This is a genomic window from Nocardia kruczakiae NBRC 101016 (genome assembly GCF_001612965.1).
Classification (GTDB): Bacteria; Actinomycetota; Actinomycetes; order Mycobacteriales; family Mycobacteriaceae; genus Nocardia; species Nocardia kruczakiae.
Genome location: NZ_BDBL01000013.1, coordinates 115,343 through 170,125, shown reverse-complemented (window position 1 = coordinate 170,125; position 54,783 = coordinate 115,343). Strand labels below are relative to the sequence as shown.

The window sequence follows — 54,783 nt, the reverse complement described above, 5'->3', positions numbered from 1 at the left end:
CGGTCACCGCGACGATGCTGCGCAGCTGGGTATGGCCGATGCGGCGCTGCACCGCACGCTCGACGCGTTGGAGCAGTCCGGCGCCGCGCGTGAACGGGACGATGCCGTCACCCGCCGCTCGCTGGGGGGTGAGGGATATCGCATCGCCGCTACGGGATTCCGGATCCGCGTAATCGGACCGCAGCATCGCGTCGACCAGTTCGAAAGCCTGCGACAGCGCATTCCGTACCGCGCCGTGGGCGGTGGGATCGCTGTCGTTGCGGCCAGTGGGGATGGAGCCCATGGATGACGTGAACCTCTTCGTACCGACACACAACGAACCGACCCTCCGTGTAGAGCCGAGAACGTCCTCCCCAGAATGACCGGTATCGGCCACGCTAAACCGGAAGCGCCCGATTCGGGTCGTGAGGGATCGGACACAGTGCGCCATCCGCTCACCTGGTCGTTTGTCCGAGTGGCCGCGCGACTCAGTCGATTTCGGCAGACCGATGACCGATCGGGCCCGGATGCGTCATACAGATATGGATCAGCGAGTGGAGGCAGCGCGCGACGGCGACCAGGTCGCGTTCGCGCATCTGGTCGAGCCCGTGCGGCGCGAGCTGCAGGTGCATTGCTATCGCATGCTCGGCTCAGTGGAAGACGCCGAGGACGCCGTGCAGGAGACGCTGTTGCGGGCGTGGTCGCGGCTGGACAGCTACGCCGGGCGCGCCCCGCTGCGCGCGTGGTTGTACGGGATCGCGACCCATGCCTGCCTGGACGCGCTGCGGCGGCGCAAGGCCCGGGCGTGGCCGGCCGATCTGGCCGGCCCGGCGGACCCGCATCGCTACGAGCTGGGCACGGTGGATGTGCCGTGGCTGCAACCGTATCCCGATCGGTTGCTGGACGTGGCCGCCGCGGGAGAAGAACCGGAGGCGGTCGTCACCGCGCGGGAGACGATCGAGCTGGCGTTCCTGACCGCGATCCAGCGGCTGCCCGCGCGTCAGCGCGCCGTGCTGATCCTGCGCGACACGCTGGACTGGTCGGTCGCCGACACCGCCGCCGCGCTGGGGGTCAGCCGGGCGGCGGTCAACAGCGCGCTGCAGCGGGCCCATGCCACCCTGTCGGAACATCTTCCCGCACAACGAGATCGATGGCATCCGGTGTCGACGGCGTCCGAACGCCGGGCGCTGGCGAAGTTGATCGGCGCGTGGGAGAGCGCGGATCCGACCGCGCTCGTCGCACTGCTGCGCGACGACGCGACGCTGATCATGCCGCCGGGGACGGTGTGGTTCGCCGGTCGCCGCGACATCGGCACATTTTTCGCCGACCATGTCTTCGGCGAGATGGGCAGCGGCTGGCGGCTTCGGCCGACGGGCGCGAATCGGCAACCGGCGTTCGGGCTGTACTGGCGCGAGCCCGGCGCGGACGCGTTCGACGCGTTCGCGATCGGGGTGCTGACCGTCGACGGCGATGCGCTCGCCGAGATCGCGCTGTTCCATCAGCCGGAGTTGTTCGCCGCGTTCGCGCTGCCGCCCGCGTTGCCGTCGCAGAGCTGATGGACGCTCGGCGCGTGCGGTGCTGGAGCGTGGTGCTGCAGCCGGGGGACGCACTCGATTACGTGGCCGCCGACTGGGCCGACACCCTCGTCGTGGTGAGCAGCGGCGAACTGGAGCTGGAATGCCGCAGTGGCAGACGCGCCCGATTCGCCGCCGGAGCGGTCCTCGCACTCGCCGCCGTGCCGGTGCGACGGCTGCGCAACACCGGCCCCGAGCCCCTGGTGCTCTCCGCGGTCACGCGACGACTCCACCGATGACGGACCGCCCCCGCGCGCGTCACACAGGTGAAGACATCGAATTCACCGAGTAGGAGCACAACATGTCCGTCCCAACCACTGTGGCCGGCAAGGCGATACTCGTCACGGGGGCCGGGCGCGGCCTCGGGCGCGCGCTCGTCGACGAGGCGCTGCACCGCGGCGCCGACCGGGTCTACGCCGCGGCACGGCGACCGGTCGACCATCCGGATCCGCGCGTCACCGCGGTCCGGCTCGACCTCACCGATCCCGACCAGATCCGTACGGCCGCCGAACTCGTCGGCCCGCTCGACGTCCTGGTGAACAATGCCGGCGTCTCCACCCCGGACGATCTGTCCGATTCGGCCGCCATCGAGGCCCATCTGGCGGTCAACCTGTTCGGTACGTATCGGGTCACCCACGCCTTCCTGCCGCGATTGCGTGAATCCCGCGGAGCCGTGGTGAACGTACTCTCGCTGGCCGCGCTGGCGACCGTGCCCGTCACGCCCGCCTACGCCATCTCCAAGGCCGCCGCCTTCTCGATGACGCAGTCGCTGCGATTCCTCTCGGCCGCGCACGGGGTCGGTGTGCACGCCGTCCTGCCCGGCCCGGTGGATACCGACATGATCCGCGGCTGGGACATTCCCAAAACCGCGCCGGCGGCGGTGGCTCGCGCGATCCTGTCCGGGCTCGCGGAGGGCCGGGAGGAGATCTTCCCCGATCCGATGTCCGCATCGCTCGCGACGGGGTGGGACGACGGGGTCGTCAAGAGTCTGGAGCGCGCGAATGCCGCTGCCGTGCAAGCAGTGGCGGTGGCGTCGTGAACGACTTGCGGCCGACGATGGTGGTCGGCGGCAGCCGCGGGCTGGGCCGGGGGATCGCGGTGGCGTTCGCGCGCGCCGGTGCGCCGGTCGTGACCGTGGCGCGGACGGAGTCCGCACTGCGCGAACTGGCCGCCGAGACACCCGGCATCGACATCGAGGTCGCCGACGCGGCCGATCCGACCGTGCCGGGGGCACTGCTCGACCGCCACCGGCCCGGCAACCTGATCATCGTCGCGGGTGCATCACCGCTGATGCGGCCGCTGCACCACCACACCTGGGAGACGTTCTCGGCGAACTGGAATACCGACGTGCGCATCGCCTTTCACTGGTTGCGCGAAGCGCTGCTGACACCGCTGCCGTCCGGCGCTCGCGTGATCGTCGTCAGCAGCGGCGCCGCCGTCCAGGGTTCACCGCTCAGCGGCGGATACGCCGGAGCCAAGGCAACCCAGCGGTTCATCACCGGCTACGCCCAGGACGAGTCCCGGCGCGCCGGCGCCGACATCACCTTCACCACGGTGCTACCGCGGATCACTCCCGCCACGAGCCTCGGCCTGCCCGCGGTGCGCGCCTACGCGGCCCGCGCCGGCCGGAGCGTGCAGGAGTACGTCGAGCAGATGGGTGAGCCGCTCACTCCCGAGACCGCCGGCGCCGCACTGCTCGAACTCGCCTCCGCGGGTGAACCCGCGGCGTCCTACCAACTCACCGCCGACGGCCTGACGGCCCTGCCGTGATCGGCCGCGGACGCCATTCGACCGGAAGGAGAGGAACAGATGCGCAAGCTCATCGCAGCGATGAAGATCTCGGTGGACGGGAAATACGAAGGAGCACAAGGATATGCGGACTGGGTGCACGGCTGGTCCGATGACTACGGGCTGACGCCGCAGATCGACGCCTGTGTGCTCGGCAGCCGGATGTACGACGGCTACGAACCGTACTGGACCGCGATCAGCGACGACCCGGACAAACCCCTGCCCCAGACCGGTGCGGCACCGACGCGAGGCGAGCTCGAATGGGCCGACTTCGCCCGGAGCACACCGCATTACGTCGTCTCCGCGTCGAAAAGCGCGGCGGCGTGGTCGAATACGCGATTCCTGCGCGGTCTCGACGACGTCGCGGCACTGAAATCGCAACCCGGAAAGGACATCTACCTGATGGGCGGCGCCACCCTCACCGGCGCGGCGCTCGACGCGGACTTGGTGGACGAGATACGACTGATCGTCTACCCACTCATAGCGGGAACCGGGCCGTCCCTGTTCGGCGACGCGACCGTTCGCCATCCGCTCGAGCTCCGGAAATTCGAGCAACTGCCCGACGGCCGGCTGAGCTACGTCTACGACATCGGCTGAGCGCCATCGAACGCCGGACCGCTACCGGTCCGGCGTTCGATGTGGGTCGCCGCGATCAGGATGCCGTTCGCACCGGCGCCTGCTTCAGTTCGCGCAGCGCCGTGCGCAGCCCCCGGCGCTTGCCGGTCTCCGGGTCGACGCCGAAATGCGCCCGCATCCCGTCGCGAATCGCGAACCGCAACTCCGACGCGGTCTCCGGGGCGTCATCGGAGGTCGCGGTGAGCAGGGCGTTGGGCAGGGCCAGTTTCGCGATCGTCCGGAACGACTGCAGATATTGGCGGCCGAGCGAACCGGTCGTGTACGGCAGGTCGTATTTGTCGCACAGTTCCCGGACCCGGACCCCGATCTCCTCGTACCGGTTGCTGGGCAGGTCGGGGAACAGGTGGTGTTCGATCTGGTGGCTGAGGTTGCCGCTCATGAAGCGCATGAGCGGTCCGGCGCGAAAGTTGGCCGACCCCAGCATCTGTCGCAGATACCAGCGGGGCTGATCTTCCTCCGCGAGCTCCTCGGTGGTGAATTTCTCCGCGCCGTCGGGGAAGTGGCCGCAGAAGATGACCATGTAGGCCCAGTAGTTGCGGATGAGATTGGCGGTGGCATCGGCGGTCAGCGTCGTCTTCCAGTTGCGCCCCGACAACGCCGGATAGATCAGATAATCCTTGGCCGCCTGTTTGCCGACCTTCGTCCCGATGATGCGCAGATCCCGGAACGCCTGCCGCCACGTCTTGTCCTTGCGGCGGATCTTCTCCACCTCGAGGTGGTGCAGCGCCACGCCCCATTCGAACAAGGTCCCCAATGCCAGGTTGTACACCGGATTTCCGACGTTCCACCACTCCCACCGCTGGTCGCGGGTCACCCGCAGAATTCCGTAGCCGACGTCGTCGTCCTTACCGACGACGTTGGTGTACTTGTGATGGACGAAATTGTGCGAATGCTTCCATTGCACGCTGGGGCAGGTGGTGTCCCATTCCCAGGACGAGGAGTGGATTTCCGGATCGTTCATCCAATCCCATTGCCCGTGCATCACATTGTGGCCGAGCTCCATGTTCTCGATGATCTTGGCCAGCCCGAGCATCGCCGTGCCGGCGAGCCATGCGACCTTGCGATTGCTGAACATCAGCGTGACCCGGCCGCCCGCCGCCAGTGCGCGCTGCAGGGCGATGGTGCGATGGATGTAGCGGGCGTCCCGCTCACCGCGGGATTCCTCGATATCGCGGCGGATGGTGTCCAGTTCGGCGCCGAGCGCCTCGATGTCCTCGGGGGTCAGATGGGCGTAGGCGTCGATATCGGTGATGGCCATAGGGGCTCCTACAGATCGAGGGTGCATTCTCCGGACACGCTGCTGATGCATGTCTGGATTCGTTCTCCTTCGCGTCGCTCCGCGCCGGTGCGCAGATCGCGCACATATCCCCCCGCCAGCGGGACGACACACGTTTGGCAGATGCCCATCCGGCATCCGAAGGGCATCCCGATGCCCAGCTCTTCTCCTGCTTCGAGAAGTGTTGTGGCGCCGTCGATCTCCGCCTTCTTCCCCGATGCGGCGAAGTACACCGTTCCGCCCTCACCGCCGTGGTCGGTGCGGGCGATGGTGAATCGCTCGGTGTGCAGACGATGGCGCAGTCCGCCGGCTTCGTAGTGCGATTCCATCTCGTCGAGCAGCGCCGGTGGGCCACACGCCCAGCAGTGGCGTTCGCGCCAGTCGGGCACCCATTCGTCGAGTCGTGCGGCATCGAAATTGCCCATCTCCCGGGTGAGCTGGAGCGTCAGGTCGTAGCCGGGGGTGTCCGCGGCCCGGCCCTGCATCTCGTCCAGGAAGATGACGTCGTCGCGGGTGGGGGCCGAATGGATGTGGCAGATGTCGGGCGCCTGCTCATGGGTCTCGAGGGCGCGCAGCATCGCGATCACCGGCGTGATCCCGCTGCCCGCGGTGACGAACAGCAGTTTGTCCGGCACCGGCTCCGGGAGATGGAAATCCCCCTTCGGCGCCGCGAGTCGGATGACGGTGCCCGGCTCGACGCCGTCGACCAGATGTGTCGACAGGAACCCGTCGGGATTCGCCTTCACCGTGATCGAAATGGTCTTGTCGCCGGTCGCGCCGATCGAGGTCAGCGAATACGAGCGCCAATGCCAGCGGCCGCCGATCTGCAGTCCGATGCCGACGTATTGACCGGGCGTGTACGTGGTCGGAAAACCCCAGCCGGGACGGATGGTGACGGTGGCCGAATCGGCGGTCTCCTTGACGACGTCGACGACCTTGCCGCGGAGCTCGCGCGCGGTCCAGAGCGGATTGACCAGGCGGAGATAGTCGTCGGGAAGCAGGGGCGTGGTGGCCCGCGCCACCAGCCCGCGCACGACGTTGACCCGCGGCGTCTTGGCGCTGACATCGGCGGCAGGCCGTTTACTCCATTTCAACAGATCCATGGAAGCCCTCACTTCCGTGTACATTCGTACACTCGAAATGCCTGTGCCTACGTGCGGTTGTATACCACCTTCCCGCGCGGGTACACACATGTTCTCGAGGTTCTCCGAAATCGGCCGCCTGGCCCGGGGGACCGCACGGTCACTGCGGCAGTGCGCCGATTCGAGTGGACGACTGTGCGCTGAAATGGCTCGCCACGCGATCCGAGCCGGATCAGCCGCCTCGTGGTTTGCCCCGGTCGTAGGCTTGCCCCATGGCACACGATCGCGACAGGGCACCTGACATCAAGCCTCGTTCCCGGGATGTGACCGACGGGTTGGAGAAGACCGCCGCCCGCGGCATGCTCCGCGCCGTCGGCATGGGCGACGACGACTGGGCCAAGCCGCAGATCGGCGTCGCCTCGAGCTGGAACGAGATCACCCCGTGCAATCTGTCGCTCGACCGCCTGGCCAAGGCGGTCAAGGAGGGCGTGCACGCGGGCGGTGGCTATCCGCTCGAATTCGGCACGATCTCGGTCTCCGACGGGATTTCGATGGGTCACGAGGGGATGCACTTCTCCCTGGTGAGCCGCGAGATCATCGCCGATTCCGTCGAGACCGTCATGATGGCCGAACGGCTCGACGGTTCGGTCCTGCTCGCCGGCTGCGACAAGAGCCTGCCGGGCATGCTGATGGCCGCCGCGCGCCTGGATCTGGCGAGTGTGTTCCTCTACGCCGGTTCCACGTTGCCGGGCAACGTCGACGGTCGCGACGTCACGATCATCGATGCGTTCGAGGCGGTCGGCGCCTGTATGAAGGGGTTGATCAGCCGCGAGGACGTCGACCGGATCGAGCGCGCGATCTGTCCGGGTGAAGGCGCCTGCGGCGGTATGTACACCGCCAACACCATGGCCTCGGCCGCCGAAGCGCTGGGCATGAGTCTGCCCGGCTCGGCCGCGCCGCCCGCACCCGACCGGCGCCGCGACGAGTACGCCCGCAAGTCCGGCGAGGCCGTGGTCGGACTGCTTCGCAGCGGCATCACCGCCCGCGACATCCTGACCCGCGAGGCGTTCGAGAACGCCATCACCGTGGTCATGGCGCTCGGTGGTTCCACCAACGCCGTCCTGCATCTGCTGGCCATCGCGCGGGAGGCCGGAGTCGAGCTGACCCTCGCCGACTTCAACCGGGTCGGCGACAAGGTGCCGCATCTGGGTGACCTCAAGCCGTTCGGCCGCTACGTCATGAACGATGTCGACCGGGTCGGCGGCATCCCGGTCGTGATGAAGGCCCTGCTCGACGCGGGCCTGCTGCACGGTGATGTGCTGACCGTGACCGGCGCGACCATGGCCGAGAATCTGGCGCACATCGAGCTGGGTCTCGACGGTGACGTGATCCGTCCGCTCGATCACCCCATCCACAAGACCGGCGGCCTGACCATCCTGCACGGCACCCTCGCGCCCGAGGGCGCGGTGGTCAAGAGCGCCGGATTCGACTCCGACGTCTTCCGCGGCACCGCGCGGGTCTTCGACGGTGAGCGCGCCGCGATGGACGCCCTCGAGGACGGCACGATCGGCGCGGGCGATGTGGTCGTCATCCGCTACGAAGGCCCCAAGGGCGGACCCGGTATGCGCGAGATGCTCGCGATCACCGGCGCGATCAAGGGCGCCGGGCTGGGCAAGGACGTCCTGCTGCTCACCGACGGCCGATTCTCCGGCGGCACCACCGGTTTGTGCGTCGGTCATGTCGCGCCCGAGGCCGTGGACGGCGGGCCGATCGCCTTCGTCGCCGACGGCGATCCCATCGTTCTCGACGTCGCCAACCGCATCCTCGACGTCGAGATAGACGAGGCAGAACTCGCCGCACGCAAGGTCGGCTGGGAGCCGCTGGCGCCGAAGTACACCTCGGGCGTGCTGGCCAAGTACCGCAAGCTGGTCAGCTCCGCGGCCCACGGCGCCGTGACCGGCTGAGATCTCGGCGCCGTGACCGGTGCGGCAGACGAGGTCGTGACCGTGCCGTAGCGTTGCGCCATGGCAACGTTGGTCAGTTTCCACGCCCATCCCGACGACGAGGCGATCACCTGTGGCGGGGTGATGCGCAAGGCGTACGAGCAGGGGCATCGAGTGGTCCTCGTGGTCGCGACACGCGGCGAGCACGGCGAGGTGCCGGACGGATTCCTCGACGAGGGGGAGCCGTTGTGGCAGCGGCGGGTTCGCGAAACCCACGCTGCCGCAGAGATTCTCGGCGTCGCGCGGGTGGAGTTCCTCGGCTACGTCGACTCCGGGATGATGGGCACACCCACCAACGACGCGGCCGGATCGTTCTGGACCGCTCCCGTCGAGGACGCCGCGCGGCGGCTGGCCGCGATCCTCGCCGAGGAGGACGCCGAGGTGCTCACCGTCTACGACGACAACGGCGGATACGGTCATCCCGACCATATTCAGGTCCACCGCGTCGGGATGCGTGCCGCCGAATTGGCCGGGACCCCACGGGTTTTCCAGAGCACCATGAACCGCGACGAGGTCGTGCGCGGTATGAAGGAGATCGCCGAGCAGGCCGGGGCGACGGGAATCGAGGCGCCCGACATCAGCGAGGTCGCCGAATTCGGAAAGCCGGAATCGATGCTGACCACGGCCGTCGACGTCTCCGCCTATCTGGGCCACAAACGCGAAGCCATGCGGGCACACCGGAGCCAGATCGACGAGCAGTCCTTCTTCCTCGCGATGCCGGATCCGGCGTTCGCCCGGGCGTTCGGCACCGAATGGTTCATCCGCAGCGGCGCGCGACCGGACATCCTCGAGACGGATCTGTTCGCGCCCCGGTGACACCCGCGCCCACCGACCGCCATGTGCGTCGGCCGCGCGCCGAGGCGGGCCCGGTCGGGACGCGATGCCGTGCCGCGGCATCGGCCCCGCTGTCCCGATCAGGACTGCGGGGCCGACGGGGAAACTTCTCCGATTACGTTCGGTCCGAGGGGGCGTCGAGGACGTCGAAGCCCTTGTAATCGGCCGCGGCCACCTCGGCGATGATCTCGCCGTACACGCCGAACCCGCCGACGAACGGCATGAACACGCGCGGCTTACCCGGCACGTTCGCGCCGAGGTACCACGAATTGGCTTGCGGCATCAGAGTTTTTGCCGCGCGCTCGGCGCATTCGGCGACCCAGGCCGAGACCGCGTCCGGGCGCGCCTCGAGGGCGGCCGCGCCGCGGCGGTCCAGGAAGTCGATCGCGTCGGCCACCCAGTCCACGTGCAGTTCCGAATGCAGCACCATATTGGCCAGGACCGAGGGACTGCCGGGCCCGGTGAGGTTGAACAGATTCGGGAAGCCGCTGATGCCCAGGCCCAGATAGGTTTTCGGGCCCTCGCGCCACGCCTCGTTCAGCGTTTCGCCGCCGCGGCCGACGATGTTCATCTTCGCGACCGAGCCGGTCATCGCGTCGAAACCGGTGGCCAGGACGAGGGTGTCGAGCGCGTAGTGCGCGTCGGTGGTGTGCACGCCCGCGGCGTCGATCCGCTGGATCGGTGTGGTGCGCAGGTCCACCAGTTCGACGTTGTCGCGGTTGTAGGTCTCGTAGTAGTTGGTATCGGTGCAGATCCGTTTGGCGCCGATCGGATGGTCGCGCGGGATCAGCAGGTCGGCGACGCGCGGGTCGTCGATCACCGCGCGCACCTTCTGCTCCCAGAACAGGCGCGCCGGCTCGTTCGCCTCGGCGGTCACCATCTGATCCGGGAACGTCTTGCTGAACAGCACACCGCCGAGCTGCCAGCGCTTCTCGTAGGCGTCGCGGCGCTCCTGCTCGGAAACCTCGAGGGTGTTCTTCGGATGCGGCTGGTGCGGTGAACCGCCGCCGCTGGCCATCGACAGCCGCCGCCGCTCCGGATAGCCGGCCTTCTGCTCGCGGCGCGTCTGCTCGTCCAGCGGCGTATTACCCGCGGGCACACTGTAATTGGGCGTGCGCTGGAAGACGTAGAGCCGCTCCGCCTGTTCGGCGAGATGCGGAATGGCTTGGATGCCCGAGGATCCGGTGCCGATGACGCCGACCCGCTGACCGGTGAGGTCGACACCATCGGCGGGCCAGCTGGAGGTGTGCAGCAGCCGGCCGGCGAAGGTCGGCAGCCCGTCGATGTCCGGGGTGTTGGCATTGGACAGCGGACCGGTGGCCAGTACGACGAACCGCGCCGTCACCTCGGCGCCGCTGTCGACGCGGACCCGCCAGCGCAGTGTGGTCTCGTCGAGCACGATATCGGTTACCCGCGTACCGAATTCGATGTCGCGGCGCAGATCGTAGCGATCGGCGACATGTTCGAGATAGGACAGGATCTCGGGCTGGGTGGCGTATTTCTCGCTCCAGTTCCATTCCTGCTGCAGGGCGTCGTCGAACGAGTACGAGTAGTCGACGCTCTCGACGTCGCAGCGCGCGCCCGGGTAGCGGTTCCAGTACCACACGCCGCCCACGCCGTCGCCGGCCTCGAACGCCCGCACGCGCAGACCCTGCCCGCGCAGCCGGTGGATCGCGTAGAGCCCTGCGATGCCTGCGCCGACGATCACCACATCGACGCCGGTACGGATATTCCCAGTGGACGATGTCGTCTCGGGGGTCACAGTCGGATACCTTTCGCCGGAGACCTGTTTCTCCGCCCTCGACGCTAGGAAAGGGCACGGTTCCCGGGCAGATGTCGTCCCGCTGACCGGCGCTCACGGCGATCCGGCTCCCGATGACCGGGACGCGCGCTGCGCCGGGCATCGGAGCCGGGACCACCGGCCCGCCACGACCGCGGAACCGGTTGCAGGCAGGAGTCGAACACCGTTGACACGGTGGGTTCGCGGTGGTTGAGTTGTTTTACAGCGTGTAGCCAAAGGGTAGCTTTGCAGACCGTCGAAGTGCCTTGTACAGGGCTGTCGCGTCATTCGCCGAATCAGGTATCGACCATGATCATTCTCGGAATCATTCTCCTCGTCGTCGGTTTTCTGCTGAATATCCACATCATCTGGATCATCGGAATCGTGGTCCTCGTCATCGGTCTGGTGCTGCTGGCCATGGGCTCGATGGGCCGTGCCGTCGGCGGGCGACGCCACTACTACTGACGCCGGTGCCGGCCGCATGCCGGAACGCCCCAGCGAGTTCGAGGAGTCGAGATGAGTACCACCACGATCGTCGTGATCGTTGTTGTCGTGGTTGTGGCGATCCTGGTCATCGCCGCGCTTGCCCGGGTGGCCGTGGCTCAACGTAAGGAACATCGTCGCGCGGAGGCCGCCCAGATCCGCGAGAAGGCGACCGAGCGTTCCCACGAGGTCGGCCGTCGCCAAGCGCTCGCCGACGAAACCGCGGCCAAGGCGCGAGCGGCGTCCGCCGAGGCCGATATCAAGGCGGCGCAGGCGGCAGGTCTGAAGGAAGAGGCAGCCGCTCACCACAACGAGGTCTCGACCTCGCGCGACGAACTCACCCAGGAGTTCCACCGCGCCGACAAGGTCGATCCGGATGCGCGAACCCCCGAGTCCGGAAAGGACGCCGAGCGCGGCCGCACGTCCGGAGCCGATGCTCCGCGCAACGATGCTGCGCGAAACGACGGCCCGAGAAACGTTGCTCCGCGAAACGACGTCCCGAGAAGCGGCCCCACCGAGGGCCGCTGACCTCTGCCGCCGTCACCGCGCAGACCGGTGCGCTCATCGCCCCCGCAGTGCGCGGTGGGCGCGCGGCCAGAACTCGAATCCGGCGGTGGCCAGGCCGCCGAGGCCGATCACCAGCACCGCCGCATCGACGCTGGTACGTCCTTCGCGTGCCCAGTAGACGTCCTCGAGATCCAGCAGCAGCGCAAGTTCGTCGACGATCAGGGCCGAACCGGCGCCGTAGGAGGTGGCCACCACCGGATGCCTGCGGGTGCGCTCGGTGCCGCGCAACGCCACCATCCCGACCGCCGCGAGTGTCGCGATCCCGAGGTTGTAGTGGTGAAAATGCTTGCCGCCCAGACTGATTCCGCCACCGCTGGGTCCGTGGCCGGCGCGGATCCAGTGCGTGAGGGCTCGCGTGGTCCCGAAGGTCGCCGTGAACGCGGCCCACGCCCACACCGCCGACCGCTCGCCGGGCCCCAGCGTCTCCCTCCATGCCCGCCGCACCTCGCGGCCTCGATGCTGGGCGGTGGCCAGGGCGCTCCTGCCGTCTCGATCGGTCACCCTCTCATGGTCGTCCGGCGACGCGGTCCCCATGCGGGATTCGGCAAATTCCCAGAGAACCCGTCGGAGTGCGCATCGGCTGGTCCGTGCCGGTAGAAACCGGGCACCGGCGGACATACGATCGAAGCAGTGCCCGAGCGGGCCGAGCAGGTGGCGAATGGGAGCACCGCATGAACGACCATCCGGAACACACGCCCCGGGTCACCGCTTTCCCGCGCATCGACGGCTATGCGTTCATCTCCGATTCCGAGGTCACAGCCCTGATCGCGCCCAGTGGCGCCATCGAATGGATGTGCTTGCCCCGCATGGATTCCCCCAGCGTCTTCGGCGCGATCCTCGATCGCTCCGCCGGGTCGTTCCGGTTCGCGCCCGACGACATCGCGACCCCGGCCGATCGCCGGTACATCCCCGGCACGATGGTCATGGAGACGAGCTGGCGCAGTGGCGAAGGATGGGCAACCGTGCGCGACGTCCTGCTCGTCGGCCCGTGGCGGCACCAGCAGCCCGGTCGCAGTGCGCACCGCCGCGCGCCCACCGACTACGACGCCGAACACATTCTCCTGCGCATCGTGCACTGCGAGACCGGGCAGATCCAGTTCGTGCTCGACTGCCAGCCCGCCTACGACTACGGGCGGGCGCGGGCCACCTGGGAATACCTCGACAGCTACCACCTGGCCCAGGCCGACGCCGACGGTGTCGATCTGCCGTTGCGGCTGACCACCGATCTGCGCTTGGGCATCGAGGGCTCGCGCGCGGTCGCCCGCACCCTGCTCAAGAGTGGCGACACCCGGTTCTGTGCGCTGTCGTGGGGCAGCCGGGAGGCTCCCGAAACCGTCGACGAGGCCAATCGGCGCCTGGTCGGGACCGTCCATCACTGGCGGCACTGGCTGGCCGGCGGCCGGTTCCCGGATCATCCCTGGAGCGCCCAGCTCACGCGCAGCGCACTGACCCTCAAGGGCCTGACCTTCGCCCCGACCGGCGCCATCGTCGCCGCACCGACCACCTCGCTACCGGAAACCCCTGGCGGAGAACGTAATTGGGACTACCGCTACACCTGGGTCCGGGACTCGGCCTTCGCGCTGTGGGGCCTGTACACGCTGGGCTTCAACTGGGAAGCCAACGACTACTTCTCCCACATCATCAATCTGGCCGAGAACGCCGAGGACATGCAGATCGTCTACGGCATCGGCGGCGAAACCGACCTGCGCGAACACACCCTGGACAACCTGCGGGGCTACGAGAACGCCGCCCCGGTGCGGGTCGGCAACGACGCGTATCGCCAACGCCAGCACGATGTCTGGGGCGCGGCGCTGGACTCGGTCTACCTCTACGCCCGCCATCAGGATCAGATCGACGCGCGCACCTGGCCGCTGCTGCGCTGGGCGGTCAAGAGCGCGCTCGCGGTGTGGCGCGAACCCGACCACGGTATCTGGGAAGTGCGCGGCAAGCCGCAGCACTTCACCTCCAGCAAGGTCATGTGCTGGGTCGCCGCCGACCGGGGCGCACGACTGGCCCGCATCCACCAGGACTTCGAACGTGCCGCCCGCTGGCAGCGTGCCGCCGACGAGATCCGCGCCGACGTATGCGCCAACGCCGTCGACTCGCGGGGGGTGTTCACCCAGTACTACGGCAGCACGGCACTGGACGCCTCGACGCTGCTCATCCCGCTGGTCCGCTTCCTTCCACCCGACGACGAACGCGTCCGTAAAACGGTGCTCGCCATCGCCGACGAACTCACCAGCGACGGACTCGTCCTGCGCTATCGCACCGACGAAACCGACGACGGGTTCGCCGGGGCCGAAGGCACATTCACGATCTGCTCGTTCTGGCTGGTGTCCGCACTCTCGGAAATCGGTGAGAATCACCGCGCCAAACAGTTGTGCGAAAAGTTGCTCGGCTACGCCAGCCCGCTTGGCCTCTACGCCGAGGAGATCGACCCGGTGACGGGCCGGCACTGGGGCAACTATCCCCAGGCGTTCACGCATCTGGCGTTGATCAATGCCGTCATGCACGTCGTCCGGGACGAGCAGATCGAGTTGCGTAGCGCACTCGGGGGAGAGTCCATCGCCCCTCGCCTCGACGACGGCATGCTCACCGGCGGATACATCCATATCTAGGCTGGGGTGGTGCGGCTGGATCACGCGACTCTCGACGCCCGCCTCGAGGCCATCGCCCGGGAGCCGTTTCGGGCGAAGTTCCACCTGCGTGCGCCCGAGGTGGAGTTCGTCGCGCTGCGCGGCATGACGGTGGTGCGTGAGCACGCCGCCGATCTCATCGGCAAGCGGCTCGCACCCGCTCATCCGGCCAAGGATGGCAAGCAGACTCCCTGGGGCGGTCATCCGGTCTTCCGCGCCCAGCACGCCACCGCCACCTGCTGTCGCGGCTGTCTGCAGCGCACGCATGGCATCGCCAAGGGCCGCGAACTGTCCACGCGGGAGCGCGAATACGTCGTGGACATCGTCTGCCGCTGGATCGAACTGGAGTGCGCTCGCCGGTAGGGAAGTGAACGTCACCGGTTCGATGCGCGCTGGACGGGTACGTGGCCGGTATGCCCCGTTCCTTGAAGCGCGCCGTCAGTACGCCTCTGCTGTACTTCTTCATCCTGGGCGACGTGCTCGGAGCGGGGGTCTACGTGCTGATCGGTTCCGTCGCTCAGGCATCGGGTGGTGCGGTGTGGTTACCGCTGGCCGTCGCGCTCGGCATGGCCACCCTCACCGCGGCGTCGTATGCCGAACTGGCGACGAAGTATCCCCGGGCGGGCGGCTCCGCGCACTATGCGACGCGGGCGCTGGGACCGGCCGCCGGCTCACTGGTCGGCTTCTGCATGCTCGCCGCGGGTGTGGTGTCGGTGGGAGCACTGGCCCGGGCGTTCGCCGGTGACTATCTGCAGGCGCTCGTCTCCGCGCCGACCGCGGTGGTCATCGTCGTCTTCCTGATCGCGCTCGCGGCGCTCAACATCCGCGGGATCAAGGAATCGTTGCGCGCCAATGTGGCGGCGAGCCTGGTCGAGCTCAGCGGGCTGGTGCTGATCATCGCCCTGGGCGCGTGGATCCTGCTGCGCGGTGACGCCGACCCCGGCAGGCTCACCGAGATCGGGACCGCGGAACACGGTCCGGTCGCGGCAGTGCTCGCGGGGACGGTACTGGCCTTCTATTCCTTCGTGGGGTTCGAGACTTCGGTGAATCTCGCGGAGGAGGTGCGCGATCCGCGGCGGTCCTACCCGATCGCGCTGTTCGGTGCCCTGCTCACCGCCGGGGTGGTGTATGTGCTGGTCGGTGTGGTCGCCAGCGCCGCCGTCCCCACCGCCGAACTGGCCCGGTCGAGCGGCCCGCTGCTCGAGGTGGTGCGCCGCGCCGGTGGCGTGCCCGACCGGTTGTTCAGTGTCATCGCCCTGGTCGCCGTCGCCAACGGCGCATTGCTGACCGGCATCATGGCCTCGCGGCTCGCCTACGGCATGGCGCGCGACGGGCTGCTGCCGGCGGTGCTCACCCGGCTGCTTCCCGGCCGCCGCACTCCCTGGGTGGCGGTGGTGGTGACCTCGGGGGCATCCATCGCCCTCGCACTCACCGGGGAGGTCGCGGTGCTGGCCGAAACCCTGGTCCTGCTTCTGCTCGTCGTCTTCGCGGCGGTCAACTGCTCGGTTCTGCTCGAGCGCCGCCATCCCGTCGATGCCGACCACTTCCGTGTCCCGACGCTCGTTCCCTGGCTGGCGCTGGCCTCCTGCCTCTACCTGTTCACCCGCATCGACGCCGAGATCTGGGCGCGCGGCCTGATCCTGGTCGGCTTGGGCGCCGTGCTCGCGCTGGTGAACGGCCTGCGTACCCGCCGCGCCCACCCGGAATCCCGCATCACGCAGGCCGTGAAGACGATGCGTCCCTGATCCCCGCTCGGTGGCAGCCGAGGGGGCATTCCTGTCACACGATCGGCAACCGTTGACTTCACGCTGAGCGAATATCTGGTGTTCACGGCCGCCGGGAGTCACGATCCATGCGCACATGTGAATGTCCGCACTTACTCCGACGAAGGGCGCGATCATGACCGTGACAGATGAGCTGCTGGCCAACAACGCCGGCTACGCGGCACAGTTCAGCGGGCCGCTTCCGCTGCCGCCGAGCAAGCACGTCGCCGTGGTGGCGTGCATGGATGCGCGGCTCGACGTCTACCGCATCCTCGGGCTCGAGGAGGGGGAGGCCCACGTCATCCGCAACGCGGGCGGGGTGGTGACCGACGACGAGATCCGTTCGCTGGCCATCAGTCAGCGGTTGCTGGGCACCACGGAGATCATCCTCATCCACCACACCGACTGCGGCATGCTGACCTTCACCGACGACGAATTCAAACGCGGAATCCAGGACGAGACCGGCCTGAAACCAGGCTGGGCGGCCGAGGCTTTCGACGATCTGGATGTGGATGTGCGCCAGTCGATCCGGCGCATCGAGGCCAGCCCGTTCGTGACGAAGACGACCTCACTGCGTGGCTTCGTCTTCGACGTCGCCACCGGCAAACTCCAAGAGGTTCTCGCCTGATCCCGCATCCGACCGCCTATTCGGCGCAGCCGCGCGATCCCTTCACCCCGGACACGGCCGGATCCGCCACACCGATCTCGAGGCGGACCCGATCCTGATAGAAGCCGATGTGGTCCCGGATCAATGCCACCTCCGGATAGGGATCGTGGTACTCCCACGCGATCGGTTCGTCGCTGTCGTTCGGGCGCCAATACCGGGCCCAGCCCTTGAAGGGGCAGCGGGAGGTGAGCTGTTCGTCCAGGGTGAGCAGGTCGAAGCGGATATCGGCGACCGGAATGTAGAACACGATCCCGTGGTCCTGTTCGGCGACGAGCAGGCTCGCGGTGGTCTCGGCCAGTACCCGATCGTCGTGCAGGACGCGGACCAGATTGCGTATTCGCCGCACGTCGACGCGATAGTCGGGCCAGTCGGCGAAGCCGGACGATTCCATGTGTTCCTCCGAATCTGTTCCCCGAGTGCGGGTGGTCAGAGTACGGTGCCGGCGCTGGTGCGGGCGGCGGTATCGGCGGACCGGAACGCCCGCACCATCGCGTGCACGCTGTAGGACGCCATCAGCCGTCCGTCGGCGGCGTGTACCTGTCCTTCGCTCTGGGCGTGGCCGCGTCCGGCGTAGACGACGCGGGTGCTGTACAGCAGCCACCGTGTCACATCCGCATCGTCGTGAAAGGTGATGGTGGCCATGGTGATTCCGGTCGAGATCGCGGAATGGGCCATCGATTCACCGTAGCCGGGATGCGGGCGCAACGCGGCGGCCACCGTCCAGTGCGCACACGATTGCGCCAGCAGCGCCGCGTGCAGATGATCGGCCTCCGGCGCGTCGCGGTATCGCGTCCACACGAACAGTTCCGGAGGACCGACGTGTCCGGGGTCGGGACTGTACCCGTCGCCGGCCACGCGTATGTCCCGGCCGTCGACCTCCGTGCCCGGAATATCCAGCGACGCCAGCTTTTCCGGTGGTTCGACCCTCGGCATCGGCGCGGCTGACCGGATCAGATCGGGTGCGCCGGCGTCCAGCAGTACGGTCCCCGCGCACCGCAGGGCGTCGTCCTGCCGGATCCGGACGTGTGCCGTGCTGTAGGTGCGACCCGAGTGCAACACCTCGACGTCGACGTCCAGCGGTGCGTCGTGGGCGGCGACCCGCGAGAAGATCATCGACGCCGACACCACCCGCTGCCGGGGTACCTCCTTGGCGGCCGCCACGATGGCGTCGCCGAGCATCTGGCCGGCCTCGACGACGTTGCGGGCGGTCGGACCGTGGGCGGGGGCGACGTAATGGCCTGCGCCGCAGGGCCGTACGTCCATGAGGCGCAGCAGCTCGGCTTGGCTCCACGGTGGCCCGCCCGGGCCTGCTCCGGCGTGCGGATCGTCGACCATCGGACCTCGCGTATATGACGTTCTCGCTATCGGAGAGTCATACTATCAAAGGGTCGTACTCCGCATCACGAGCTCCGCTGCAACTCGGCCAGCGCATCCGCGAGGTGTGTGGTGAGGTCCCAGACGTCGGGAACGGCCTCCGGGCAGGCAACGATGCCGAAATCGAGGTGTCCGTCGTAGGACATCACGGTGATGTTCAGGCTGCCGGACAGCTCGGTGAGCACGGAGACCGGATAGCTGGCCAGCACGCGAATACCGTTGAGATACAGCGGCATCTGCGGTCCCGGGACATTGGAGACGATCAGGTCGACCAGGGGGAGGGTGGGGGCGGCGGCGCGCAGCAGCGCCCGCGTCGGCAGGCCGTGCAGGGCCGGTGTGAGCAATGTGGTCAGTTCGTGCAGCAGCGTCGGTGGCTGTTTGCCGAATCGGTCCTTGGCCACGAGCAGATTGTTGTGCAGCAATTTCAGCCGGGCGTGCGGATCGTGCTCACCGATCGGCAGCGGGGACAGCATGAGCGAGAACTGGTTTCCCGCGGTGCCGAACTGCTCGGGCGTGCGCACCGAGACCGGGATCGCGGCCAGCAGCGGCCGGTCGACGGGGATTTCGCGGTCGAGCATCCAGTTGCGCAGCGCCGAGGTGCACAGGGCCATCACGACATCGTTGACCGTGCCGTCGATCGACTTCTTGATAGCCTTGACCGCATCCAGGGGCAGCGAGGTGTAGGCGACGCTGCGGGTCGTGGTGAGCGGGTGGTTGAACGGCACGGCGTCGTGTTTGGCGCGGAAGGCGTCCCGGGTGCGCAGCAGGGTCGGGACCGCGTCGAGCGCGGCGCGCGTGCGGGCCGATTGGCGGGTCACCGCCCTGCGAGCGCTGCGGGCCAGCATCTCCACCATCGACGGCGTGCGGTCTCGGCGGATGCCGGCCTCGGGAGGCGGTGTGGGCGTGGGTGTTTCGGAGATGTCGAGGATCGCCCCCATGATCTCCGCCGCCGACACGCCGTCGATCACCGCGTGATGCACCTTGGTGTAGACCGCCTGACGGCCGCCCGAGAGTCCGGAGACCAGGTGGCATTCCCACAGCGGGCGTGATCGGTCGAGCGGCTGGGCGTGGCGGCGGGCGACATAGTCGGCGAGGTCGGCGTCGGTGGCCCCGTCGGGTAGTCGCACCGCGCGCACGTGGAAACCGAGGTCGACGGTGGCGCAGTCGTCCCAGTACGGCTCGTCGAGGCCCAGTGGCACGGTGCGCACCCGGCGGCGCAGCGGCGCCACCAGGTGCAGCCGGGCGGCGAACAGCCGCCGCAATGTGCCGACGTCCAGGGCGCCGCGCGGCGCATGGCCCGAGTCGAGCAGCATGACGGCGCCGATATGCATGGGCGCCGAGGCGGTTTCGCTGTCCAGTAGATGCAGGTCCAGGGCGCTCAACTGCCGCGGCGGTCCGGATTCCGCCGCGGCGGGGATCGTCGTCGACGGCGGCGTCGCCGCGGGCTGCGGTGCGGTGGCCAACGATTCGCCCGGCGTCCGGACATGGACGGTGGTCCCTTCCGCGTGCGAGACGGTGCTGTGCGAGACGGCCATCGTTACCTCCCGGGGGAACGGTCCGGGGCGGGCACCGGCGGCACGGTGCACCGGATCGAGCCCGGACAGCTGTGTGGCGCCTCGGCGAGGCGCGGGACGGTGTTCGCACGGCGCTGGTCGAACGACGAGTCGTCTCGATGTGCGAGACGTGGCTGCGAGTCTAGGGGCGATCGCGGCCGCCCGGGCTGCGCCGAGAATTCGAGCCCGTAAATTGTGTGCAAACACCCGATGTGGATCGGCCCGCACCGACGGCACCCACCCACGTCTCGCGATGCGTCACGCAGCGTCGCTCGGCCGGGTACGATGGGTAAATGCCTTCGCGCAGCGTGCATTTCGTGGGGAGCTTCCCCGCCGCGAGTACGCATGAGGCGATGCGGGCGATGGCCGACAGTGCCGGTCCGCTGTTACAGACCCTGCCCACCGGTGAGACCCGCCGGTACGAGTACTACGTCCGGCCGATTTTGGAAGATCTGGTCGCTCAGGGCGCGCTCGAGGTCACCCGGTCGGGGGAGTGGCGGACTCGGCGCGATCGGCCTCGATACCGGGTACCGGAGGGCCGGACGGCGACCGGGGACGGGATGGACCTCGGCTATTCCAGGGAAGCGACCGAGGCGCTGCCGATCTTCTCCGCCGTGCGCGCCGAACTGGGCCGGCCCGAACTCGCGTTGCAGATCGGCATGCCGACCGATCTCACCCTGGCGTTCGTCGCATTGGGGCCCAAGGGAATTCGCTCCGAACGCACCGCGTTCACCGAGGCCACCGCCCGAGAGATCGCCGCCATTGCGCGGACGGGCGGCGACGATGTCGTCATCCAGCTGGAGGCCACCGCGGAACTGGTGGCGATGGCGCTGACCCAGCCCGCGCACCGCGTGGTGGAGCGGCTGCTGGGCTCGGGCCGGGGAATCGCGGCGCTGGCCGCCGCGGCCCCGGAGGGCACCCGGATCGGCGTGCACCTGTGCCTGGGCAGCCTGCACAACAAGGGCGTACCGCTGCGCACCGCCCGGCCGTTCGTCGACCTGGCCATTTCCGTTGCGCGGCAATGGCCCTCCGGACGCACGCTGGAGTACGTCCATGTTCCGTTCGCCGCGGGCGACAGACCGCCGGCTGCGGAGTCCCGGTTCTACGCGCCCCTCGCCGATCTGTCCCTCCCCGCGGGCACCCGCTTCTACGCGGGTGTCGTCCACGACGTGCCCACCGAGGATGAGCAGCGAAAGACGCTGCACACCATCGAGAATGCGCTGGGCCGCCGCGTCGACGGCGTCGCCTGCGCCTGCGGGCTCGGCCGTCGTCCCCGTGCCGTCGCGGACGCGCTCATGGCGCGCGCCGTGACACTGGCAGGTTCGTGACGGGCGGACCGTCGTCTAGCCGGCTTTGTTGTAGGCCTCGACGATGTCCTTGTGGATGCGGCCGCGGCTCGAGATCTCGTAGCCGTTGTTGCGCGCCCACTCCCGGATGGCGGCGGTCTGCTCGCGGTCCGGGGTCGTGCGGGCGGTGCCGGACTTGACGGCGCCCTTGCGGTTTCGGCCGACCTTGCGGGCGGATCCGGTCCACTGCTCGAAGATCTTGCGCAGTTTCTCGGCGTTCTTGGTCGACAGGTCGATTTCGTATTCGACCCCGTCGATGCCGAAGTGCACCGTCTGGTCGGCATCGGACTTGCCGTCGTAGTCGTCCACCAGCTCGACGATGACCTTCTTGGCCATGAAAACCCACCCTCCACTCAGCTCTTATGTGACGCGGCGAAAATGCTAATCGAGTTGGCGAGAGCGTCGTTGAGCAGGGTGAGAACAGTGGCTCGCGGGTCGGTTCGCGTCACGGGCGGAAGATCGCGCGCACGCACCCTTCTCGTTTGTTCTTGAACAGGTCGTACCCGCGCACGGCGTCCTCCAGCGGAAGGTCGTGGGTGATCAGATAGGACGGATCGAGGTCGCCCTGCTGGATGTAGTCGAAGATGCGGCGGACGTAGCGCTGGCCGTGCTGTTGCGCGCTGCGGATCGTGAGGCTCTTGTTGGTGACGACTGCCATCGGGAACTTGTCGGTCAGACCGTAGATGCCCAGCACCGACACCACCCCGCCCTTGCGGCAGGCGAGGATCGCCTCGCGCAACGGTGTGGCGCGGTCGGTTTCGAGGCGCAGGAGTTGTTTGACGCGGTCGTAGGCGTGCTGCAGTCCGGTGCCGTGCCCCTCCATACCCACCGCGTCGATACAGGCGTCGGGACCGCGGCCGCCGGTCATCTCGGCGAGGGTGTTCTGCACGCTGTCCACCGCGGTGTAGTCGACGGTTTCGGCGTCGAAGTGCTTGTGCGCCAGCGCCAGACGTTCGCGATAGCGGTCGATCACGATCACGCGTTCGGCGCCGAGCAGCCGCGCCGAGTGCCCCGCCATCAGTCCGACCCCGCCGCTGCCCCAGATGGCGACCGTATCGCCGGGGGAGATATCGCAGAATTCGGCGCCCATCAGTCCGGTCGGCACGGCGTCGGAGACGAACAGGGCCTGTTCGTCGGTGATCTCGGCGGGGACGGGGAAGCAGTTGACATCGGCGAAGGGGACACGCACGTATTGGGCGTGGGAGCCCTGGTATCCGCCGAAGGGGTGGGTGTAGCCGTAGATACCGGCGGTCGGGTAGCCGAGCACAGGGCGTTGCAGGTGCGCGTTCGGGTTGGTGGTGTCGCAGGCGGCCCACAGGTCGTGTTCGCAGAACCAGCAGGAGCCGCATCCGATGAACGAGGGCACCACCACCCGGTCGCCGACGCCGCGGTGGGTGACCTCGGAGCCGACGGCGACCACCTCGCCGACGAACTCGTGGCCGAAGACGTCACCGTGGCGCATTCCGGGCAGATAGCCGTCGATGAAATGCAGATCCGAGCCGCAGGTGGTGGTCAGGCGGACCGCCACGACGGCGTCGTGCGGGTTGACCACCGAGGGGTCGGGCACGGTCTCCACGGCGAGATCGTTGACCCCGTTCCAGCACAGTGCGCGCATGAATCGTTCCTCTCCGTCCGGCTCGTTATCCGTCCGAGGTGGCACGCGCGCTGGGATTTCCCGCGAGGGTCGGTATCTCGCCCGTCTGCAGCAGCGCCCGCGCGCGGTAGAGCGCCGCGAACGCGGCGGTGTCGGTGAGTATGTCGGGCAGCGGCGCCCGCACGGAGAGGGTCACTTCGGTCCCGAGCCCCTGCGGCGCGTCCCGGAAGTTCAGCTGCAGGTAGGTGCCGGCCGCGGCGTCGCCGGTACCGGTGAAGCGCAGCATGCCCGGCTCTTCGGCGAGTGTCGTTGTCCAGGTGACGTTTTCGCCACCGTCCGGACCCAGCCGCCACACATATCGGGTGCCGTCGGCACCGTCGTCTCGGGCGCCTTCGGAACTGTCCACCGAAGCCATCTCCCCGAACACCCGGGAGAGCAGTCGCGGATCGTGCCAGAGCTGTTCGACCTCCGCGCGCGGACGTCCGATCGTCACGATCTGCGGGTGCCCACGACCCGGCGCCGCGCCGACAGCCTTCGTGACGCCGACAGCTTTCGTGACCACGGCGTCGAGCCGATCCATGACCGCATCGGTGACATTCATCCGGGCCTCCTCGCCGGTCGCTTCGCTGGCGAGCTACCCGGCGCCGCCGGGGGTAAACGCCAATTGCCGGAAGGTCGCGGAGTGGTCGCAACGGTCTCGTTCGCAACTTTTCCGGGTGGTAAGGTCTCGCGTCGCGGTGTCGTCACCACGGGTTCCGGATCGGCCGAGGGCCCGTGAGTCCTACCGAATTTTCCGAAATGTCTTTCTTTCACAAGGTTGCTGAGCTAGGTTCTCCGCTACGCCGGACACTCGGCGGATGAGAAAGTCGGAGGAACACCGTGGAATTTCTTGGCTCTGTCGCCGGCATCCTGCAGATGGTGATCGGCACCATCCTCGCCAACACCGGTTCGGGTGGCTCCGGCTCCGGTTGGTGATCGTGACGGATTCGGCTCGCTACCGGCGAGCCGAATCCACCGCGCGGGTGGCGGCGTCGCCGAGTCGTTCATCGGGCGAATTCTTCAGGGGCCCGGGTCGTTCACTGGTCGAGCGCGTGCTCCGGTTGGCAGACGTGCATCGGTGACGGCAGGTACCGGACCATCGCGTCCAGCAGTGCGGCGGTGTCGTCGGTGCGCGGCGACGCATCGCACAGGACGGGCACGACATCGCCGATCCGGGTGAGGCGGCGGATCCGGTCGTACAACTGGTGCGGCGGCAACTTTCCGGTGTTCGGCACGCCGGGGCGTGCGGTGTCCTGCGCCAGCACCGCGTCGACGAGTTCGTGATACCGCTGCTCGGCGATCGGCCAGTGAGTGCCGAAGAATTCGACGGCCATCGGTTCGAGTGCCCACATCGGGATCAGATCGATGACTCCCTCGAATCCGGCCCCGATACCGAGTGGAATCTGCACCGTCAGCGGCACCGCTCCGCGCGTGGCGGCGACAGTGCGCACGCAGCGGCCGAAATCCGCGGCGCGATGGTCGAGTCCGTGTACCAGGCACAGGCGGGCGACCTGATGGTCGTCGGCCACCCGCAGAATCGCCTCGAGTCGCGCGGCGCTCGCCGCGGCCGCGTTCATCAGCGCGACCACCCCGTCGGCCGTCCGCACGGCCCGTTCGAGTTCCGCGATCGGCGCGTGGGTCGACAGCTCGGTCAGGCGAACCGTGTGCTCGACGCGGTCGGTCACCCAGTCGACGGTGACCGCTGAGTGGGACCCGTTTCCGGCGGGCCGGCGGCGCAGCCGGTCGATGAGCGCCGCCGTCTCCCCGGGGTCCCCGACGATCGTGACGTTGCGAATCGACTGCGGGTCAATGATTTTCATGCCCATCGCGGTGTGGTACTCCAGATCGACTCGAGGGTGGGGGCCATCCTCGATCCGGTCACACCGTACCCGGGCGCGCGCATCGGCGGAGCGGATTTCCTCGCCAAAATAGAACGTGTTCCTATATCGTCGGCGCTGTGCAGAAAGAACAACGCCCCGCCGTGGAAGGCTGGTTCACTGCGGACGACGGCACCGTACGTCTCCAGGGAAGTCGCTGCGAGGTCTGCGGCACACCGTACTTCCCGCGGAACACGCTGGCCTGCCGCAACCCGCAGTGCGCGAGTCCGAAGGACGGATCCGAACTGGTCGAGTATCCGTTCTCCACGCGAGGCCGGATCTGGTCGTACGCGGACGCCCGCTACAAACCGCCCGCACCCTATGTCTCACCGGATCCGTTCGAGCCGTACATCGTCGCGGCGGTGGAACTCGAGGAAGAGCAGATGGTGATTCTCGGGCAGGTCGTGCGCGGCCTCACCGTGGACGACCTGGCCGTCGGCATGCCGGTCGAGCTGACGCTGGGCGTGCTGTACGAGGACGAGGAAGCGGAGCACACGGTGTGGATGTGGAGGCCGGTCGATGCCTGACAACGATCGCGATATCGCCGTCCTCGGTGCGGGTATGCACCAGTGGGGCAAATGGGGACGCAATTTCGTCGAATACGGCCTGGTAGCGGCGCGGGCGGCGCTGGCCGATGCCGGCGTCGACCACCGCGACGTCGGCTACATCGCCGGCGCGGACACCATCCGCAACGGCTACCCCGGATTCGTGTCGGGTGCGACGTTCGCCCAGGCGCTCGGCTGGTCCGGCGCCCGGATCTCGAGCAGCTACGCCGCCTGCGCCTCCGGTGCCCAGGCCATTGCCAACGCGCGGGCCCAGATCCTGGCCGGGCTGACCGATGTGGCGCTGGTGGTCGGTGCGGATGCCGCCCCGAAGGGGTTCTTCCAGCCGGTCGGCGGTGAGCGCCGCGACGATCCGGACTGGTTGCGTTTCCATCTGCTCGGCGCCACCAATCCCATCTACTTCGCGCTCTACGCGCGCCGGCGGATGGCGCTGCACGGGGCCACGCTCGACGATTTCGCCGCCGTCAAGGTGAAGAACGCCAAGCACGGCCTGAACAACCCTTATGCGCGCTACCGCAAAGAGGTCGCGGCCGAGGAGGTCGCGGCCTCCGCGATCGTCTCCGATCCGCTGCGACTGCTCGACATCTGCGCCACCAGTGACGGCGGCGCCGCGCTGGTGCTGACGTCGATGGACTACGCCCGCCGCCACGGTATCGCCGATCCGGTCCGCATCCGGGCGCTGTCGACGGTCACGCCGACCTTCCCGAAGACCGTTCTCGATCTGCCGGATTTCGCGACCGACTCCGCGGTGGCCTTCGATGCGCCCTCGCGGTCGTTCCGGTCCGCGATCGCGGATGCCGCCTACGAGGAGGCCGGACTCGGTCCCGCCGACCTGTCCTTCGCGGAGGTCTACGACCTGTCCACCGCGCTGGAGCTGGACTGGTACGAAGACATCGGACTGTGCGAGATCGGCGGCGCCGAGGAGCTGTTGCGCAGCGGCGCAACCACTCTGGGCGGTCGCGTGCCCGTGAATCCCAGCGGTGGCCTGGCCTGCTTCGGTGAGGCCATCCCGGCGCAGGCGATCGCGCAGATCTGCGAACTCACCTGGCAGTTGCGTGGCCGGGCCGACGGTCGTCAGGTGGACAACGCCCGCGCCGGTATCGCCGTGAACCAGGGCCTGTTCGGCCACGGTTCGGCGATCATCGCCACCCGCTGAACCCCGCTCCGCTCACGAAAACCCGGGTCACACCCGGGTTTTCGCGTATCCGGGCAGGTTCGTGGTCCGGCTCGCTCAGCCCCAGGTGGCATGGTCCGGCACGGTGGAGGTGAAGATCACGTAGAAGTGCTGGCCCGGCAGCAGTTCGTTGATGTCGTGCCAGCGGCCGGCGGGATCGCGCTGGTAGTAGTGCTCGATGCCGGTGCCGTCGTCGTAGCAGACGATGCCGGCGGTGCCGAACGGACTCCAATACACCTCGGCGCCCGGTCGCGGCGGTTCCAGCGGGGTACGGAACTGCTGGCTGCACGGGGTGATCACCGGATGGTAGATGCTCGGCTGGGCGGCCGCACTCGGCGCCAGTGCCGCGAGTCCGGCGGCCGAGATCGCGGCGGCGGTGAGTGCACGGCGGACGGTGAAATTCGGCAATTCTGCTCCTCGCCGGTCGGAAAAGAGTTCACTGGCCTGTGTCGGCAACCCTACGGTCTCCCTCGTGTGATGAAAAAGTGGTTTGGCAGGCCGAGATCTGGGTTTTCGGTAGTCAGCTGTGATCTTGGGGGACGAGGAGTGAGCCGCATGCCGAGTAACAGAGATTCCGTATTCGTCGACGATGAAGCCGTGGCCTCGATGCCCGCCGAACAACCGGCGGCGGTGAGCTGGCCGGACCCCAGCCCTCTGGATTCATGGTGGAACGATGTCATGGGCCTGTCGGCCGACCCGCCCCGCCCCGCCGCCTGACCGGACGACGAGATTCCCAGCGCCGCAGGGATTTCGAAGCAGATCGCCCCGGTACGCGTGGCGGCGCGAACGGCTACCGCGGCCGTTCGGCGCCGCGTCCTTCGCGGCTGCCCCGGTAGGCGCTGCGCCGGATGCGAGTGATGAACCGCGGGGCCAGCGCGACGCCCGGCGGAGAATGCAGGGTCGGGTCGACGGCGTCCTCGGGAGGTGGGGCGACGGTTTCGGCGGTGAGCCGCAGATTCGCGAACGGTTCTTCCGGCCCGTTCAGTCGCCCGGCCGTCAGTGTGAAACCGAGGCCGTGTGTGGTCGTGTATTCGCGCAGCGTAGCCAGGGAGGCGTCGGCGGGTTGATCGGTGTCCGGCCGGGCGAATATCCACTGCGGGGCGCCGCCGTCGAACCGGTAGGCCATCAGCGTCCCGTAGGTCGCGTGGCGCCACGACGGGACGGGTATCGCGAAGAATCGGGTCAGCGTGCCGGTGGGCGTGGACGCCAAGGCGAGGTCCCAGCGCCCGCCGGGGGTCCGCACGCGCAGACCGATTCCCACGGCATCGGGCAGGTGTCCCGGCATGCCGAGGGCTTTGGACAGGCGAACCTCGACGTCGCGTTCTCCGTCCCCGAAGTACTTCTCGAACGCCGGGGCGGGGCGCAGGTGCCCGCTGAACCAGAGTCCGCGCGGATGGAAGACGCGGGCGCGCCGGGCGCGGGCGACCAGCTCGAAGGATTCCTCGACCAGGCGTTCGGCTTTCACAACTCGTCGCCGGTGCGGGGGAAGGGGAGAACCTGGGTGGCCTCGGGACCGCCACAGGTGTGAGTCACGGTGAAGACCACCGCTTGACCAGGGCTGAGCGTCTTGTATCCGGGCATGTCGATCGTGCGGTAGTCGACGAAGACCGCGTCGCCGGTGGCGCTGGTCAGGTAGCCGAACCCCTTCTCGGAGTTGAACCACGCCACCTGTCCCCGCTGCCAGTCGGGCAGCTTCTCGTCGACCTGCGCGAGATGCGGATCCGGATGGGTGCGGTGCTCGGCGGGAACAACGGCGGGGGTCCAGGTCACGGTCATGCGCATACTCATTCCGGTCGCGGTGCGGGCGGGCAACTGGCCGGCGGCCGGTTTCCCGGCGCCGCCACCCGCGATACCCGCCCGTACCGAGACCAAACAATCACCTCAGCACCTGGAGGTGCGCCGACAGCCAGGGACCGCCGACGCGTACTCCCGCGTCGGCAGTCCGTGGAGGTGGCTACGTCAGCCGGCCGGTGCCGGTTCGCGTGCGGTGAGGAACTCCGCGATCGCGGGATCGACCGCGTCACGGACCTGAATCCTCCTGGGCAGCAGGCCGTTTGCGTGCAGCAGGTCGGCGGCGTGCTGTTGTTCGTCGAGGAATTGCTCGGTGACCGGGCCGAGGCCGAACGGGCGGCCGCGCAGCGCGGCCTCCCAGGCGTCGAGGTCGGCGGTGCCGCCGCGGGCGACGATATCGTCGACGAAGTATTGCGCTGCGGCGCGGGGGTTTTCGGCGATCCAGGCGTCGGACTCCCGCAGGGCGGTGATGATCGCTTCCAGGGCCGGGCGGTGGGCTTCGGCGAAGTCGCGGCGGGTGAACCACAGCGAAGGGTGGCTGAAGACGGATTCGGTGTCGACGAGGGTGTGCAGCGGGGTGGCGGCCTCCACGGCGGCCAGGCCGGGATAGGCGCCGACCCAGGCGTCGAGGCTACCGTCGAGCAGCAGGGCGCCGCCGTCGTGCACGTCGGTGTCGACCGGTTCGATGTCGCCCCAGCCCAGCCCCGACCGCTCCAAGGCGAACAGCAGCAGCGTGGTCTGCCAGGAACCGTGCGCGATGCCGACCCGCTTACCTTTCAGATCGGCCACCGATTCGATACCGTTGCCGGCCTTGGTGACCAGCCGGCCGTTCTCGATGCGCGGGCCGGAGATGCCGACGTAGACGATGTCGCGGCCGTTGCCGAGCGTGGTGATCGGCGGCGTGAAGCCGGTACCGATGAAGTCGTAGCCGTCCGCGTCGAACAAATAGTCCGAATGTACCGATGGCAGCGCGGTTTTCACGTCGGCGCGGGGCGGCTGGGGCAGGGCGCGCAGGTCCACCCACTCCACGTCGGGCAGTGCGCGTTCCAGAATGCCGCGGTGACGCAGGACGAACAGCGAATTGTTGTGCGGGAAGTAGCCGACACGAACGGTCATGGTTTGCTCCTCGGGAAAGTGGGGAAGGGGTCAGATCAGCCCGCGGCGGCGGGCCTCGTCCGCGAGCCCGGTGCGCCCCCACTGCACCGCGAGATTGGACTTGTCGAATTCGACGGAGCCGCCGAGTGTTTCGGCGATCGCCTGGTACTGCGCGCCCTCTTCGAGCAACACGACCAGTTTCGCCAGCTCCAGCAGCCCGGCACGCCCGATGACGTTCGCGCCGCCGTTGGCCTCGAAGATGGCGATGAGGTCGGGGTCGCGGGTCAATCGGCCGAGGATGAAATCGCCCGCGCCGATGCTGCGATCGATATGCGGCGGGATCTCGCGCGACAGGGTCAGTCGCTGGACGGCGGCGTAGCGGATCGGGAAGACGCGGTGGGTCTGCGCCCAGCCACCCAGCCAGGGGCTGTGCACGTGCACCACGGAAGTGATCTCCGGGTGGGCGCGGAACACCGCGGCGTAGCCGGTGACGAAGCCGGCGGAACCGGTGCCGGACAGTACTTCTCCGTCGAAAGTCGCGACCACGGGTCGCACGGTGCGATCGTCGGCCCAGGGGCCGGGCTCGTTGAGCGCTACCGCGATGTCGTGGCCGGGCACACGTTCGACGAAGTTGACGGTCCCGTTGCCCGCGACGGTGCCGGTCTCGCGGAACACCCGGAACGCCTTCTCGGCGTCGCGGGTGGCGGCGGCGACGAATTCGGTGACGGTGGCGTCGAGCCGGATTTCGGTGGTGGTCACGATTCTCCTAGTGGGCGTGCGTCAGTGCGGGGGTGGCATCGGGTGTGGTCAGGCGGGATCGGCCGAGCAGCGGTAGCACTTCCTCGCCGACCCGGTAGGCCTCTTCCAGATGCGGATTGCCGGCGAGGATGAAGGCATCGACCCCGAGGTCGATCAGCTCGTCGAGGCGCTGGGCGACCTGTTCGTAGCTGCCGACCAGCCCGAAGGCGGGCCCGCCGCGGATCAGGCTGAATCCGCACCAGACGTTGGGTTGCACCTCCAGATCGCGGTAGCCGGTAATGGTTTCGGGGACCCAGCCCTTGATCCGCGCCGCGCCCACCGAATCGCCCTGGGCGGCGCGGTTGGCGGCCTCGCGGTCGACGAAGGCCCAGCCCTTGCGGATCTCGTCCCACGCCGCCTCTTCGGTGTGCCGGGCCAGGATGTCGATACGGACCGCGAATTTCGGTGTGCGGCCGAGCTTTTCGGCATGGGCGCGAACGCCGTCGAATTTGGCGCGCAGGTCGGCGAAGGGCTCCAGCCAGGACAGGTAGTAGTCGGCGTGGCGTCCGGCGGCCTGCACCGCGGCGCCCGAGGACCCCGAGAAGTACACCTCCGGGAACGGTTGCCCGGCCAGGCCCGGCGGCAGGGCGGCGGCCTCGGTGTGGAAGAACCGGCCGTCGTGGGTGTACGGCCGCCCGTCCCACACCCCGCGCAGCACGTCGAGGAATTCGCTGGTGCGGGCATAGCGGTCGTCGTGGGAAACCTTGTCGCCCCACCACAATTGGGCCGGGCCTCCGCCGCCGCTGATGATGTTGTAGACGAGCCGTCCGCCGGTGGCGCGCTGCAGACTGGCCGACATGCGCGCGGCCTGCACCGGGTGCAGGAAGCCCGGCTGGAAGGCGACCATGAAGCGATAGGTGGTGGTCTCGCGGGCCAGCGCGGCGGCGAAGGCCCACGGATCCTCGGTGACCGGGAAGGAGGGCAGCAGCCCGCCCAGGAATCCCGCGGATTCGCTCGCTCGCGCGACGGCGGCGACGTGATCGATATAGCTGTACCCGTCGAGTTCACCGCCGCGCACGGCCGGGGCGATATTGCCCGGACCGTAGCCGCCGGCGTTGCCGCGGTTGTAGCGGCGTGGCGTGCGCAGCGAGGCGTGGTCGCCTTCCATACCGATGCGCCAGTAGATGTCGATCGTCACAGCGCGACCTCCTTCAGGGTGCGTCCGGCCGGATCGGCGAGGAACAGCAGATGCTCACCGGCGCGATGCACCTCCTCGATGTGCGGATGCCCGGACAGCACGATGGTGTCGAAACCCGTTGCGGCGTAGACCTGCAGCTGCCGGGCCACCTGCTCGTAACTGCCGACCAGGCCGATGGCCTGCGGATAACCGAGCAGGTCGAATCCGGCCCAGCGGCCGTCGCCCAGGGCCAGCGATCGCGCGCCCGGCCCGTCCGGGCGCACCTCACGCCATTGCCGTTCCGCTCGCGCCCAGGCCTCGTCCTCGGTCTCGCGCGCGATGACCGGGATCTCGAGTCCGGCGCGCACGGTGCGGCCGATCTCGCCGGTGCGGGCGCGCAACGCGGCCAGTTGTTCGCCCGGGCCGTCGGGGGATTCGGTGAACACGTGCACATCACCGTGACGGGCCGAGAGGTCCAAGGCCTCGGGTGAGGTGCCGGACAGGTACACGGCCGGGAACGGCAGACCCGACAGCACGCCGCGGAAACCGCCGTCGATCACGTCGTAGAAGTCGCCCGCGACATCGAATCCGGTGCCCCGGAACCCGGCCGCCGGCACCGGATCGCGGTTCCACACGCCGCGTGCGACGGTGAGGAATTCCGCGGCGCGCCGGTAGCGGTCGGCGCCGGACACCCGGTCGCCGCGCGAGCGTGCCTCCGCCTCGTCGGTGTCGACCGCCAGTCGCCAGCCCAGCCGCCCCGCCGACAGGCGCTGCAACGTCACCGACATCTTCGCCGCGTAGACGGGAGTGCCGAAGGCGGGCTGGAATTCGACGATCACCCGGCTGTGCCGGGTGGCGCGCAGGGCGCCGCCGGCGACGATCCAGGATTCCTCGCCCAGCGGATCGTAGGGCGCGAGCACGCCGTCGAGTCCGGCCAGTTCGGCGGCGTCGATCACCTGGTGCAGATCGCCGAAACCGCCACGTTGCCGCAGTTCCGGTCGCGCGCGGCGGCCGTCACCGCGGCTGGGCAGCCGCCACAGGTATTCGGTCATGCCGCCGCCCGTCCGGCCGCGACCAGCTCCCGCGCCCGGGCCAGCGGCTCCGGCGCGACCCACGATTCGAGATCGAAGTCGGTGGCGAGGAAGCCGTGGGTGTAGAGGAACTGTTTCTGCACGCCCAGCAGCTCCAGCCGTTCTTCGTCCAGGCTCGGATGCAGGTTGCGGTGGAAGTCCTCCCCGTAGGCTGCCACGACTCCGGCTGGGCCGGACAGGGTTTCGCGTTGCAGCACCGCGCGGACGCCGTCGAGATTGTCGCCGGCCCAGTCGGCGGCGCGCAGACTCTGCGCGAGGAAGTCGACCACCACCTCGGGCCGGGTGTCGAGCAATTGCTGATGCACGGTGATGGGCCGCGGGGTGCCGTTGTTGACGCGCAGCCGTTTGCTGTCGGTGGCATCGAGGTCCACCGCCACCCGCAGGCCGTGCTCGGCGGCGACCTCTTGGGCCCGGGCGCCCTTGACGTAGATCGCGTCCACCTCGCCGCGCAGCAACTCCTCCGCGCCCCAGGTCACGCGGCGATCGCGCTGCTGAATATCGGTGCGCACCTGCGGATCTCGTTCCACGTCGAGTTCGACGACGGTGACATCGGCGAGGGTCAGACCGCCCAGCCGCAGTGCGTTGCCGAAGCCGTGCAACGCCATGGCGCGCGGGAAGCTGCGGGCCTGATCCTGCGCCCAGGCCGGAATACCGATGCGCAGACCGGCCAGATCGGCGGGGGAGGCGACCGGGGAATCCGGGCCCACCAGGATGGCCTGCGATTCGTCGATCCAGGTGAGGCCGATGAGCCGGGTGGGCGAGCCGGCGGCGCGGGCCGCCAGCGCGGGCACGTTGCCGCCTTCGCGCACCAGGCCGGCCAGCCCGTGGTCGAAGTGGAATCCGGCCAGTTCCGGTCCGGCGTCCTGCAGGACGCCGAAGGTGAGGCCGCCGCGCTGTGCGGCGTCTCCGAGCCAGCCCAGGCTGTGCGCCAGACCGCTGGCGGTCGGGACGGGGCAACGGGTGTACCAGAGGGTGTCGGTCATGAAAAGCTCCGTGGTTCAGGGAATCCGGTGGTGGTCGGTGGTGTGGCCGACGCCGAGTTCGGCGAGCAGAGCCGCCTGATAACGCAGGGCGGCGGGGTCGGTGCGGTCGCGCGGCCGGGGCAGATCGATATCGATGTCGACGGCGAAGCGGCCCCGGTTCAGGACGAGGACCCGGTCGGCCAGCCGGACCGCCTCGTCCACGTCGTGGGTGACCATCAGCACCGCGGGGCGATGCCGCTCCACCAGGTCGCCGACGAGGTCCTGCATCTGCAACCGGGTCAGCGCGTCGAGCGCGGCGAACGGTTCGTCCAGCAGCAGCAGTTCGGGCTCCCGGACCAGTGCGCGCGCGAGTGCGGCGCGCTGGGCTTCGCCGCCGGACAGGGTGGCGGGCCACTGCCGCGCCTTCTCGTCGAGTCCGACCTCGGCGAGGGCGCGCAGGCCCGCCTCCCGGACCGGCTTGGAACGGCGTTGTCCGACAACGACATTCGCCAGCACACGCTTGGACGGGATGAGCCGTGGCTCCTGGTAGACGGTGGTGCGGACGGCCGGAACCAGCACGTCGCCGGCATCCGGAGCCTCCAGGCCGGTGAGCAGTCGCAGCAGCGTCGTCTTGCCGGTGCCGCTGGGCCCGAGCAGCACGACGAACTCGCCGCGGCGGATGCTCAGATCGACGCCGTCGAGAACGACCTTGTCGCCGAAGGCTTTTCGCAGTCCGGTGATGTGCACGGCCAGCGGTGCGGCGGTGCGGGGTTCGTCCACGGCGGTCATCGGATCGCCACCTGCCCGCGCCACGGCATCGCGAAGCGTTCGATCAGCCGCACCGCGCCGTCGAACACCAGGCCCAGGACGGCGTAGAGCACGACGCACAGCACCATGTAGTCGGTGCGGTTGTATTCCTGCGCGAGGGTGACCAGATAGCCCACGCCCTTGCTGGTGCCGACCTGTTCGGCCGCGATCAGGCCGGTGATGCTGATGGACAGGCAGACACGCAGCGCCATGAGGATACCGGGCAGCGCTGCCGGCAGGATCACCTCGAGCACCAGTCGCGGGCCGGTCAGCCCGAAACCGCGGGCGGCCTCCACCACCTTGCGGTCCACATTGCGCACGCCGAGATAGGTGTAGGCGTACATGGGCGCGACCGTGGCGACCGCGATGAGCAGCACCTTGTACAACTCGTCGATGCCGAACCAGGCGATGAACAACGGCACCAGCGCGAGGAACGGGACCGCGCGCACGATCTGCATCGTCGAATCGACCAATTCCTCACCGAGACTCGACAATCCGGCAGCCAGGCCGAGCAGCAGCCCGGCCGAGACGCCGAGCCCCACACCCAGCCCGGCGCGGACGAAGGAGGCGAGCGCGAAATCGACCAGCTGACCGTTGTGCACCAGTTCGGTGAACGCCGACCAGACCTTCGGCGGGCCGGCCAGCACCTCCGGCGACAGCGTGCCGGTGGCCGACCCGACCCACCAGCCGGCGAAGATCAGCACCGGCAGCAGGAAGCGCAGGGGCACCGAAAGCCATGCGGGCCTGCGTTTCTCGACCCTGCTGCGCGGCGGTGCGAGCCGGCCCGTCGATACGGCGGGAACGATGACGGCGGTCATGTCAGCGGCCCGTTTTCAGCGCGGCCAGCTGGTCGGGGGTGAGCTTGGCCTTCAGGTCGTAGAAGATGTCGGCGGCGGTGATCTTGCGGCTGATCACACCGTTGCCGACGAACAGGTCGACCACGTCGGCGAGGTCGGCGGCATCGGATTCCAGCGGCAGGCGTGGCACGGTGGCTTCGCTGTCCACCCGGATCGCGTCGGCGAGGCGGGCGCCGGTCAGCGCGCGCGGGCCGGTCTGCTCGAAGACGTTCTCGAACGCGGACGGATTGTCGTGCTGCGCAACGGTCAGTCCCTGCAGCACCTCCAAATATTTGGCCGCGATCTCGGGGCGCTTGTCGAGGATCTCGGTGCGGAAGACCACCACCGTGTTGTCCTTGGAGCCGATGCTCTGCTCGGTCGCGATCTCCACACCACCGTTGGCCTTGGCCTCCTGATAGGGCACCAGGAACGAGGCCCAGGCGTCGACCTTGCCGGTGGCGAAGGCCGAGGCGGCGTCCTTCTGCTGCAACGGCACCCGCGTCACCTTGTCGGCCGGCACGCCCGCTTGGGCGAGGGCCTTCAGCAGGATGTATTCGCCCTTGCCGGCCGGGTTCACCGCGACGCGCTTGCCGGCCAGTTCGGCGACCGAGTGGATGCCCGATTCCTTGGTGGCGATGATGCCGCTCTGGTCCTTACCGGCCGGATCCTGCACCGCAACGATGCGGACCGCGACATCCTTCGACAGTGCCCCCACGACCGGGCTGAACGCGGCCCCGGAGATATCGAGTTGCTTGGTGTTGAACAGCTTGAGCATGGAGCTGAAACCCGGTGTGGTGTTGACCCATTCGACCTTGGCGCCCAGCGGAGCCAGGGCCTTGTCGAACGTGCCGTCGCGTTTGGCGACCGCGAGCGGACCCGCGTTGCCGGGGTCGGCCACCTTCAACACCAGCTGTGATCCGGCCCCGGATTCGGTCGCGGATCCGGAGCCACACGCCGCGACCAGAGCGACGACGGGGGCGAGCGCGAGCGCGAGTCGCCAACCGTGTGGCCTGCGCGTGCGGAACATCGTGGAGCACCTCTTCCGAATCGGGGACCGAAGTCGAGTGATATCCAGCGACAGTAGGGACGGACGGACCTCGTTACGAGGTAATGCTTTCCGAGGATCGGAAGGCTTGACGAAACCTCGGCTCCGGGTGTATTCCGGCGCACGAGTCCTCTGTACTGGCCAATCAGCCTGATCGACGCGACTTTTCGCGCAGCGTGATCCGAAGTCGGTGCGGGTTAGGTTTCCGAATAGTGGAATGAACGAGGGGGTGCGGGCGTGCTTCCTGTGTTACCGTCCCCGGCGTGGAAGCCTCCGGAGTGCAGACCGTCACCCGCGCGCTGTCGGTCCTCGACTGTTTCCGTGACGGCGACGAACGCGGCGTATCGGAAGTCGCCCGTCAGCAGGGCTTGGCGGTGAGCACCACCCACCGCCTGCTCACCGCGCTGGTGCAGGCGGGCTTCCTGGAGAAGGACGAGGCCTCGAGCCGCTATCGCATGGGCGGCGCGCTCGCCGAATACGGTCAGATCGCCTACCGCCAGCACCGCATCTATCTCGCCGAGCCGAGCCTGGAACAGCTCGCGGCGACCACGGGCGCCAGCGCGTCGGTCGCGATCCGCCACAGCATTCATGCCGTCCTGCTCGGCACCAGCCGCTGGCGGGAGACCGACGGACATCGGCTGATGGGAGTCCGCCTGCCCCTGCACGCGAGCGCGCTGGGCAAGGCCCTGCTCGCCTGGTCGGGCGCCCCCGACGAGGTCCTGGCCACCCTCACCTACGACGAGGGCACCGCCCGGTCGGTCTCCTCCCCGGGCGAACTCCGTGCCGAACTGGATCGCACGCTCGCACGCGGTTACGCCTACAACGACGAGGAACTGGATCCGGGATTTCGGACCATCGGCCTGCCGATCCTCACCCGCGACGGCGACTGCCGTTTCGCGCTCGGACTGCGCGGGCCCACGGCGCTGATGATCCCCCAGCGACTCCCGTTGTTCGTCGAGCTGGCCAAGGTGACGGCCGCCGACATCGCCACCCGCTTCGAGGCCGGCTGAGCGGATCTTCCCCGAACCGCTGCCGGTGCGTGGCGAGAGCGCTATCGTCGCTGCCAGGTCGCCTTTGCCCATTGATTGCCGGTTGTGTGCACCTGCCCGCCGGCGCAGCGATGAAGGGACACGCCATGAGAATCACCCGTTTCGCGCAAGCCGTGTCGATCGTGTTCGCGCTTATCGCCGGTTTCGTCGTGGCGGCACTCGGACCCGCGAATGCCCAGACCATGCCGACGATCGTGCTGGTGCACGGGGCCTTCGCCGACACCACCAGCTGGGATGCGGTCGCCGGGAATTTGCGGGCGCGGGGTTATCCGGTGGTGGTGCCCGAGAATCCGCTGCGCGGACCCGCCTACGACGCCGCGTCGGTCGAGAAGACCGTCGCCGGCATCTCCGGCCCGGTGGTCCTGGTCGGCCACTCCTACGGCGGCGCCGTGATCACCAACATCCATAATCCGAACGTGCAGGCGCTCGTGTTCGTGGCGGCGTTCGCGCCGGCGCAGGGCGAGCCGGTGGCGCTGGCGCTGGACCCGATCCGCTTCCCCGGTAGCCAATTGCTGCCGCCCGCACTGCAGATGAAGATCGTCGACGATCCGACCAACGCCGTCGGCCGCAACCTCGACGCCTACATCGCCGACGCGTCGTTCCATCAGGTGTTCGCTCCCGATGTCAGCGATGCGACGGCGGCCACCATGCTCGCCCACCAGAAGTCCCTCGCGGTGTCGGCGAATATCGAGCTGTCCGGGCAGCCCTCGTGGTCGAGCACGCCGAGCTGGTATCTGGTCTCCGCGAACGACACCGTGATTCCGCCCGCCGCGCAACGGTGGATGGCCGGCCGGATCGGCGCGCACACCAGCGAGGTGCAGGCGTCGCATGTGGCGCTCGTCTCGCAGCCCGCCGCGGTGGCCGATGTGATCGCGTCGGCGGCCTCGGCGACCTGAGGATCAGCGCTGTCTGCGCTGCCGCTCCCGCAGCACGTGCGAACGCAGGCGGGAGAATCCCTTGACACGCACGCTGCGTAGGTGCCGCAGGGAGAATTCGGTGTCGCCGGCCAGGGCCGCGGCCGCGCCGTCGTCCACGAGCACCGTTCCGGGACGGGCGACGCCGGTCAGCCGGGCGGCGGTGTTGACCACGGTGCCGTAGAGATCGCCGAAGCGGGTCAGCACCGGCCCGTAGGCCAGGCCCACCCGGATCTGGGGCATCTCCGAAATCGTCTGTGCCGCCCGGCCGATCGCCACGTGCAGGTCCAGCGCGATGCGCGCGCCCCGGTGCGGATCGTCGACGGCGAACATCACTTCGTCGCCCACGTTCTTGATCACCCAGCCGCCCTGGGCGGTGATCGCCTCGGTGGTGGCGGTTTCGAACGCCTCCAGCAGATCGGTCAGCTCGTCGGGGTCCAGGTGCCGCGACAGCCGGGTGTAACCGGCCATATCGGCGAATCCGACGAGTAATTGCCGTTCGGCGCCGTCGGATTCGAGGGATCGGCTCAGCGCCGCGGCCAGATGCCGCCGCCACGCGTACTGCTGCAGATCGGTGAGCACCTCGATGGCGTGGGCGGTGGCCTCGGCATCGGTGCCGGCGCCGAGTTCGCGGGTGATCAGATCCGCCTGCCATTCGGCCAGTCGCGCCATCGACTGTCCGAGGGTGCGGGCGGCGGCAATCTGATTCTGCTCGTTGACATTCGAGGCCGGGCCCAGTGCGCAGAAGGTGCGGACCGCGGCGACGTCGGCGTCGGTGAACGCCGCCTCGTCGTCGCTCGCCGCGGCCGGGAAGCCCAAGGCGATCCACAGTTTGCGGGCGCTGTCGACCGAGACACCGGACAGCTCGGCCACCTGAGCGCGGGTGTAGCGGCGGGGACCACCGAGAAGAGTTGTTTCGACCACCGCGTCGACCACGTCGGTCGACTCACCAGACTCGCTCACCCGGCAAGTACAGCACATCGCGGCACGGATGCCACCGCCGTCGCCCGCGACGGATTCGGCCGGAATTTCTTGTTTGAGCCTGCGAGTCGCGGATACCCAGGGCGGCATGGTTCATACGGAAGCTGCGGAGACGATCATGAGCACCGATACCACTGCTGCCTCGACCCGGTCCGCTACCGCTCGCGACGACGGTGGCCGCAATTCCTATGACGGGATCGAAGATTCCTTCCGTGCGCTGGCCGAACTGGAGGCCACCGACCCGCGCCGCGCCCGGCTGCGGGAGCAGATCATCGCCGACTGCATGCCGCTGGCCGCCCACATCGCCCGCCGGTACGAGGGCCGCGGCCAGTCGCGGGAGGATCTGCAGCAGGTCGCGAACCTCGCGCTGGTGCTGTCGGTGGACCGGTACGACGTGTCCCGGGGCGCACCGTTCCTGGGCTTCGCCGTGCCGACGATCATGGGGGAGGTGCGGCGGTATTTCCGTGACAGCGGATGGGCGGTGAAGGTGCCGCGCCGGATGAAGGAGCTGCGCGCCCGCATCTCCCAGCAGAGCCTGGTGCTGTCCCAGCAACTCGGTCGCGAGCCCAGCAGTCATGAGCTCGCCCGCGCTCTCGACGTCCCGGTCGAGGAGGTCGTGCAGGCGACCGTGGCGGCCAACAGCTACCTGTGCGACTCGCTCGACGAAACCCAGTCCGCCGAGAGCGACAGCCCGACGCCGCTGGGGGCCCGGCTGGCGGTCGACGAACCGCGCTACGAGTTCACCGAGGACGCGATCACGGTGAAGCCGCTGATCGAGGCCCTGCCCGAGCAGGAACGCAAGATCTTGATCCAGCGTTTCTACGAGAGCAAGACCCAGTCCGAGATCGCTGCGCTGCACGGCATCTCGCAGATGCAGGTCTCGCGGATTCTCAGCCGGGTGCTCTCGGGGCTGCGCGAACAGGCTCTCGCCGAACCCGCGCGCCCCCGGCACCTGCGCGCGGTGGCGTGACCTCCTACGCGAAATTCGCCGTGATCCACTCGGCCGCGGCCGTGGTCCAGGTGACACCGGTGCCCGGCATGTCGTGTGCCGGGTACAGCACGTGCTGACCGTCGGGATACGGGGTGAGATAACCGATCACACCGTTGACGGCGGTGGCGAAGCGTTGCAGGTTGGCCACCGGATTCGACATCAGGAACTGCAACAGCTGCGCGAAGATGAGATAAGTCGCGTTGCCGAAGCGGGCCCCCTCGACGAACGAGAACGGTGAGATTCCCACGTCGATGATGCGCAGCGGCGAGTCGGCCGGGGAGGCGGTGATGATGTCGCCCGGGTTCGCGTACTCCCGTGTCGCGACCGCCGCGGGCCAGGCGCCGTGCTGGCCGTGCAGGCCGAATGTCGGGGGCGGGCACAGGTTGTTCACCGAATCGCCGGCCTTGCGCAGTGGGTTGGCGATGAAGACGGCGAAGGCGATCTCGAGGGGGCTGCCGTCGGTGTTGGTGTACTCCCCCCGGGCCACCCCCTCGAGGATTCGGCTCGCGCAGATGCCGCCGAGCGAATAACTCAGCAGCGCACAGACATTCGGCGACTGCTGGATCGCCTCGACGCCCGCGGCGGTGCCCAGCCGGACCGAGGTGTCCAGCGACGGGCCCCACAGATTCGGATCCGGCCCGACGGAGGCGGGCCAGTCGGGTTCGAAGAAGCTGAAGCTGTCGGTCGAGAGCAGATCGGTGACCGCGGCCAGCATCCCCGCAGGGCTGCCGTCCGCGTTCCGCGGCTCTCCGGTTCCACGCAACGTGATGATGTCGATCATCGGGTTCTCCTTGCCCGCGACGAACTTCGACGGATCTTCCACGGTCGGCCCCGAACCGAGTACGGTCGGGAGTTGTGAAAAGAAGGCGGATGGCGTGGTGGTCGCTCACCGCGGCCGCGGCTGTGACCGTCGCGGGCTGCGGATCGGACCAGTCGGCGCCGGACACTCCGAATACGAGCGCGGCCCCGGCCCTGCACGTGGGTTCGGTACCTTCGTACGATGGTACCCCGCCCACCCGTGCTGCGAATGCCGTTGCGCCACAATGCCGGACATCCGATCTCGCGGCCGCGCTGGGCCCCTCGACCGCCGCCGCCGGAACTGTCGCATTTCCGATCGTGTTCACCAACAACGGTTCCGGCTCGTGCGTCCTGGAGGGTTTCCCGGGTGTCTCCTATGCCGCCGGCCCCGACAGCTCGCCCGTCGGCGCCCCGGCCGCCCGCGACGGGAGTGCGTCCGGACCGGTTCAGCTGGCACCCGGCGGCCAGGCTTCGGCGCTGGTGTTCGCGGTCGACGTGCACAACATTCCGGCCGACCAGTGCGGGCCCGTCGACGTGCCGGGACTGCGAATCTACCCGCCCGACAACACCGCATCGCTGTATCTCGACCGTGCGGCGACGGCGTGCGGTAACGGACAAATGACTACGCACCAGCTGCGGGTCCGCGCCCTCGTGCCGGGCGCCGAGGGGCGGTAATTCGATCTTCGACGGGTTTCGTTGGGGGACCGTCGATTACGACGCGGTCACGAGAACCGCACTATCGATGACGAGACAGGCGTAGCCTCGGACAATGAGATAGCCACCCACTCGAAACCCGGTCCTGCCGAGGACCGGTCGACTCTTGGAGGGGAATATGGTCGATTCCCTTTTCGCCGACGTGTCCGAGTTCCAAGTGCCGGTCGACGACTCGTATCCGTATCAGCTCTTCTCGTTCCGTTCCAACGACGGGACCTATCAGGACCACAACTTCTATTCGAACTATTCGTGGGCGGCCCGGGCCGCCGATTCCGGACGCATCGCCTGCTTCATCGTCTACTTCTACTGGCGGCCGAACTGGCTCGATACCGTCGACACCCACCGGAGCATGGTCGGTCAGGCGGGCGGTCCGCATCCGAAGATGATCACGATGATCGATGTGGAATCGGGCGGCAATCCCGGTGGCGATCAATCGGACGGCATCAACCGCGCGTACTGGCGGCTGGCCGATTGGCTGGGTTCGACCCGGCGGGTCATCGGCTACGCCAACCGCCCGGATTTCGACAGTATGTGGCCGGTGCGCCCGGACGGCCTGAACATGATCGGCGCCGGTTACGGCAGAAATCCGAACCTGCCCGGCCAGATCGCGCACCAGTACACCGACGGCCAGGGTTACGGCGGCGGCCTGCCCGAGGGCGCCTCGCCCTTCGGCAACTGCGATATGAACTCCGCCGACGGGTTCTCACCGGAGGATTTCGCCAATCAGGTCGGGGTCGGCACGGTGGCCACGGATCCGGTGACCGACATGTGGATTCAGTTCATGGGCATCGGCGGGAACGGCTGGCCGCAACTGGCCGGCCACACGCTCGTCGACGGTGTCGCCAGTGTGGGACAGACCCTCGGTCTGCCTGGTTTCGCGGCGCCGCCGGGGCCCACCCAGGTGCCATTGCCGCGTGACTCCGACGGCCGCATCCGCGACGAGTGGATCCAGATGCGCGGACTGCAGGGCGCCGGCTGGCCGCAGCTGGGCGGCTGGTCCCTGGTCGACGCCATCGCGGCCATCGGGCAGAAACTCGATATCGCCGGCTTCCAGCCTCCCAACCCGTAAAGCCCCCCACCCCGTAAAGCCCCCCGACGGAGTATTCGCATGCCGACAATCGCCAGTACGAACGGCCGCTTCTTCGTGATCACCGACTGCGTGCCGCAGGTCCGGGCGGCGGCGACGGCCGCCGCCGAGGGCGGCACCCTGGCCGCCCTCACCACCGCCACGGCCGCCGAGATCACGTTCCCGGAAGGGGCTTTCGCCGACGTGGCAGCCTGTGCCACACCGCAAGCCGGGCCGACGGCCTGGTTCGCCACCTTCAACGGCGGGGTCCCCGACGGCTGCGTGTACGCCATCGACCTCACCACCGGGAAGGTGTGCACCGACAACGCCAACCGAGCCGCGGCATGGACGCGATTCGTCCTCGCCGCCCCGGCATGAGCCGGCGATGGCGACGCACTGGGGGACGCCGCTCACCGGGTTCGCCGGAAGTACGGCGAGACAATTCGGAGTAGGTGGCACGGATCTCGGAATCCCTTACGACCGAGAACATTTCGCGCCGGGCCGGTCGGGTTTCGTCTTCGGTGACACGTTCACCGGTGACAGTCAGGGGTCGGGCACGTGGCTCGGCTCGCCCGTGCTGCTGTTCAGCTCCGACCTCCCGGACGCGACCACCACCTTCTCCGCGACCCCCGGTGGCGGGCCGGCGCGACAGGCCCTCACCTACACGCACAATGCCGACAACGGTTACGGGTTCGAGGTCAGCCGGATTCCCAACGACGCGTTCGTCGATCCGAACGGGCGAACGTGGCTGACCTACACCAGTGTTCACGACTGGGGCGTCTCCGACGATCGCTACGGTGCGCTGTTCTGCGGGCTGGCCTACTCCGACGACGACGGCGCCACCTGGACCGACTACGCGGCGGTCTGGCCCAACGACGGCAGTGACGGCTACGGCGGCTGGAGTCCGTTCATGATGCAGTCCTTCGCCGGCATCGGGAACAACAACGGCGACGGCTATCTCTATATCGTCTCGAAGGAGTGGGGACGCAGCCACAATCGCAACGGTCCGATCCTGATGCGCGTGCCGTGGCAGCAGATCGCCGTCCGCGCCGAGTACGAGTACTGGGGTTACGACGGTTCGGCCTGGCGGTGGGGCAATCCCACCCCGACGCCACTGTTCGGCGGGATGGGGCCGATCGGCGAGGTGAGCGTGAAGAACATCGCCGGGACATGGGTCATGTCCTATTTCGACGTCGCCGGCGCCTGCATCGCCACCCGCACCGCACCGGCCATCGACCGCGTCTGGACGGCGCCGAAGCGGCAGATCGTCGCCTCGGCACCGTGGTGGCAGTTCTGGGTCCGCACCTTCCCACAACTCTACGGCGGCTTCATCCACCCCCGGTCGAGCTCAGCCACGGACATCACGCTCTATGTCTCCCAATGGAATACGACCACGAACAGCCCGTACTGGGTGATGCAGTTCGACGGCATCACGCCGTAGCCGCCGGGTCAGCGCGGCGACGACCAGGGCGCCGCCGCGCGCTTCTCGGCCCACCGATGCGGATCGCATTCGAGCTCGCCGCGATCCCACCGGCCCAATTCCGCTGCGGCCGCGTATGTTTCGTGCAGAAAAGCGGCCACCGAAGCGTTCGGATCATCGGCTGCCCGCACCGTCTCGTACGGTAGAACGAATTCTCCCAGCGCGGCGTCGTAGTGTGCGCCCGGTACCCCGAGTTGCCGCTCGCGATACCCCTCCGGTTCGGGATAGGCGTAGGCGTAGAACGCGCCCTCCTCCCCGCCGCCGGGCCAGAATCCGCAACTGCTGAGTTCACGGGAGTAACCCTCCACCATGACCCAGTCGGCGCAGTGCGGCGCACCGCCGCCGTGTTCCGGCGCCGTCCGCCCGGAAAAACGGGTGTAGGCCAGATCCATGGCGCCCCAGAAGAAATGCACCGGACTGGCCTTCCCGATATACCCCGACCGGAACTCGTCGAGTGCGCGATTCGCGTGCACGAGCTGCCGCCAGAACGTCTGCGCGGCTTCCGGATCGTAGGACGCGTGGCGAGTGTCCTCGGCGAACGGAATGGACGGATCGACCTCGTTGGGGCGTCCCTGAATCCGCGTGGGCAACCCCAGCTCGTCGAGCGCCCGCATAGTTTCGGCGTAGAACTGCGCCACCGATTTCGGCGCGAGCTCCACATTGCGACTGTCGCCGGTGTCGGCGCGGATCACCAGCCGATGCGCGAAAAAGTCGAATTCGATATCGAACAACCGATCACCATAGGGAATCGCCGGCGTCGCCAACCCCCGCGGACTCACGAAAAGCGTGACCTGCCACCAGTGATTCAACAACGGAGCATGCGCCAGCCGAACCTTCCCCACCACCTGCATCCACATATGCAGGGTCTCCCGAGTATCCGCCCACTCCGCGACTCGCAACCGCGGCCACGCGGTGGAATTCGTCTCCGGCATATCGGTGGTCCCTTCGTTGTCGATGTCGATGCGAGTCACGGATTGCGAGGAGATTCCGCCGTCAACGCGGGAAGGGTCCGTAGCGCCCAGTCACGAAACGACGTCCACTCGATCTCGGGCGTCGCGCGATGCAGTGCCTCTATGTCGACGCGGTAGCCGCCGGCGTTGAGGAATGCCCACATGGCGTGCATATCCGGATTGCCGATGGCGTCGAGCGACGTCTGCCGATGCACGACGGGCCGGTCCAGCGCGTCACCGATGGCGGCGGCCATATCGGCGGGTGTGGGGGCGTCGCCGGCCAGTTCGACGCGCTCGCCGAGATAGCGGTCCGGCTCTCGCAGGACATGGGCGACGAACTGCCCGAGATCTTCTCGCGCGAGCTGCTGTAGCGGGCGATCCGAAGGTATCGGTAATTCCAGCACACCGTCGAGCAACTCCCGGCGGCCACCGAGCGCGTTGTCGAAGAAATACGTCGGTGCGACGACGGTCGCCGGCAGACCACTGGCTGTGAGTTCCTGCTCGATCACCGCTTTGCTCTCGAAATGCGGAACCATCGTGTTCTGATCCGTCGACGCCACGGAACTGAACACCAGATGCGGCACCCCCGCATCGCCGGCCGCCCCGATGATCGCCCGCCCCTGCCGGACCTCCGCATCGACACCCGCCTCGAACGGTGTGGTCAGTGCGAACACGCCCACGACATTCGTCATCGCGGCCGCGAGCGCGGCCCGATCGTCCAGCGACCCGCTCACGAGTTCCGCGCCGCGCTCACCGAGCCGCTGCGCCCCACGACCCTGCGGATCGCGCACCATCGCGCGCACCGCCCCCCCCGCGCGAGAGCAATGCGTCGGCAACAGCGCCGCCTTGTCCCCCCGTAGCTCCGAGTACCAGTACTGGAGGATGTGTCACAGCACTCCAATCCGATCACGTGGTCAGAAGTACCGCCAGGCTACGTCAGCGCAACCGAGAGTGGTGATCGTTCGCGGTGATGCGCCGGACCCGGTTCGGGCGCCGAGTAGCATCGTGGCCGGGGAGCCGCCGCGGGTCGATCGGAGGGGAATCATTCGTACGTCGAATTCCGTCCACGTTTCACCGTTGCCCGACGTGATCCGTGCCTACATGCGGGCTCACGGATTGACCAAGCACGAGAAAATGGAACGCGTACTGGGCGTGGACCGGACGTTGGTGTCGAAGTACCTCACCGGTGCTCGGGACTGCCGAGATGTCCTGCAGCTGAGGCACTTTGCTCAGGCGATGGATCTTCCTCCCGAGACTTTCGGGCTCATGGAGCTCCCACAGTCCATACCCGTCGACTTCGCCGACACGGTGGCGGATTGGCGGTTCGTGCGTCGAACCTTGAACCGGAATCGGCACGAACTGACCGCGACTGCCGCTCGTCTGTACTGGGATTCGGTGCCGATCGAGGGCACCACCTGTATCACTCGGCCGAACTGGATGGCGCCGGTGCCGCTCGACCTCGACTCGATCCGGCTCGAATTCGACGACGACGCTCCGCCCCCGATGTGCGACGGCACCGAGGTGGAGTCGGAGCCGTATCGGCCGATGCGACCGAATGGGCTGTCCCGGTACACGAGGTACAGCCAGGCGGTCAGAGCGATCGCACGCCCCACTTTGTTCGAGAACCGGGCGTCTTATCGTCTGCTCGACGTGTCGTTCGACGAGTGCGGGGGCCGGATGGCGTTAGGATCGACGACGTACTTCGACATGGTCGACGTGTGTGAGGTCATCGCCCACGAGACCGCAGCCGTATGGACAGCGCATCGCGGAGCCTCTCGCATCACACTGGAGGACCTCCCCTTCCGGAACCGGGTCGGCGACCTGTTCGATCCCGGGCGTCGGCCGATCCTGCCGAGTATCAACACCCTGACCATCCGGCGTGCGCCGGAGGGAGACACCTTCTTCCTCCATCGTCGCGGTTCGAATTCGGTAACGCTGGCCGCCGGACTGACACACATCATTCCTGCGGGGGTGTTCCAGCCGGCTGCGATCGGTCAGGTGAACATGTCACGTGATTTCAGTCTGTGGCGGAACATCATTCGCGAATTTTCGGAGGAGTTTCTGGACACGCCGGAACATGACGGTAGCAGCGGCACGCCGGTCGACTACGAAATCGAGCCACTTCGTACGCTGACCGAGGCGCGTGCGGCCGAAAAAGTTCGGGCATGGTGTTTCGGTGTGGGCCTCGACCCCTTGGCGCCGGCCGGTGAAATCCTCACCGCCGTCGTCATCGACTCGGACGTTTTCGACTCGGCGTTCGAGGGGTTGGTCTCGCGAAATTCCGAGGGCGAGATGTATCCCTCGGAGAATGGCACTCTGGGGATCCGCTGGACGTCGGAGAATGTTCGGCGCGTGCTGAACCACGAACCGCTCGCGGCAGCCGCAGCGGCGTGTGTGGCCCTGACCTGGCGGCACAGGGCGACACTGCTGGCATAGTGCCATGATGGCCTGGTGCGCGTACTGGTCACCGGGGCGAATGGCTATGTCGGTCGGGCCGTTGTCGCGGCCTCGAGTGCCGCCGGGCACGAGCCGGTGGCTATGGTGCGCGTCGAGGGGACGGAAATCGCAGGGGCGACGGAGATGCGCCGGGCCGATCTGGCCGACATCGACTCGCTCCGCAGGGCAATCCGCGACGTGGATGTGGTCTGCCATCTCGCGGGACTGACACGGGCGCGGGATTCGTTCGCGGAGGCTCTTCAGTATGTTCGCGTGAACACCGGGGGAACGATCGCTCTGCTGGAGGCAATGGACGCGACTGGTGTGAGCCGCATCGTCTTCGCGTCGACCGGTGCCATCTACGGGGCGCCGGAACGCCAACCTATGAACGAGGAAGTTCCGGACGCTCCGCCGCATCCGTATGCGATGAGCAAACGTGCGGCTGAACTCGCTATCGAGGCCCGCGCGGGCGGTGGGGAAGTCGCGGCGGTGATTGCGCGGATATCGAACGTCGCGGGCGGAATCGACCCGGATCCGACCAGGCTGGTTCCCCGAGCTCTGACGGCAGCCGCGAGGCACAGGCCCTTGGCGATCAACGGTGATGGTTCGGCCGTTCGCGACTACCTGCATCTACAGGATGCGGCAGCCGCGTTCGTGGCCTGTGTCGAGCATCTCCCCGAGGCCGGAACCGTCGTCCGCTACAACATCGGGAGCGGACACGGCACCAGCGTGATGGACGTAGTCGCTGCCGTCGAGCGGATTACCGGCCGCCCGGTTCCGCTGGAGTATGGCCCGGCGGCACCGGAACCGGCGACGCTGGTCTGTGATCCCTCCAAAGCCATCGCCGAAATGCATTGGCGTCCGCGCAATTCCGATATCGGCACGATCGTCCGGGATGCCTGGGCTGCGGGAGCCGCAGCGTCTGTGCCGTGACAGGCGGCATCGTCTCCCGGAGTGACGAATTGTCACACTGCTCGGCTCGTCTTCGTATCACCCTTGTCTATGAGGATCTCGCGATCAGCGAAAGAGTTCCGCGGCAGGTGCTTCGGCCCTCTCTCCGGCCTCGATAAGGTCCGATTCAGTGCTGCCGTAGCGGCATTACACGCAAGGGGAGCTCGCAAATGGACAGGTCGGATCGTGTGGTGCTGTCTGTGCTAGCACCGGGTGGTCTGCTGACCGCCGGACAAATGGTCGATAGCCCACAACTCGAAGGGCCATGTTTGCCGGGTGCGCGTACTCGATGAACCCGGCGCTCACGCCAGGAATCCTCCGTCGGCGTGCACCACACTTCCGGTGACGGCGGCGGATTCCGGTGTGCACAGCCAGGCGATGGTGGCGGCGACCTCGTCCGGTTCGAGGATGCGGTCGAGGAGTTGGTGGGAGGCGAAGTCGTCGACGGTGTCAAGGTGGTAGAGGCGGGCGGTTTCGGTGAGCAGGGCGGTGCGGGTGGAGCCGGGGGAGACGGCGGTGGCGGTGATGCCGGTGCCGCGCAGGTCGTGGGCGAGTCCTTTGATCAGGCCGACGACGGCGTGTTTGGCGGCGTTGTAACCGGAGAGGTGCCACATGCCGTGGTGGGCGGCCGCGGAGGCGAGGGCGATGAAGCGGCCGTTGGGTTCGGGGCGGCCGAGCATGGCGGGGATGGCGAGCCGGGCGAGGTTGGCGGTGCCGTGGACGCCGATGTCGAACATCGGCGCCCAGTCGGCGTGGCTGGTTTCCCAGAGCGGGCGGCCACCGGTCATCACGGCCGCGGCGGCGACGGCCGCGTCGAGCCGGCCGAACCGGTCCATCGCGAGTTCCACTGCACGGCTGACACTTTCGATATCGCGCACGTCCGCTTCGACGTCGAGTACCGTCCCCGCGTGCGCGGCGGCCACCGCGGCGAGCTGATCTCGGGTGCCGAGCGGATAGCCGAGGGCGGGGTCGTCGCGGCAGATGTCGACGGCCACGACGCGCCAGCCCGCGGCGGCGAGCCGGTGGACGGTGGCGGCGCCGATGCCCCGGGCGGCACCGGTGACGATGGCGACCGGGGCGGAGGCCACTACATGCCCCGGGTGAAGCCGTCGGGGACGATGACGTCGTCGGGGGTGAGGTCGTGGATGGAGGAGTGGCCGAGTCCGTAGAGCGCGGAGTCGATGCCCTGGCGGATGACTTCGAGGACGTTGTGAACGCCGCGATCACCGGCCGCGGCCATGCCCCACAGGTAGGGACGTCCGATCATGACCGCGTTCGCGCCGAGGGCGAGTGCCTTGACGACGTCGCTGCCGCGGCGTACGCCACCGTCGAGCAGGATCTCGACCTGTCCGCCGACGGCCTGAACGACGCTGGGCAGCATGCGGATCGCGGCGGGGGTGGTGTCGAGGTTGTTGCCGCCGTGGTTGGACACGGAGATCGCGGTGGCGCCGATGTCGACGGCGCGTTTGGCGTCGTCGGGGCGGCCTATGCCCTTGATGAGGAAGGGGCCGTCCCATTGCTGCCGCAGCCAGGCCAGGTCGTCCCAGGTGACCGGCGGGGTGCCCATCCATTCGCCGTAGGCGCCGAAGAAGGTCGGGCCCTGCTGGCCGCGCGGGACGAGGTTGGGGGTGGTGAGGTCGGGGAGTTTTCCGGTGCGGGCGAAGCGCCACAGCCAACCGGGTTTGGTGACGACCTGGGGCGCGAAGCGTACGGCGGTCTTCAGGTCGACGCGTTCGGGGAGCGCGGGGCTGCCCCAGTCGCGGGCGGTGGCGAAGACCCAGTCGAGGGTGACGATGATGCCCTTGGCGCCGGCTTCACGCGCGCGGTCGAGGCGGGCGACCATATCGTCTTTGCTTCCGAGCCAATAGATTTGGAAGAACGTCTTGTCGTTGGCGGCGATGACCTCCTCGATCGGCTTGGACCCGAACGACGACAACCCGAGTGCGGTCCCCGACATCGCCGCCCCGCGTGCGACGCCGACCTCACCGGCGGGGTCGACCGCCTGGACACCGGTGGGGGAGCAGATGACCGGCATCGAAATGTCTTGTCCGAGAACGGTGGTGGTCAGGTCGCGGGTGGCGGGCAGGTCGGCGATGTGGGGGCGCAGGCCGAGTTCGGTGAAGGCGGCGGCGTTGTCGTCGAGAGTGGCGCCGGCTTCGGAACCGGCCAGCAGGGCCAGATAGACCGCCTTCGGCACGCGCTTCTTCGCGCGGCGCTGTGCCTCGGCGACCGATTCGAACCAGTCACGGGTGCTTGCCATGAGAATCCTTGTGCTGCAGTCGAAGTCCATACGGCGAGCCGCATCGTGGGGGCAATGCCGAGCCGAGAGGCCGACAGTGGCGGGACAGATGGGCGGTCCGGGGGCGTCGAGGGTGGTTGGTGGTGGTGTCAGGTGAGCCCGGCGAGAGGGCTGGTGTCGCACGCCCGGTCGGGTGCGGTGGTCCTGGCACGGGTCGGTATGCCGAGGGCGACCGAGCGTCGGGTCGGCGCGCTGCGGGAGTGGTTCTTGTCCGGCTGGGGTTTCGCGCCGACTCCGGCGAGGGCGAGTTCGGCGTTGCCCTTCACGCATTCGGGGTCGGGCCCGTCGAGGGGCAGTCCGGTGAAGAATTTCGCGGCCATACATCCGCCCTGGCAGGCGTCGTAGGCCGAACACGAGGTGCAGGCGCCGCCGGTTTGCGGTTGCCGTAGTCGCGCGAACAGTTCCGAGGTGCGCCAGACGCTGTCGAATCCGCCGGTGTCGCGGACGTTGCCGGCGAGGAATTCGTCGTGGATGGCGAACGGGCAGGCGTAGACGTCGCCGACCGGGTCGACCAGGCACACCACCCGTCCGGCCCCGCACAGGTTCAGTCCGGCGATGGGGGTGGAGCCCAGTGCGTTGAGGTGGAAGAACGAATCACCGGTGAGCACGCCCTCGCCGTGGGCGACGAGCCAGTCGTAGATCTGCAACTGCTGGTCGGTCGTGGGATGCAGCTCGTTCCACACGTCGGCGCCGCGTCCGGACGGGCGCAGCCGGGTGATGCGCAGCTGAGCGCCGAACCGGTCGGCGATGGCCTTGAACTCGTCGAGCTGATCCACATTGTGGCGGGTCATCACGACCGAGATCTTGAAGTTCTCGAACCCGGCGTCGGCCAGGTTCTGCATGGCCCGCATCGCGGTATCGAAGGATCCGGGCCCGCGCACGGCGTCGTTGACCTCGGCGGTGGCGCCGTCGATGGAGATCTGCACGTCGACGTAATCGGTCGCGGCCAGCTGCCGGGCGCGTTCGGGGGTGAGCCGAATCCCGTTGGTGGAGAACTTGACTCCGACATGGTGGGCTACCGCGTAGTCGAGCAGTTCCCAGAAGTCGCCGCGGACGGTGGGTTCGCCGCCGCCGATGTTGACGTAGAAGACCTGCATGCGTTCGAGGTCGTCGATGAACGCCTTGCATTCGGCGGTGGACAACTCGCGCGGGTCGCGCCGGCCCGACGACGACAGGCAGTGCTCACACGCCAGATTGCAGGCGTAGGTGAGTTCCCAGGTCAGGCAGATCGGGGCATCGAGGCCGTGTTTGAAATGTTCGACCAGCTTCATCGGTGATCCTGTTCGTCCGGGCCGGCGGGACGCGGCGTGATGGTGCCCGCCTCGAGCAGACCGGCGAGCGCGCTCAGATAGCGGGGATGTTCGGCGTCGGCGACCCCCGCGGCCGCCACGGCAGCGGCCGCGGACGGGTGCTCGGCCAGTCCCTCCACGACCGCCACCAGCTGCTTCGTCTTCAGAAACGACAGACGGCGGGTGGTGAAGTCGTAAACGAGAGCTCCGAACGGCTCGGGCCGCAGCGAGATCGAGGGCGCGAGCCGATAGGAGCCGGCCGGATCGAAGCCGTCAGTAGACACCGCACATGCCATCGATCGAGACATCCTCGACGAGCAGGTCGTCTTCGACGAGCGCGTCCTCGGCGGGGACTACTGTCTGGCTGGTGATGGGTTCGTTCATGACCGCTCCTAGGGGATGGGATCGGGGTAACGGGTGTGAGGCACAGCATAATGGCACCGAGTGACAAAATGGAAGGGGTTACGGCGGAAAAACCTGTCGCACCGCGTGCCAGGGCCGGTCGCAGGCCCTCTACCAGTGCGGACGAGTTGGAGCGAGTCGCATTCGAGCTGTTCGAACAGCGCGGATTCGACGACACCACGGTCGAGGACATCGCGGCCGCCGTCGGGGTCAGCAAGCGGACGTTCTTCCGCTACTTCGACTCGAAGAACGACGTGGTGTGGGGCAACTTCAGCGAACAACTACAGGCGATGCGCGATCTGTTCGATCGATGCCCGCCCGATCAGCCGGTCGCCGACGCGGTCCGCAGTGTGGTGGTCGAGTTCAACCGCTTCGACCCGGCTCAGGTGCCGTGGCATCGCAAGCGCATGGAGCTGATCCTGAAAGTTCCCGCGCTGCAGGCGCATTCGACGCTGCGCTATCAGGAGTGGCGCAACGTGGTCGCCGAATTCGTGGCCGCCCGGCTGGGTGTCGGCACGCACGATCTGCCCGCCCAAGTCGCGGGCTACTGTGCCCTCGGCGTCGCGATCGCGGGATACGAACACTGGCTCGACCACCCCGACCAGGAGCTCACCGACATCCTCGACCGCGCGCTGCGGAGTTGGGGTTCCGGATTCGGCGCCGAGCCGGCGACCACCTAGGGACAGCCACGGCGGAACACGCTGCGTAGGAAAAGTACGTAGTTCTACGGTCGCCGATCACCCGCGCGGACGGAAGGCTGGACGGGAAGTCAGGCCGGCACTACCGCTCGGGGACGAAGATGAACGCAGAGAATCGGCAGCCGTGCTGCTGTGGCAGCGCGACCTCGGCCGTCCTGGTACCGTGCTGAGGCCCGGCGGCGGAGAGTGCGCGGTGCACAACGATGTGCACATGCGTATCTGGCTGGGTGGAACGGCGTTCGATTACCGGACCGCCGCCGCGGCAGTGGACAATATCGTCCGGGACTGGCGGCGCAAGCGTTGGTGCACGATCGAATTCATTCTCGACACCATCGACGGCCGCCTTCCGGAGAACCGCTTGCCGAACGAACGGCTATTCCTGGGCCCGTGAATCCGCCGCTCACCGGCATGGGACTCGCCGGACGAAGCTTCGCGGTGTCCTTCTCGCACTCGGTCGAATCGGAAGATTATGCTCGGGCTCGCCGGATTTCCCGGCGAGTACGGGACAGCAAAGCCGCTGTTCAGTAGTATCGGCTAGGTGTGGTACAACGGTTTCCGCACAGTGTGGACCGCAATAGGTCACTCCGCGCAGCGTCGTCGTGCGGAGAGGTGAAACAATGCTCGCCGGGGCAGTGTCCCCGGGTCGGATGCAATGCCGACACACGCTTCCGAAACCGTGGCGTGGCGGGGGGATCGACCCGCTCGACATTACGCCTTCCACTTTAATACGGACAAATCGCTCGTAGTTCCGACCCATTCGACAGGGCCTCTATATGCCTTGTGCGAGTGGCGCTTTCGGGCCGCCTGCACGTTCGGCGGCACGTCGTGATAATGCGGCGAACGGTTGTCGCGCAGTGCTCGCCAAGCTCGGCGAGAGGGGGTCCTCAGCTACGCAGGGCACGCACACGATCCGCATAAGACCCTCAATCGGACAGTGGCTCGTTCCCGGTTCCGATTGGGGCGACCTCGTGTGCGTCGAACAGTGTGTGATCGAAATGAGTTACGGGTGCCCGGGTCGATTCGAAAAACCGGCGATTCGGGGATCCGGCAGCTCGGGGAATTGCAAATGCAATTGCATTCGCAAGCAAGGGTACCGCAACGGGGAATTCCGCGCATGGAAACACGTGTGGATGTGCGCTGCTCCGTGTATCGGAATTCGAGGAGGGGCTAGACGATGAGTCCGGATTCAGCCATGCCTGCCGACCGAAATCCTGATCTGATTCCACTTTCCAGGGCGCAATACGGAATGTGGCTGGCGGACAATCTCCCCGGCGGACCGAACGTCAACATCGCCCACTACGTCGAGATCGAGGGGTATATCGACTACGCCGCCTTCGCCAAGGCGGTGACCGACGCCGGCCACGAGAGCGAGTCACTCATCGTCCGCGTGGTCGAGGTCGGTGGTCGTCCGTATCAGTACGTGGATCGCGGCATCGTCTACGACGAGCCACTACTGGATCTGACCGAGGCCGCGGATCCGCACGCGGCGGCGATGGACTGGATGCGCCGCGACTACGGCACCAAGGCGGTCGATCTGGCCCGGGACCGGCTCACCGCGACCAGACTCATCCGGATCGGCGAGGACCGATATCTGTGGTACGCGCGCGCTCATCATCTCGTCATCGACGGCTACGG

General features: G+C 68.0%; 61 protein-coding genes (2 of these 61 only partly in view). 29 read left to right on the top strand and 32 right to left on the bottom strand.

Translation table 11 applies throughout. The features are described 5' to 3' along the window. Positions 1-283 carry the 5' end (the start) of a hypothetical protein gene (locus tag NK1_RS11420; RefSeq protein WP_063008474.1) on the bottom strand. Its footprint begins 332 nt before the window's first position, so 283 of the gene's 615 nt are visible here — the first part of the coding sequence; its start codon is at positions 281-283; its stop codon lies beyond the left edge, outside the window. Positions 284-521: 238 nt separating this feature from the next. Here NK1_RS11420 and NK1_RS11415 point away from each other — a divergent pair, with 238 nt between their 5' ends. The 5 genes from NK1_RS11415 (at position 522) to NK1_RS11395 (ending at position 3,938) form a co-directional block, all read left to right on the top strand. Continuing rightward, positions 522-1,535, top strand: coding sequence for an RNA polymerase subunit sigma-70 (locus tag NK1_RS11415; RefSeq protein ID WP_063008473.1), 1,014 nt, complete (start codon positions 522-524; stop codon positions 1,533-1,535). A gap of 14 nt (positions 1,536-1,549) precedes the next feature. Next, positions 1,550-1,792: a hypothetical protein gene (locus tag NK1_RS11410; RefSeq protein ID WP_218023101.1), complete on the top strand. Its 243-nt coding sequence runs from the start codon at positions 1,550-1,552 to the stop codon at positions 1,790-1,792. Between the two features lie 62 nt (positions 1,793-1,854). Beyond that, positions 1,855-2,592, top strand: coding sequence for an SDR family NAD(P)-dependent oxidoreductase (locus NK1_RS11405; protein ID WP_063008471.1), 738 nt, complete (start codon positions 1,855-1,857; stop codon positions 2,590-2,592). Positions 2,593-2,609: 17 nt separating this feature from the next. Continuing rightward, a complete protein-coding gene (locus NK1_RS11400; protein ID WP_063008470.1) occupies positions 2,610-3,323 on the top strand; it encodes an SDR family NAD(P)-dependent oxidoreductase in 714 nt (237 codons plus the stop codon). 39 nt (positions 3,324-3,362) lie between these two features. Further along, positions 3,363-3,938, top strand: a complete 576-nt coding sequence (locus NK1_RS11395) for a dihydrofolate reductase family protein (protein ID WP_063008469.1) — start codon at positions 3,363-3,365, stop codon at positions 3,936-3,938. 55 nt (positions 3,939-3,993) lie between these two features. Here NK1_RS11395 and NK1_RS11390 read toward each other — a convergent pair whose 3' ends face one another. Then, complete coding sequence (locus NK1_RS11390; RefSeq protein ID WP_063008468.1) at positions 3,994-5,235, bottom strand: fatty acid desaturase family protein; 1,242 nt, start codon at positions 5,233-5,235, stop codon at positions 3,994-3,996. An 8-nt stretch (positions 5,236-5,243) separates the two neighbouring features. Then, entirely contained in the window at positions 5,244-6,356 is a 1,113-nt protein-coding gene (locus tag NK1_RS11385) for a ferredoxin reductase (RefSeq protein WP_063008467.1), read from the bottom strand. Positions 6,357-6,607: 251 nt separating this feature from the next. On the opposite strand from NK1_RS11385, the gene ilvD reads away from it, so the two are divergent. Beyond that, positions 6,608-8,299 carry a dihydroxy-acid dehydratase gene (gene ilvD / locus NK1_RS11380; protein ID WP_063008466.1) on the top strand — a complete coding sequence of 564 codons (1,692 nt, stop codon included), beginning with the start codon at positions 6,608-6,610 and terminating at the stop codon, positions 8,297-8,299. A gap of 60 nt (positions 8,300-8,359) precedes the next feature. After that, entirely contained in the window at positions 8,360-9,154 is a 795-nt protein-coding gene (locus NK1_RS11375; RefSeq protein WP_063008465.1) for a PIG-L family deacetylase, read from the top strand. Between the two features lie 133 nt (positions 9,155-9,287). On the opposite strand, the gene NK1_RS11370 is transcribed toward NK1_RS11375, so the two are convergent. After that, the gene (locus NK1_RS11370; RefSeq protein WP_063008464.1) at positions 9,288-10,934 is read right to left on the bottom strand and encodes a flavin-containing monooxygenase; all 1,647 of its coding nucleotides are present in this window, start codon (positions 10,932-10,934) and stop codon (positions 9,288-9,290) included. Positions 10,935-11,261: 327 nt separating this feature from the next. Between NK1_RS11370 and NK1_RS34965 the strand changes: the two genes are divergently transcribed. Continuing rightward, complete coding sequence (locus NK1_RS34965; protein ID WP_167354251.1) at positions 11,262-11,417, top strand: DUF6131 family protein; 156 nt, start codon at positions 11,262-11,264, stop codon at positions 11,415-11,417. A gap of 51 nt (positions 11,418-11,468) precedes the next feature. Beyond that, the gene (locus NK1_RS11365) at positions 11,469-11,963 is read left to right on the top strand and encodes a hypothetical protein (RefSeq protein WP_063905967.1); all 495 of its coding nucleotides are present in this window, start codon (positions 11,469-11,471) and stop codon (positions 11,961-11,963) included. Positions 11,964-11,996: 33 nt separating this feature from the next. On the opposite strand, the gene NK1_RS11360 is transcribed toward NK1_RS11365, so the two are convergent. Continuing rightward, positions 11,997-12,503, bottom strand: coding sequence for a hypothetical protein (locus NK1_RS11360; RefSeq protein WP_245660445.1), 507 nt, complete (start codon positions 12,501-12,503; stop codon positions 11,997-11,999). Positions 12,504-12,673: 170 nt separating this feature from the next. On the opposite strand from NK1_RS11360, the gene NK1_RS11355 reads away from it, so the two are divergent. The 4 genes from NK1_RS11355 to NK1_RS11340 all read left to right on the top strand — a co-directional run bounded on the left by NK1_RS11355 (position 12,674) and on the right by NK1_RS11340 (position 17,029). After that, complete coding sequence (locus NK1_RS11355) at positions 12,674-14,620, top strand: glycoside hydrolase family 15 protein (protein WP_063905966.1); 1,947 nt, start codon at positions 12,674-12,676, stop codon at positions 14,618-14,620. Between the two features lie 9 nt (positions 14,621-14,629). Further along, positions 14,630-15,001, top strand: coding sequence for a DUF4186 domain-containing protein (locus tag NK1_RS11350; RefSeq protein ID WP_245660444.1), 372 nt, complete (start codon positions 14,630-14,632; stop codon positions 14,999-15,001). A 50-nt stretch (positions 15,002-15,051) separates the two neighbouring features. Then, complete coding sequence (locus NK1_RS11345) at positions 15,052-16,383, top strand: APC family permease (protein WP_063008509.1); 1,332 nt, start codon at positions 15,052-15,054, stop codon at positions 16,381-16,383. 154 nt (positions 16,384-16,537) lie between these two features. Beyond that, the gene (locus NK1_RS11340; protein ID WP_063008463.1) at positions 16,538-17,029 is read left to right on the top strand and encodes a beta-class carbonic anhydrase; all 492 of its coding nucleotides are present in this window, start codon (positions 16,538-16,540) and stop codon (positions 17,027-17,029) included. Between the two features lie 16 nt (positions 17,030-17,045). Here NK1_RS11340 and NK1_RS11335 read toward each other — a convergent pair whose 3' ends face one another. The 3 genes from NK1_RS11335 to NK1_RS11325 all read right to left on the bottom strand — a co-directional run bounded on the left by NK1_RS11335 (position 17,046) and on the right by NK1_RS11325 (position 19,977). Next, on the bottom strand, positions 17,046-17,459 hold the full coding sequence (locus NK1_RS11335) for a DUF427 domain-containing protein (protein WP_063008462.1): 414 nt from the start codon (positions 17,457-17,459) through the stop codon (positions 17,046-17,048). Positions 17,460-17,494: 35 nt separating this feature from the next. After that, positions 17,495-18,403: an acyl-CoA thioesterase gene (locus NK1_RS11330; RefSeq protein WP_063008461.1), complete on the bottom strand. Its 909-nt coding sequence runs from the start codon at positions 18,401-18,403 to the stop codon at positions 17,495-17,497. A gap of 65 nt (positions 18,404-18,468) precedes the next feature. Further along, on the bottom strand, positions 18,469-19,977 hold the full coding sequence (locus NK1_RS11325; protein WP_084460772.1) for a WS/DGAT/MGAT family O-acyltransferase: 1,509 nt from the start codon (positions 19,975-19,977) through the stop codon (positions 18,469-18,471). A gap of 311 nt (positions 19,978-20,288) precedes the next feature. Here NK1_RS11325 and NK1_RS11320 point away from each other — a divergent pair, with 311 nt between their 5' ends. Further along, positions 20,289-21,323: a uroporphyrinogen decarboxylase/cobalamine-independent methonine synthase family protein gene (locus tag NK1_RS11320; RefSeq protein WP_063008460.1), complete on the top strand. Its 1,035-nt coding sequence runs from the start codon at positions 20,289-20,291 to the stop codon at positions 21,321-21,323. Positions 21,324-21,338: 15 nt separating this feature from the next. Here NK1_RS11320 and NK1_RS11315 read toward each other — a convergent pair whose 3' ends face one another. The 4 genes from NK1_RS11315 to NK1_RS11300 form a co-directional block, all read right to left on the bottom strand. Further along, the gene (locus NK1_RS11315) at positions 21,339-21,677 is read right to left on the bottom strand and encodes a histone-like nucleoid-structuring protein Lsr2 (protein ID WP_063008459.1); all 339 of its coding nucleotides are present in this window, start codon (positions 21,675-21,677) and stop codon (positions 21,339-21,341) included. 109 nt (positions 21,678-21,786) lie between these two features. Then, positions 21,787-22,956 carry a zinc-dependent alcohol dehydrogenase gene (locus NK1_RS11310; protein ID WP_063008458.1) on the bottom strand — a complete coding sequence of 390 codons (1,170 nt, stop codon included), beginning with the start codon at positions 22,954-22,956 and terminating at the stop codon, positions 21,787-21,789. 25 nt (positions 22,957-22,981) lie between these two features. Further along, complete coding sequence (locus NK1_RS11305) at positions 22,982-23,536, bottom strand: SRPBCC family protein (protein WP_063008457.1); 555 nt, start codon at positions 23,534-23,536, stop codon at positions 22,982-22,984. Positions 23,537-24,011: 475 nt separating this feature from the next. Continuing rightward, entirely contained in the window at positions 24,012-24,794 is a 783-nt protein-coding gene (locus tag NK1_RS11300; protein WP_245660443.1) for a hypothetical protein, read from the bottom strand. 137 nt (positions 24,795-24,931) lie between these two features. Between NK1_RS11300 and NK1_RS11295 the strand changes: the two genes are divergently transcribed. Together NK1_RS11295 and NK1_RS11290 are read left to right on the top strand one after the other, a co-directional pair. Then, complete coding sequence (locus tag NK1_RS11295) at positions 24,932-25,378, top strand: Zn-ribbon domain-containing OB-fold protein (protein ID WP_439955938.1); 447 nt, start codon at positions 24,932-24,934, stop codon at positions 25,376-25,378. Then, positions 25,371-26,570: a lipid-transfer protein gene (locus NK1_RS11290; RefSeq protein WP_063008454.1), complete on the top strand. Its 1,200-nt coding sequence runs from the start codon at positions 25,371-25,373 to the stop codon at positions 26,568-26,570. Before NK1_RS11295 ends, NK1_RS11290 begins: the two co-directional genes overlap by 8 nt. A 75-nt stretch (positions 26,571-26,645) precedes the next feature. Here NK1_RS11290 and NK1_RS11285 read toward each other — a convergent pair whose 3' ends face one another. Further along, a complete protein-coding gene (locus NK1_RS11285) occupies positions 26,646-26,996 on the bottom strand; it encodes a hypothetical protein (RefSeq protein ID WP_063008453.1) in 351 nt (116 codons plus the stop codon). A 147-nt stretch (positions 26,997-27,143) separates the two neighbouring features. Here NK1_RS11285 and NK1_RS34410 point away from each other — a divergent pair, with 147 nt between their 5' ends. Then, on the top strand, positions 27,144-27,305 hold the full coding sequence (locus tag NK1_RS34410) for a hypothetical protein (protein ID WP_157104213.1): 162 nt from the start codon (positions 27,144-27,146) through the stop codon (positions 27,303-27,305). A gap of 73 nt (positions 27,306-27,378) precedes the next feature. Here NK1_RS34410 and NK1_RS11280 read toward each other — a convergent pair whose 3' ends face one another. The 10 genes from NK1_RS11280 to NK1_RS11235 form a co-directional block, all read right to left on the bottom strand. After that, the gene (locus NK1_RS11280) at positions 27,379-28,053 is read right to left on the bottom strand and encodes a hypothetical protein (protein ID WP_063008452.1); all 675 of its coding nucleotides are present in this window, start codon (positions 28,051-28,053) and stop codon (positions 27,379-27,381) included. Beyond that, positions 28,050-28,460 (bottom strand): cold shock domain-containing protein, encoded by a 411-nt coding sequence (locus NK1_RS36025; protein WP_281189151.1) that lies wholly within the window; start codon positions 28,458-28,460, stop codon positions 28,050-28,052. Before NK1_RS36025 ends, NK1_RS11280 begins: the two co-directional genes overlap by 4 nt. 87 nt (positions 28,461-28,547) lie before the next feature. Further along, complete coding sequence (locus NK1_RS11270; RefSeq protein WP_063008451.1) at positions 28,548-29,495, bottom strand: ABC transporter substrate-binding protein; 948 nt, start codon at positions 29,493-29,495, stop codon at positions 28,548-28,550. Between the two features lie 30 nt (positions 29,496-29,525). After that, entirely contained in the window at positions 29,526-30,233 is a 708-nt protein-coding gene (locus NK1_RS11265; RefSeq protein ID WP_063008450.1) for a class II aldolase/adducin family protein, read from the bottom strand. A gap of 7 nt (positions 30,234-30,240) precedes the next feature. Beyond that, positions 30,241-31,410, bottom strand: a complete 1,170-nt coding sequence (locus NK1_RS11260; protein ID WP_063008449.1) for an LLM class flavin-dependent oxidoreductase — start codon at positions 31,408-31,410, stop codon at positions 30,241-30,243. Further along, positions 31,407-32,441 (bottom strand): LLM class flavin-dependent oxidoreductase, encoded by a 1,035-nt coding sequence (locus NK1_RS11255; RefSeq protein ID WP_063008506.1) that lies wholly within the window; start codon positions 32,439-32,441, stop codon positions 31,407-31,409. The genes NK1_RS11260 and NK1_RS11255 overlap by 4 nt, the downstream gene beginning before the upstream one ends. Then, complete coding sequence (locus NK1_RS11250) at positions 32,438-33,463, bottom strand: ABC transporter substrate-binding protein (protein ID WP_063008448.1); 1,026 nt, start codon at positions 33,461-33,463, stop codon at positions 32,438-32,440. The genes NK1_RS11255 and NK1_RS11250 overlap by 4 nt, the downstream gene beginning before the upstream one ends. Before the next feature lie 15 nt (positions 33,464-33,478). Then, positions 33,479-34,231, bottom strand: coding sequence for an ABC transporter ATP-binding protein (locus tag NK1_RS11245; protein WP_063008505.1), 753 nt, complete (start codon positions 34,229-34,231; stop codon positions 33,479-33,481). Next, positions 34,228-35,067 carry an ABC transporter permease gene (locus NK1_RS11240; RefSeq protein WP_063008447.1) on the bottom strand — a complete coding sequence of 280 codons (840 nt, stop codon included), beginning with the start codon at positions 35,065-35,067 and terminating at the stop codon, positions 34,228-34,230. Before NK1_RS11240 ends, NK1_RS11245 begins: the two co-directional genes overlap by 4 nt. 1 nt (position 35,068) lies before the next feature. Then, positions 35,069-36,112, bottom strand: a complete 1,044-nt coding sequence (locus NK1_RS11235; protein ID WP_063008446.1) for an NrtA/SsuA/CpmA family ABC transporter substrate-binding protein — start codon at positions 36,110-36,112, stop codon at positions 35,069-35,071. Positions 36,113-36,393: 281 nt separating this feature from the next. Between NK1_RS11235 and NK1_RS11230 the strand changes: the two genes are divergently transcribed. Next, positions 36,394-37,140 (top strand): IclR family transcriptional regulator, encoded by a 747-nt coding sequence (locus tag NK1_RS11230; RefSeq protein WP_063008445.1) that lies wholly within the window; start codon positions 36,394-36,396, stop codon positions 37,138-37,140. Between the two features lie 125 nt (positions 37,141-37,265). After that, positions 37,266-38,075, top strand: a complete 810-nt coding sequence (locus NK1_RS11225; protein WP_063008504.1) for an alpha/beta fold hydrolase — start codon at positions 37,266-37,268, stop codon at positions 38,073-38,075. A 3-nt stretch (positions 38,076-38,078) separates the two neighbouring features. On the opposite strand, the gene NK1_RS11220 is transcribed toward NK1_RS11225, so the two are convergent. Further along, complete coding sequence (locus NK1_RS11220) at positions 38,079-39,056, bottom strand: adenylate/guanylate cyclase domain-containing protein (RefSeq protein ID WP_063008503.1); 978 nt, start codon at positions 39,054-39,056, stop codon at positions 38,079-38,081. 136 nt (positions 39,057-39,192) lie between these two features. On the opposite strand from NK1_RS11220, the gene NK1_RS11215 reads away from it, so the two are divergent. After that, entirely contained in the window at positions 39,193-40,044 is an 852-nt protein-coding gene (locus tag NK1_RS11215) for a SigB/SigF/SigG family RNA polymerase sigma factor (protein ID WP_063008444.1), read from the top strand. 4 nt (positions 40,045-40,048) lie between these two features. Here the strand turns inward: NK1_RS11215 and NK1_RS11210 are convergent, their stop codons facing one another. Next, entirely contained in the window at positions 40,049-40,846 is a 798-nt protein-coding gene (locus NK1_RS11210; protein ID WP_063008502.1) for a hypothetical protein, read from the bottom strand. 89 nt (positions 40,847-40,935) lie between these two features. Here NK1_RS11210 and NK1_RS11205 point away from each other — a divergent pair, with 89 nt between their 5' ends. The 4 genes from NK1_RS11205 (at position 40,936) to NK1_RS11190 (ending at position 44,084) form a co-directional block, all read left to right on the top strand. Continuing rightward, complete coding sequence (locus tag NK1_RS11205; protein WP_063008443.1) at positions 40,936-41,538, top strand: DUF4232 domain-containing protein; 603 nt, start codon at positions 40,936-40,938, stop codon at positions 41,536-41,538. 157 nt (positions 41,539-41,695) lie between these two features. Further along, positions 41,696-42,646: a hypothetical protein gene (locus NK1_RS36195; RefSeq protein ID WP_369689812.1), complete on the top strand. Its 951-nt coding sequence runs from the start codon at positions 41,696-41,698 to the stop codon at positions 42,644-42,646. Between the two features lie 39 nt (positions 42,647-42,685). Then, on the top strand, positions 42,686-43,021 hold the full coding sequence (locus tag NK1_RS11195; RefSeq protein WP_063008442.1) for a PQQ-binding-like beta-propeller repeat protein: 336 nt from the start codon (positions 42,686-42,688) through the stop codon (positions 43,019-43,021). Positions 43,022-43,028: 7 nt separating this feature from the next. Further along, positions 43,029-44,084, top strand: a complete 1,056-nt coding sequence (locus NK1_RS11190) for a glycoside hydrolase family 183 protein (RefSeq protein WP_063008441.1) — start codon at positions 43,029-43,031, stop codon at positions 44,082-44,084. Between the two features lie 8 nt (positions 44,085-44,092). Here the strand turns inward: NK1_RS11190 and NK1_RS11185 are convergent, their stop codons facing one another. Both NK1_RS11185 and NK1_RS11180 read right to left on the bottom strand, forming a co-directional pair. Next, positions 44,093-45,055, bottom strand: coding sequence for a DUF5996 family protein (locus NK1_RS11185; RefSeq protein ID WP_063008501.1), 963 nt, complete (start codon positions 45,053-45,055; stop codon positions 44,093-44,095). Between the two features lie 35 nt (positions 45,056-45,090). Further along, positions 45,091-45,867, bottom strand: a complete 777-nt coding sequence (locus tag NK1_RS11180) for an NmrA family NAD(P)-binding protein (protein WP_369689811.1) — start codon at positions 45,865-45,867, stop codon at positions 45,091-45,093. Positions 45,868-46,468: 601 nt separating this feature from the next. Here NK1_RS11180 and NK1_RS11175 point away from each other — a divergent pair. Then, the gene (locus NK1_RS11175) at positions 46,469-47,509 is read left to right on the top strand and encodes a transcriptional regulator (protein ID WP_157104212.1); all 1,041 of its coding nucleotides are present in this window, start codon (positions 46,469-46,471) and stop codon (positions 47,507-47,509) included. 15 nt (positions 47,510-47,524) lie between these two features. After that, entirely contained in the window at positions 47,525-48,442 is a 918-nt protein-coding gene (locus NK1_RS11170) for an NAD-dependent epimerase/dehydratase family protein (RefSeq protein WP_063008439.1), read from the top strand. A 320-nt stretch (positions 48,443-48,762) separates the two neighbouring features. Here NK1_RS11170 and NK1_RS11165 read toward each other — a convergent pair whose 3' ends face one another. From NK1_RS11165 to mftA, 5 genes are all read right to left on the bottom strand, one after another. Beyond that, positions 48,763-49,548 (bottom strand): mycofactocin-coupled SDR family oxidoreductase, encoded by a 786-nt coding sequence (locus NK1_RS11165; protein ID WP_063008438.1) that lies wholly within the window; start codon positions 49,546-49,548, stop codon positions 48,763-48,765. Next, positions 49,548-50,720, bottom strand: a complete 1,173-nt coding sequence (gene mftD / locus NK1_RS11160) for a pre-mycofactocin synthase MftD (RefSeq protein ID WP_063008437.1) — start codon at positions 50,718-50,720, stop codon at positions 49,548-49,550. The genes NK1_RS11165 and mftD overlap by 1 nt, the downstream gene beginning before the upstream one ends. Positions 50,721-50,848: 128 nt before the next feature. After that, complete coding sequence (mftC, locus tag NK1_RS11155) at positions 50,849-52,030, bottom strand: mycofactocin radical SAM maturase (protein WP_063008436.1); 1,182 nt, start codon at positions 52,028-52,030, stop codon at positions 50,849-50,851. Further along, positions 52,027-52,332 (bottom strand): mycofactocin biosynthesis chaperone MftB, encoded by a 306-nt coding sequence (gene mftB / locus NK1_RS11150; protein ID WP_245660442.1) that lies wholly within the window; start codon positions 52,330-52,332, stop codon positions 52,027-52,029. The genes mftC and mftB overlap by 4 nt, the downstream gene beginning before the upstream one ends. After that, the gene (gene mftA / locus NK1_RS33620) at positions 52,322-52,432 is read right to left on the bottom strand and encodes a mycofactocin precursor MftA (protein WP_081879272.1); all 111 of its coding nucleotides are present in this window, start codon (positions 52,430-52,432) and stop codon (positions 52,322-52,324) included. The genes mftB and mftA overlap by 11 nt, the downstream gene beginning before the upstream one ends. Positions 52,433-52,482: 50 nt before the next feature. Between mftA and mftR the strand changes: the two genes are divergently transcribed. The 3 genes from mftR to NK1_RS11135 form a co-directional block, all read left to right on the top strand. Beyond that, positions 52,483-53,130 (top strand): mycofactocin system transcriptional regulator MftR, encoded by a 648-nt coding sequence (mftR, locus tag NK1_RS11145; protein ID WP_369689810.1) that lies wholly within the window; start codon positions 52,483-52,485, stop codon positions 53,128-53,130. A 142-nt stretch (positions 53,131-53,272) separates the two neighbouring features. Further along, positions 53,273-53,539: a hypothetical protein gene (locus NK1_RS11140; RefSeq protein WP_157104210.1), complete on the top strand. Its 267-nt coding sequence runs from the start codon at positions 53,273-53,275 to the stop codon at positions 53,537-53,539. 801 nt (positions 53,540-54,340) lie between these two features. Further along, positions 54,341-54,783: the beginning of a non-ribosomal peptide synthetase gene (locus tag NK1_RS11135; protein ID WP_084460769.1), read on the top strand. It continues 23,929 nt past the right edge of the window; the window shows 443 of its 24,372 coding nt (coding positions 1-443); the start codon lies at positions 54,341-54,343; its stop codon lies off the right edge, out of view.

Bases quoted from the DNA above. Each gene is read 5' to 3' on its own strand.
- NK1_RS11415 (WP_063008473.1), top strand. From the start codon at position 522: ATGGATCAGCGAGTGGAGGCAGCGCGCGACGGCGACCAGGTCGCGTTC.
- NK1_RS11405 (WP_063008471.1), top strand. From the start codon at position 1,855: ATGTCCGTCCCAACCACTGTGGCCGGCAAGGCGATACTCGTCACGGGG.
- NK1_RS11400 (WP_063008470.1), top strand. From the start codon at position 2,610: ATGGTGGTCGGCGGCAGCCGCGGGCTGGGCCGGGGGATCGCGGTGGCG.
- NK1_RS11395 (WP_063008469.1), top strand. From the start codon at position 3,363: ATGCGCAAGCTCATCGCAGCGATGAAGATCTCGGTGGACGGGAAATAC.
- NK1_RS11390 (WP_063008468.1), bottom strand. From the start codon at position 5,235: ATGGCCATCACCGATATCGACGCCTACGCCCATCTGACCCCCGAGGAC.
- NK1_RS11385 (WP_063008467.1), bottom strand. From the start codon at position 6,356: ATGGATCTGTTGAAATGGAGTAAACGGCCTGCCGCCGATGTCAGCGCC.
- ilvD (WP_063008466.1), top strand. From the start codon at position 6,608: ATGGCACACGATCGCGACAGGGCACCTGACATCAAGCCTCGTTCCCGG.
- NK1_RS11375 (WP_063008465.1), top strand. From the start codon at position 8,360: ATGGCAACGTTGGTCAGTTTCCACGCCCATCCCGACGACGAGGCGATC.
- NK1_RS34965 (WP_167354251.1), top strand. From the start codon at position 11,262: ATGATCATTCTCGGAATCATTCTCCTCGTCGTCGGTTTTCTGCTGAAT.
- NK1_RS11365 (WP_063905967.1), top strand. From the start codon at position 11,469: ATGAGTACCACCACGATCGTCGTGATCGTTGTTGTCGTGGTTGTGGCG.
- NK1_RS11355 (WP_063905966.1), top strand. From the start codon at position 12,674: ATGAACGACCATCCGGAACACACGCCCCGGGTCACCGCTTTCCCGCGC.
- NK1_RS11345 (WP_063008509.1), top strand. From the start codon at position 15,052: ATGCCCCGTTCCTTGAAGCGCGCCGTCAGTACGCCTCTGCTGTACTTC.
- NK1_RS11340 (WP_063008463.1), top strand. From the start codon at position 16,538: ATGACCGTGACAGATGAGCTGCTGGCCAACAACGCCGGCTACGCGGCA.
- NK1_RS11335 (WP_063008462.1), bottom strand. From the start codon at position 17,459: ATGGAATCGTCCGGCTTCGCCGACTGGCCCGACTATCGCGTCGACGTG.
- NK1_RS11330 (WP_063008461.1), bottom strand. From the start codon at position 18,403: ATGGTCGACGATCCGCACGCCGGAGCAGGCCCGGGCGGGCCACCGTGG.
- NK1_RS11325 (WP_084460772.1), bottom strand. From the start codon at position 19,977: ATGGCCGTCTCGCACAGCACCGTCTCGCACGCGGAAGGGACCACCGTC.
- NK1_RS11320 (WP_063008460.1), top strand. From the start codon at position 20,289: ATGCCTTCGCGCAGCGTGCATTTCGTGGGGAGCTTCCCCGCCGCGAGT.
- NK1_RS11315 (WP_063008459.1), bottom strand. From the start codon at position 21,677: ATGGCCAAGAAGGTCATCGTCGAGCTGGTGGACGACTACGACGGCAAG.
- NK1_RS11310 (WP_063008458.1), bottom strand. From the start codon at position 22,956: ATGCGCGCACTGTGCTGGAACGGGGTCAACGATCTCGCCGTGGAGACC.
- NK1_RS11305 (WP_063008457.1), bottom strand. From the start codon at position 23,536: ATGAATGTCACCGATGCGGTCATGGATCGGCTCGACGCCGTGGTCACG.
- NK1_RS11300 (WP_245660443.1), bottom strand. From the start codon at position 24,794: ATGAAAATCATTGACCCGCAGTCGATTCGCAACGTCACGATCGTCGGG.
- NK1_RS11290 (WP_063008454.1), top strand. From the start codon at position 25,371: ATGCCTGACAACGATCGCGATATCGCCGTCCTCGGTGCGGGTATGCAC.
- NK1_RS34410 (WP_157104213.1), top strand. From the start codon at position 27,144: ATGCCGAGTAACAGAGATTCCGTATTCGTCGACGATGAAGCCGTGGCC.
- NK1_RS11270 (WP_063008451.1), bottom strand. From the start codon at position 29,495: ATGACCGTTCGTGTCGGCTACTTCCCGCACAACAATTCGCTGTTCGTC.
- NK1_RS11255 (WP_063008506.1), bottom strand. From the start codon at position 32,441: ATGACCGAATACCTGTGGCGGCTGCCCAGCCGCGGTGACGGCCGCCGC.
- NK1_RS11250 (WP_063008448.1), bottom strand. From the start codon at position 33,463: ATGACCGACACCCTCTGGTACACCCGTTGCCCCGTCCCGACCGCCAGC.
- NK1_RS11245 (WP_063008505.1), bottom strand. From the start codon at position 34,231: ATGACCGCCGTGGACGAACCCCGCACCGCCGCACCGCTGGCCGTGCAC.
- NK1_RS11240 (WP_063008447.1), bottom strand. From the start codon at position 35,067: ATGACCGCCGTCATCGTTCCCGCCGTATCGACGGGCCGGCTCGCACCG.
- NK1_RS11235 (WP_063008446.1), bottom strand. From the start codon at position 36,112: ATGTTCCGCACGCGCAGGCCACACGGTTGGCGACTCGCGCTCGCGCTC.
- NK1_RS11225 (WP_063008504.1), top strand. From the start codon at position 37,266: ATGAGAATCACCCGTTTCGCGCAAGCCGTGTCGATCGTGTTCGCGCTT.
- NK1_RS11215 (WP_063008444.1), top strand. From the start codon at position 39,193: ATGAGCACCGATACCACTGCTGCCTCGACCCGGTCCGCTACCGCTCGC.
- NK1_RS11210 (WP_063008502.1), bottom strand. From the start codon at position 40,846: ATGATCGACATCATCACGTTGCGTGGAACCGGAGAGCCGCGGAACGCG.
- NK1_RS11205 (WP_063008443.1), top strand. From the start codon at position 40,936: ATGGCGTGGTGGTCGCTCACCGCGGCCGCGGCTGTGACCGTCGCGGGC.
- NK1_RS36195 (WP_369689812.1), top strand. From the start codon at position 41,696: ATGGTCGATTCCCTTTTCGCCGACGTGTCCGAGTTCCAAGTGCCGGTC.
- NK1_RS11195 (WP_063008442.1), top strand. From the start codon at position 42,686: ATGCCGACAATCGCCAGTACGAACGGCCGCTTCTTCGTGATCACCGAC.
- NK1_RS11190 (WP_063008441.1), top strand. From the start codon at position 43,029: ATGGCGACGCACTGGGGGACGCCGCTCACCGGGTTCGCCGGAAGTACG.
- NK1_RS11185 (WP_063008501.1), bottom strand. From the start codon at position 45,055: ATGCCGGAGACGAATTCCACCGCGTGGCCGCGGTTGCGAGTCGCGGAG.
- NK1_RS11180 (WP_369689811.1), bottom strand. From the start codon at position 45,867: ATGGTGCGCGATCCGCAGGGTCGTGGGGCGCAGCGGCTCGGTGAGCGC.
- mftD (WP_063008437.1), bottom strand. From the start codon at position 50,720: ATGGCAAGCACCCGTGACTGGTTCGAATCGGTCGCCGAGGCACAGCGC.
- mftC (WP_063008436.1), bottom strand. From the start codon at position 52,030: ATGAAGCTGGTCGAACATTTCAAACACGGCCTCGATGCCCCGATCTGC.
- mftA (WP_081879272.1), bottom strand. From the start codon at position 52,432: ATGAACGAACCCATCACCAGCCAGACAGTAGTCCCCGCCGAGGACGCG.
- mftR (WP_369689810.1), top strand. From the start codon at position 52,483: ATGGCACCGAGTGACAAAATGGAAGGGGTTACGGCGGAAAAACCTGTC.